This window comes from Roseibium sp. AWQ4_290 (assembly GCF_056160985.1).
Window position 1 is genome coordinate 112,535 of the sequence record NZ_JBSWYG010000002.1, and the last position, 55,227, is coordinate 167,761.

A 55,227-nucleotide genomic window follows, 5' to 3' on the forward strand; every position below is an offset into this window, starting at 1 on the left:
CTCTTCGATCTTGACGGCACCCTGACAGACCCTTTTGAGGGGATCACGCGGTCTATTCAATATGCGCTTGGCAAGATGGGCGCGGCCGTTCCAGAGGCTGCGGAGCTGCGCTGGTGCATCGGCCCGCCGCTCTGGGACAGCTTTGCCGTGCTGCTGAAGACACAGGACCGGGCGGTTCAGGACAGGGCCGTGGGGTTCTACCGGGAACGCTACACGGCAACGGGGCTCTTTGAGAACACGCTGATTGACGGGATCCCCGAATGCCTGGAGGCTTTGCGCGCAGCCGGGCTTGACCTTCACGTGTGCACCTCCAAGCCCCATGCCTACGCGGGCAAGATTGTCGATCATTTCGGCTTGAGGCCGCATTTTGGCAAGGTCTATGGCTCGGAACTGAGCGGTGAGCGCTCAGCCAAGGCCGAGCTGATCCGTCATATTCTGGATGAGCAGGGCCTGGCAGCGTCTGAGACCCTCATGATCGGCGACCGCAAACATGACCTTATCGGGGCCAACGCCAATTCGGTTCCAGGAGTTGGTGTGCTTTGGGGCTATGGCAGCCGGGAGGAACTCTCGGCGCAAGAGCCGGCTCTGATCGTTGAGACACCGATGGAAATTTCAGCGATACTGAAAATTTAGTCGTTTTTCGTTGCGAACGGCGAGGAAGTTTTCTAGATATGCCACCGAGAGAACAGTTCTCGGGGCGGGGTGAAACTCCCCACCGGCGGTATCAGGGAAGCCTGGAGCCCGCGAGCGCCCTGGAAGATATCTGCCAGGGGTCAGCAGATCCGGTGAAAGGCCGGAGCCGACGGTTCATGCCAGTCCTTCTGAAAAAAGACCTCGCGACAGCAGGTCTTTTGACGAGAGGCGGCAGGTGGCAGGTTCTGGAGACAGGAGCGGCCCAAAGTCCGGATGAGAGAGAACTTGACTGTGGTCCTTTCAAGTGGGGCCAGCAGGCGCGTGTCTTTTAGAGACTGTTCTGGACTGGTTCAACGGGACGGGACATAGGCCATGGCCGCAGACACTTCTTTTACTTCCCAAAAATCCTTGCTGGGGGCCTTGGCAATGGTTGGGGCCGGCATCTGTTTTGCGCTTGTGAACGGGGCCCTGCAGGCCTCGACCATGCAATTGGGCGTGCCGTCCACCTCTGCCGCATTCTGGCAATATGGCCTTGGCCTTGTGGCTGCGCTGCCCTTTGTGCTCCGGCGCGGCTTCAGCGCCCTCAAGACGCACCAGCTTGGCTGGCATCTCCTGCGCGGTCTTCTGGCGGTCATCGGCATTCAGATGTGGGTGGCCGGTCTGGCCCGGGTGGAAATCTGGCAGGCTATTGCGCTGGTCATGACATCGCCCTTCTTCGTGATCATTGGGGCAAAGCTGTTTTTTGGGGAGCGGGTCGGCCTTGTGCGCTGGCTGGCGACCCTGGCCGGTTTTTCCGGCGGAATGGTCATTCTGGCGCCCTGGTCGGCCGGGTTCCACTGGGGCGCGGCACTGCCGCTTGGGGCTGCCGCCTTCTGGGCGGGTACGTCGCTGGTGACCAAGAAGCTGACTGAAACCGAGCAAGCTGACACGATTACCGTCTATCTGTTGTTGCTCCTGACGCCGGTCAACGCGCTGCTGGCGTTTGGCGAAGGCGGCATAGCCCTGGCAGCGGGCCCGGTCCTCTGGCTGCTGATTGGCGCAGGCGTTCTGACCGGCATTGCCAATTTTCTGCTGACCCTGGCCTACCAGACTGCGGATGCGGCCTTTGTGCAGCCCTTTGATCACTTGAAGCTGCCATTCAACATCGCGGTCGGGTTTCTGGCCTTCGGCTTTGCCCCGTCCGGGGCTTTCTGGCCCGGGGCTCTGGTGATCGCCGGAGCATCGCTCTTTGTGATGGTGGATGAACAAAGGCGCGGCCGCCAAAAAGCGGTCGCAGCCTGACCACAAAGTTGGGGCAAAGGGGAGGCATCCTGGCTGAGGCTGGGATAAGGTGAGGGGCACGCGACTTTGTCCTGCAGCCATAGCCTTCCAGATCCTTGCCAAGGAGTTGCCCATGTCCACTGACCTGCTGACCGTCCATGTTCTGATCGAAGGCCGCGTTCAGGGCGTCGGCTACCGGGCGTGGTGCGCGGAGGCGGCGGCGGCGCGGGATCTGGCGGGCTGGGTGCGAAACCTGCAAACGGGTGCTGTGGAAGCGGTCTTTTCCGGAACCCAGGACAATGTCTCGGACATGCTGGACGTGGTCTGGAGCGGGCCGAGATTCGCCCGGGTCACCGCCGTGCGGGATCTGGAGCCGGTGTCCCGTCCGGGCGGCGGGTTTGAGGTCCGGGAAACCTCGTAGTGTCTCCGATCCTTTTCTGTCTTGTGTATCAATTCCGGCTTTCGGCGTTGAACTGTCACGGAAATATCGCAATGATCTGATCTCACTTGTGAAACAATCAGATTTTAGCATTTGCCTGACGGAGGAGACGGACCGTGAAGATTGCGATACTGGGCGGAGACGGATTTGTCGGCTGGCCCACATCCTTGCACCTGTCGGACAAGGGCCACGACATTCATGTGATCGACAATCTCAGCCGCCGGTGGATTGACGCGGAACTCGGTGTTCAGTCGCTAACGCCGATGGATTCGATCCAGGAACGCACACGGATCTGGAAACAGGAGACCGGCAACACCATCCATTTCCATTTGATCGACATTGCCACTGATTACGAGGTCTTCAAGGCCTGGCTCGCGGAGCACCGCCCCGACGCCATCATCCATTTCGCCGAACAGCGGGCGGCGCCCTATTCGATGAAATCGGACCAGCACAAGAATTACACCGTCAACAACAATGTGAATGCGACCCATCACCTGCTGAATGCCATGGTGGAACTGGGGCTGGATGCCCATCTGGTGCATCTGGGCACCATGGGGGTCTATGGTTATTCCAGTGTTGGTGCGGCCATTCCTGAGGGGTACTTGAGCGTTGATGTGGAAACGTTGAGCGGTGCGAAGGCCCCCCAGGAGATCCTGTATCCGGCCAATCCCGGCTCGATCTACCACATGACCAAGTGCCTCGATCAATTGCTGTTCCAGTTTTACGCCAAGAATGACGGACTGCGGATCACCGATCTGCATCAGGGCATTGTCTGGGGCACCCATACGGAGCAAACCCGCCGTCACAAACAGCTGATCAACCGGTTTGACTATGACGGTGATTACGGCACCGTGCTGAACCGCTTCCTGATTCAGGCGGCCATCGGCTATCCGCTCACCGTGCATGGAACCGGCGGTCAGACACGGGCCTTTATCCATATTCAGGATTCCGTACGCTGCATCGAGCTGGCACTGAACAACGCCCCCAAGCCGGGCAGTCGGGTCAAGGTGTTCAATCAGATGACCGAAACCCACCGGGTGCGGGATCTGGCCGAATTGATCTCCCGGCTCACCGGCGCGAAGGTTGCCTATCTCCCCAATCCACGCAAGGAAGCGGCGGAAAACGACCTCGTGGTGGAGAACCGGCAATTCCTGGAGCTTGGCCTTGAGCCGATCAAACTGGCAGACGGGCTGTTGAGCGAAGTGGTGGACGTGGCCAGGGCCTTTGCCTATCGGGTGGACCGCAGCCGGGTGCCCGCCGTGTCCGCCTGGACCAGGGAGATTGCCGAAGAGATCGAGCATGACCCTGAACATCCGCGCCTGAAATCGGCCTCCTGAGGGCGCCATGCTGTCAGGACCTGATTTTGACCGGCCGGCCCGCTCGAAAGCGGCCTATGTGACGCTGGTGACCAACAAGGACTATGTGCTCGGCGCGGCGGCTCTGCTGCAGTCGCTGCGCGTGAGCTGCACGGAAGCGGATCTTGTGGTGCTGGCAACTCCTGGAGTGGCGGTTTACGATCTGACGATGCTGGAAGACCTGCGCCCCCGTATTGGCATATGCGATCGGCTGCCAACGTCAGACGCATTTAACGAGCGCCACGAGCGCGGGCGTCTGCACGCGACCGCACCCTTCACCAAGGGCGGCAAGCCGGTTTTTCACACACCGCTCGACAATTTCGTCAAGCTGCGCCTGTGGCAGCTGAAAGACTATGAACGGGTGGTCTTCATCGATGCGGATGCGCTGGTGCTGCAAAACTGCGACAGGTTGTTTGCCTATCCGGACTTTTGCGCCGCACCGAATGTCTATGAGAGTCTTTCCGACTTTCACCGGCTGAACAGCGGTGTTTTCACCGCTCGCCCGGATGCGGCCACGTTTGAGGCCATGCTGGCCAGGCTGGACCAGCCGGACGCGTTCTGGCGGCGAACCGACCAGACGTTTTTGGAGCATTATTTTCCCGGTTGGCACGGGCTGCCGGTCTTTTACAACATGCTGCAATATGTCTGGTTCAACCTGCCGGAGCTGTGGGACTGGCGCCAGATCCATATTCTCCACTACCAGTATGAAAAACCCTGGCAGGCGGGCCACGACAAGGCGGACCGCCTCAGGCCGCTGATAGATCTGTGGCAGCGTTTTGCCAGTGGCGGGGATCTGCCGGTGGATCTGGGCCGCTTGCCCGGCCCGCTGGAGGCTGCGGCGGTGAAAGCCTCGTAAATGCAGGTGCTGGTCACAGGGGCAAGTGGCATTGCAGGCCGGTTTCTGACCCATAGATTGCTTGCCGATGGCCATGATGTGACAGCGCTGGGCCGTACGCCTTTGCAGCAGAACCCGGCCGCCTTTTTCCCGTTTGATCTGGCCGGGCCCGCGCCGGTTCTGCCCGGTGCCGAGGTGCTGGTCCATGCGGCCTTCCATCATGAGCGGGGCAAATACCGGGGCGGCGAGGGAGCCGATCCGGAGCGGTTTCACGCGTTGAACGGGGCGGGGACAGAGAGGCTGTTTCAGGCCGCCAGAGCCGCAGGTCTGCGCCATGTGGTGTTCCTGTCCAGCCGTGCCATTTATGGCGACCACCGGCAGGGCGAGGTGCTGCGGGAAAGTGATCCGGTTCAGCCGGACACCCATTATGGTCTTGTCAAAAAGACCGGCGAGGACGCCTTGAAGAGCTTGTGCGGACCGGGGTTCTTCGGCACGGTGCTGCGCCCCACAGGGCTTTATGGCGCCGTTCCGGGCCGCATGGACCACAAATGGACCGGTCTCTTCGAGGAGTTTCTGTCGGGCAGACCGGTCGCGCCGCGCTGCGGTACGGAACTTCATGGGGAGGATCTGGCGGCTGCCGTGTCGCTGCTTCTTTCAGGCCGCAGGGGCGGGGAGTCCTTTGAAATATATAATGCGTCCGATCTTCTTGTTGACCGTCGGGATCTGCTCGGGCGTCTTCAAACCGCCTGCGGCCGGGGCGGACCATTGCCTGAGGCGTCCAGCGCCCGGCGGCCCTCCGTCATGGAGACAGCCAGGCTGGAAGCTCTTGGCTGGCGGCCGGGGGGCTCGGAAAAGCTGAATGGTTTCGTGGAAGCGTGCGCCCGGGCGCTGTAACACCAAGCGCGGTCAAATAGGTCATCATCAATTGCCTTTGGTATAGAGCGGGTCAAACGGTGTCAGGCGCGCCTTCGGTCTCAACGGGGCCGAAGATTTTCTCAAATTCCGCCCGGAGCACGGTATCGTTTTCCGCCATGGTCACCGGCAGACCAAGATCCACAAGGCTGGTCACCCCGTGTTCTGTCACCCCGCAAGGCACAATGCCGGAAAAATGCTCCAGGTCCGGATCGACATTGAAGCTGATGCCGTGAAACGTGACCCATTTGCGCAAGCGGATGCCGATGGCAGCAATCTTGTCTTCGGCCGAGGCGCCGCGCTCCGGGCGCGCAACCCACACACCAACCCGGTCTTCCCGGCGCTCGCCTCTCACATGATAGTGCCAGAGCGTGTTGATCAGCCAGGCCTCCAGCGCGGAGACAAAGGCGCGGATATCCTGCTGGCGGCGTTTCAGATCCAGCATCACATAGGCCACCCGCTGGCCGGGGCCGTGATAGGTGTGCTGGCCGCCACGCCCGGTCCGGTAGACGGGAAACCGGCCCGGGGCAACCAGATCGCTGTCATTGGCGCTGGTGCCGGCGGTGTAAAGCGGCGGGTGCTCCAGCAGCCAGACAAGCTCATTTGCCGTGCCTGCAGTGATTCTTTCCACCCGCTGCGTCATCTGCTCAAGGGCGGTTTCATAGCCGACCAGATCATCGGAAATGCGCCACTCGACAGGGGCGGAGCCCGGTTCGGGCTGAAAACTGAAGGAAAGCGTGTTTCTTTCGGCAGGTGACATGTGGATGACAGTTCTTTGTTTTTTGAGCTGGCTTGCCGGGCCGTGGTATGGTGGGGCGCTGGCGGTTTCGCCCTATTTAAGGATCTTGAGGTCTTATGGCCACCTTTGACGAAATCAAAGTCGACATTTCCGTTGTGCTCGGCGAATCCGAAATGCCGGTGCATCAGCTCCTGCGCATGGGCCGCGGTGCGGTGATCGATCTGGACGTTTCGGAGGATGATGACGTCAAGATCTACGCCAACAACACTCTGGTGGCAAAAGGGCAGGTGGTGCTTCTGGGCGAGCGGATCGGCATTTCCATAACCGAAGTGCTGTTGCGCGGGCCGGAAGTGCGCCCAATGCGCACCGACGGGCCGCTCTGAGCCTTGCCGGCGAAAAACACCCGGTAGAACACGGCCGGATGTGCAGGCCTGTGAATTATTGCGCACTCGGCCCTTGCGCCCCCAAAAACCTTTTGCTACATGGGGCGCCTCGACGCAGACAGCGCTGGGAAACAATCGAATATGCGGTCGTGGCGGAATTGGTAGACGCGCAGCGTTGAGGTCGCTGTGGGGTAAAACCCGTGGAAGTTCGAGTCTTCTCGACCGCACCATTCAAAAACAAAGGGTTACGTCTTCCGGGCGTAACCCTTTGTTTTTTAAGCTGCTCCAAGCTAGCTATTCAATTGGCTTTCCGACCTTGTCGCGTCTAGCCACCGCCCTGACCATCGCCCGCGCGATGCGCTCCTTCATTATGGCTTTGAAGTTTCGCGCTTGTCTCAGAATTGGGGTTCCGCGTTCGCCAAAAGTCTCGGACGCACGCTTGAGATAGCTGTAAAATGTCCAAGTCTTATAGTCGTCAGGCGAAAGCTCGTCTGGGTGTACACGGCTAAAACGCTGGCTGAAGTCAGAGTAGTTAAAGCTCTTCAAGATCTCTGACGCGCTGATGTCCGGGTGCGCATTGGCAAAGCCGTGCGCCACTCCTTTAGCCGATTTTGCTACCTTGCTATATAGCCGTGACATAGTGCTGTCCCGCACATAGACTTTTTTGCCGTCAAAGCGAAAACCCAAATACTCAAAACCGTTCTTGCCCTGCGGGCCACGCACATGCTCGAAGCCCAGACCATCAGCATTGCGCTTGAAGCAAACAATGCACGTCTTGGCCTCTTTGATCTCCAATGCCTTGCCATACTTGCGGATCTCTCCAACTGCGAAGGCTTCCGTTTCATTGGCCTCTCGGATGCCTCCGGGCACTATCAGCAAAATATCATCTGAGTATCGCATGTAGCGCCCCCTGCGATCTGTCGCGTACTTGTTCAATGCGACATCGAAATCGAGGAGATAGAAATTGGCGATCAGGTCGGAAATCGGCGCGCCTTGTGGCACGCCATGGTCGAGTAGGTTGCCGTCGTCATCTGCGTTAGGCCGTATCAGGCTGGGGAGGTCCGGATCGCCACCACAAATCTTCTCGCGAAATTCTGCCGGCGAACAAAGCTGCATGGGCATGTCTTTGAAAAGCATGGTGTAACGTTCGCGGGGATATCCATTCACTTCGACTGTCTCAATGAACCCAAGGCGTCGATATACGTCTTTTTGATCGACAACGTGGTAGCGGGTCACGTTTTTAAATACAGTGAAGTGATCCGGAGGCAGGCGTTCGACTTGAAGCAGATCGCACCACACTTCTTTGATTCTTCCATGGTCGAGGTTTTCGAAGTAACCCTTTATGTCGAGTGCGATGGCAACGCATTCGCCCTGTCTTTCGATTTCTTCAAAGGCATCTTTCGCGAAGTCGATATTACACTTTCCGCCGCCATTACCCTTGGGGATTTTCCGGTACGCAATTGGGCAATGCTCGATTCCCAAATCATTGAGCCGTTCTTCATACTTTTGAGCAAGGATCCTTCGATAGTGCGTCAGAATGTAGGCGTCACGCCGTGCCGCGTATCGGATTGGGCGTGATTTGGGCTCGGGTCGTTCTTTGTCGGCGGTTCGGAAGGGTTGCCAAGTCTCATGATATAGAATGAATGGGTAAAATTTGTTTGACGCCACCCGCTTAGGGTCAGAAACAATTTCTTTCACCTCTTTGATCGACAATCTGCGATCAAAATGCGGATAGTGCTTGACGTCTTTCGGAGAGAAATCCGGTTCCATCATCCATACGCGAGTGGGGCCGAAACATCAGGCAGGACACTTGCCCTAGTGCGTTCCGGCCCCGCTGTTCTGCGTGGTGCCCATCTTTCGACGTGGTCGTTTATATTGTCATGCAACTGGCAATTCACATTACCGGAAGTCGCAGCCGCGTCGCCGGTGCAAATACAGGAGCCCACATAGTGGTACTTGAAATCTGCAATCACCTGGCAACAGGCCTTGACAGTTTAAACGATCGACTGCGGCGCCCAGTTGACGCCGATGTCTTTACAATAGGAACGGATGTAGAACATTTCAAGTGATTGCAGGGGGTAGTCAACAGAATGATTCGCGGCCGTAGATTGTCCTTGTGCGAACAGTTTGAATATGCCCAGTGTCAGACTTGACTAGCAGAGTCATGCGCGAAACTGCACTAGCTCTATTGCAACGTCCGGCGGATGCCGAGGGCAAACAGTGTCTCCCGGTCTGTCGGCCAGCGGGACTCGCACCTGTTCAGCGTTGGGCAGAGGACGTCGAAGAACGCGCGGCGGTTCGGCCAAGCCTGTGTGTAGATGCGTCTGCGCACATCACATGGGTGATTGAGCGAATCCATTTGCATTGTTAGGAGTGACAATGTGCATCTAGGAGACAACATGACCTCGTTAAAATCAATTACTTCCATCTGTCTTTTGGCGCTTGCCTGTGCTGGTTGTTCGATGACGTTGAACGTAAAGGGACAGTCCACAGACGGTTCAGAGACCTTCACCGGGAAGGCGACAGGGTATATCGATGGCGGCGGAACTCTGAAAATTACGAGCAACCGGGGACGCGTTTGCACGGGCACCTTCGTTTATGTTTCCCGCAGAGATGGCGAAGGCACGTTCAACTGTGATGATGGCTCAAGCGGTCCTTTCCGCTTCGTTTCAACCGGCACAAGAGGAACCGGGACAGGCAATTTGAACGGAAAGCAATTTACATTCACTTTTGGCTAAATCTTCGAAAGTTTGCGGCCGAAAGTCTCCTTGACCTCCGACCCCGAACCCTCGTTATTTAAGGCTGAGCCTGTTTCTTTGAGAAGAAACAGAGGGGAAATACGCAAGAGGGCAGCCCTCAAGGTGGTGCCTTCTTCCCTGTGATCTCGCGCGGGCCTCCCAACCCTGTGGACCAGCCGCCGATTTGCGGTGGCACTTTGGGCCGGTAAGGGATAGTTCTGGTTTGAAGACCGGTGCTGCGGCGCCGAAGGCGCAGGCATGGACCTGAAAGGGGGGCACCGGATGGGGGACGCAGCCGAGCTTGACGTCACTGCCGTCCCGGGGCCTCAAATCCCCGTCCGGGACGGGGAGGAGCGTCTCAACCCCGCGTTTATTGCCGCCATTGAAACCGCGATTGAGGCGCAGGACCGCTTTGCGCTGAAAGAGCTGGCCGGGGATCTGCACGAAGCTGATACCGGCGACCTTCTGGAAACGTTGAGCGCCGATGAGCGGGCCGCGTTCATCCGGCTGCTTGGCGAAGAATTCGACTATACCGCCCTGACGGAGACCGACGAGGCGGTCCGCCTGCAGGTTCTGGAAGATCTGCCCAACGAGGTGATCGCCGAAGGGCTGGGCGAGCTCGATTCCGATGATGCGGTCTATATTCTGGAAGATCTGGATGCGGATGATCAGGCCGCGATCCTGGAAGAGCTGCCTTATGCGGACCGGGCGCAGCTGAAAAAGGCGCTGGATTATCCCGAAGACAGTGCTGGCCGGCGCATGCAGAGCGAATTCATCGCCGTTGCACCTTTCTGGACCGTGGGCCAGACCATTGACTACATGCGCGAAGCCCGCGATCTGCCGGACAGTTTTTACGAGATTTATGTGGTCGATCCGGCCTTCAAGCTGCTGGGTTCTGTGCATCTGGACAAGATCCTGCGCACCAAGCGGGCCGAGAAGGTGACCTCCATCATGGAGGAGACCCGGCAGGCTGTGCTGGCAACGGAAGACCAGGAAGAGGTGGCCCGCCGGTTCGAGCGCTACAATCTGGTGTCCTCCGCTGTGGTGGATGAGAACGAGCGCCTTGTGGGCGTTCTCACCGTCGACGACATTGTCGATGTCATTCAGGAAGAGGCAGAAGAGGACCTGCGCGCCCTGGCCGGGGTGGGCGATGAGGAAATTTCCGACAGCGTCGTCACCATTGCCCGCTCGCGCCTGACCTGGCTGGTGGTCAATCTGGGGACTGCCATTCTGGCCTCGGTCGTGATCGCGCTTTTTGAAGACACGATTGAAGCCATGGTGGCCCTGGCCGTACTGATGCCGATTGTCGCCTCCATGGGCGGGAATGCGGGTACTCAGACCATGACAGTGGCGGTGCGCGGCATTGCCACCCAGGAATTGAGCGCGCGCAACATGATGCGGGTGCTGAACCGTGAAATTCTGGTAAGCGCGCTGAATGGGGTGGCGCTGGCGGTGCTGATCGGTCTCACCGCCTGGCTCTGGTTTTCCAGCCCGGGCCTTGGCGTGGTGATTGCTGGGGCCATTATCATCAACATGCTGTTTGCCGGGCTTTCAGGGCTTTTGATCCCGATTGTTCTGGACCGGCTGAACGTCGATCCGGCTATTGCCTCCAGCGTGTTCGTGACCACGGTGACCGATGTGGTCGGCTTTTTTGCTTTTCTTGGCATCGCCGCTCTGTGGTTCGGCCTGCCGCTATAGGGCGCGCCGCATTCCGAGGGTTTCAGGCCAATTGTCTTTTGCGTTGAAATCCTTGATTTCAGAAAGCGAAAGGCAAATCCAATTCAACGCGATTTATTCTCAAGCTGCGCACAGGTTGCCTCTGCCGTTCTGCATGCGGTTCGGTCACGCGCCGCAGACAAACACTTTCTGGCGTTCACAGGCGGCAGTGCGGTGGTGTTAGGAGTTCCGGTCGGCTCCGTTGGAAAAGAGCGCCTGAAGGGCGTCAAGGTTTGGATAGGTGGCGAGCGCAATCAGATCCCAGTCCTCACCGCCGCTCAGAAAGGTTCCCCTGCACGGGGCCGCATAGGGGAAGCTGCAGCCGATATCGTCCATGTGAGGCATGCTCACGGCGCCATAGCTTGCAAACGCCTCCCGGCCGCTCACGCCCGCGCAGCCCTCGTCATAGGCGGCTTCGCGCGCAGTTTGAACAGATTGATCAAAGTGACAGCCTGGTCTGCAGCGCGGCTTAAATTTGCGCGCCATTGGCTCTCTTTTGTGCAAGTTCCGTCATGGCCGGTTCCATACCGCTGCGGGGCTTGAATAAATTTAGGCGAGAAATTTCGGGTTGGGACAGGCGCTGATCAGCGCCCGTCCTGTGTCCGCAGATTGTCCCGCAAGGTGATGATCTTCGCCTGTAGGTCCGTGACCTCTTCGATGGTCAGTCCGGTGGCGGAGAAAATGCAGCGGGCAAAGTCCTCTGTCTTCTTTTGCAGGGCGCGGCCCTTGCGGGTGAGTTTCAGGATCACCTGGCGCTCGTCCTTGGCGTTGCGCGTGCGCGTGAGCAGGCCCATGGCCTCCAGCCTTTTCAACAGCGGGGTCAGCGTGTTGGTGTCCAGCTGCAGCCGCGATGTGATCGCGCCAACCGGCACTTTGTTGGTCTCCCACAGAACCGTCATGGCCAGAAACTGCGGATAGGTGAGTCCGATCTCCTTCAAGAGCCCTTTATAGACGCCGTGCATGGCGTGGTTGGCGGAATAGAGGGCAAAACACAGGAAGCCTTCCAGAGACGCTGGTGCTCCGGTATCCAGCTCAGACGCAGCGGCATCCGCTTCGGCGTTCGGGCTGATGACGGCGTCCGGTGTGTTGACGGCAACGGTCTCAGCACCGGCGCGCGCGGTTTCATGCGCTCCATTGTCACCGGATTTGGCAGCGGCTTTGGGGGCTGGAGGCTTGGCTGTTTCAGGCGCGGCGGTGCCGGTTTCCAGGCGTTCCGGGGCTGGATCTTTGTGGGGAGGGGCGGCAGCAGCCTCTTCCGCAGTTCCTTTTGCAGCGGACGGGGCCACCGTCTTTGCCTTGTCCTTGCGGGCCGGGGCGGGCTTCTGCCTGTTTGGGGTCTCTTCGGGCGCCGACAATCCGATGGCGTCCAGCAGAGACATCTGGTCACTCGTCTCGTTCATAAGACACTTTATAAGTCGCGCGCGATATGGTCGCAACATATTGACGGCGGACCGAAGCGGGTTTATGTGAGTAAAATATATCGTGCACGATATAAATTGAAGCCGGGACGCGAACGGTGTCCTGGTGCAAGATCAAAACGGAGCTGTAAAAAATGCCAGTCGATGTTGTATATGAAACCCGCGCCCGGGCCACCGGCGGCCGGGATGGAACGGCGGAAACCTTGAGCGGATCTTTCAAGGTGACCCTGTCCACGCCGAAGGAACTGGGCGGTGCCGGCGGGCCGGGCAATAACCCGGAAGAACTCTTTGCTGCCGGATATGCGGCCTGTTTCATTGGCGCGCTGAAATTCGTTGCCGCTCAGGAAAAGAAGGCGGTTCCCGCTGAGACCTCAATCACCTCCACCGTGGGCATCGGTGCCAGATCGGAAGGCGGCTTCGGTCTTGCCGTGGCTCTGGACGTGTCCCTTCCGGGCGTTGAGCGGGCGGTGGCTGAAGATCTGGTGGCCAAGGCCCATCAGGTCTGCCCCTATTCCAATGCGACCCGGAACAATATTGACGTGCAGTTGACCGTCGCCTGAGGCAGCATTTCCCACGAGTTAAGACCTCCACGGCGCTGCGCGGAGCGCTTTGTGACAAGCCGCCTTGCCGGATTGCAGGGCGGCTTTTCCGCGTGGGCGATGGACGGGATGGGGAAATTCGGCAAGGATTGCAGGATGTTCAACTGCATTCCCGAAAACGGACGAGGCCCATGGCAACACCACCCCTGATCGATGGCATTCTGGAAACGGCGGTCTATGTGGATGACATGGACGCGGCCCATGAGTTCTATGCAAACGTGCTTGGTCTGAAGCGTATGGTGTCGGGAGACCGGCTCTATGCCTATGACGCAGGACCCGCGCAGGCCTTGCTTGTGTTTCACCGCGGCGCGACGGGAGACGATGTGGACACGCCGGGCGGGGTGGTGCCGGGCCATGATACGTCCGGGCACAGCCATTTCGCCTTCCGGGTGCGGGCTTCCCAGCTGGAGCCCTGGCGGGCCTACCTGACAGAGGCCGGCATTCCGCTCATCAGCGAAGTGACTTGGCCGGCGGGCGGAACCAGTCTTTATTTCAATGATCCGGACGGCAATGTTCTGGAACTTGCGGCCGCACCGCTCTGGCCGAATTACACCATCGAGACGTGAGCGGTTTGCCCTGCAGAGACACAGCCGTTCTTATCGTGATTTTTAAGACCTTTGCCGCATAGTCACACCTCCCAAAAGGGTGGGTGATCTTATGAATGTCTTGCAAGCGGTTTTCCGGGTTTTGTTTTATGGTGTGGTCGGATGCCTTATCTCGGCGGCTGGAGCTGCGTATTTCTTCATGAGCTGGGAACCGGACAGGGATGATTTTCCCCTTCGCGGCGTGGATGTGTCCCACCACCGTGGCGACATCGACTGGTCCAAGGTGGCCCAAAGCGATATCTCCTTTGCCTATATGAAGGCCAGCGAGGGGGGAGACTTCAAGGATGGCGCTTTTGCCCGCAACTGGGCAGGCGCCGGGGCGGCGGGGCTTGCGCGCGGTGCATATCATTATTTCAGCCTCTGTAAATCCGGCCGCCAGCAGGCGGAAAACTTTCTCTCTGTCCTGCCGGACGACCCGGACATGCTGGCGCCCGTGCTGGATCTGGAATTCACCGGCAACTGTGCAAAACGCCCACCGGTGGAGGTGGTTTTGCAGGACATTTCAGACTTTGTCCTGCGGGTGGAGCAGGCGAGGGGAAAGGAAGTCATTTTCTATGCGCCGGACGAGTTTTATCAGGTCTATCTGAAGGGGAAGGGGCTCAATCGGCGCCTGTGGGCGCGCTCCATCTGGCATTCACCCGCCTATACCAGGACCTGGACCCTTTGGCAGTATCAGGACCGGGGCATGGTGGACGGCATTTCCGGCTATGTCGATCTGAATGTGCTCAATGAGGGGGTGACGGTTTCGGATCTGAAATCTTGACCTTAATTGCTGAAAAATAAAATAAAAATCAGACATATTGACTTTAACGTAAAAAGCTTGAACTGTTCCCGCAACGAGGAGCGGGCATGCAGCGCTATTACACAATCACACAGCTGACCCAGGAATTTGACATCACGACACGGACCTTGCGCTTCTATGAAGCCCAGGAGCTGCTGGCGCCCCAAAGGCGTGGCCGTCAACGGCTCTATACGCCCGGGGACCGGACCCGCCTGAAGCTTATTCTCAGGGGCAAGAGGCTGGGTTTTTCCTTGAATGAAATCAAGGAAATGATCGAAATGTATGCCAGCTCGCCGGGGGAGAGCGGGCAATTGCGGCTGTTTCTGGAAAAAATCGCGCTCCGCCGGGCTGAGCTGATGGAAAAGCAGCGGGACATTGAGCTGACCCTTCTGGAGCTGGACGACGTTGAAGAGGGCGCCAGGGCCCGCATGGCGGAATTGCGCAGCCGCGCCCGGGTGGAGACTGAATGATGGATCTTGCCCCCAAAGACCCGGAGTGGGAACACAGGGTCAGAACAAGTTTTGCCGCTCAGGGCTTCATGCAGCATCTTGGTGCCGAGCTGGTCCATCTGGCGCCGGGCGGGGTCGATATCGAGCTGAAACGCTCTGATGTTCTGACCCAGCAGCATGGATTTTTCCATGCGGGGGCGACCTCGTCGATTGCCGACAGCGCTGCCGGCTATGCGGCCCTGACGCTGTTTGCGCCGGGCTGCGGGGTCTTGACCAGCGAATACAAGATCAACCTGCTCAATCCGGCCCGCCAGGCCGTGCTTCTGGCGAGAGGGCGGGTGATCAAGCCTGGCCGGACCTTGACCATTGCCAAGGCCGATGTCTACGGGCTGGACGAGGGACGTCAGGTCCATGTGGCGACCGGCCTGTTCACATTGGCCAATGTTTCAGGTGTGAAGGACTAAATGGAATGACTGACCTTTCGGTGCGGGCACTGACACGTGCGGATCAGGCCGCCTGGCGGGACCTCTGGCAGGGTTATCTTGCCTTTTATGAGCAGGACCTTCCCGGGGCCGTGACAGAGGAGCTGTTTGAACGCCTGCTCTCTCCAGAAGGCCACAGGGCTCTGGTGATTGAGGGCGCGGACGGGATTGCCGGTTTCGTGCATTACCTGTTTCACGACAACACCTGGTCCAGCGGGCAGAGCTGCTATCTGGAAGATCTTTATGTGAGCCCGGATGCGCGCGGTGGCGGTGCAGGCCGCAAGCTGATCGCTGCGGTTTACGCGGCCGCAGATGCCGAGCCGGGTGCCAGCGGCAAGGTCTACTGGCACACGGATAAGGACAACAAACGCGCGCAGGCGCTTTACAACCGCATCGGCGAGCTGACCGGCGACATTCGCTACAACCGTCCGGACAAGGATGGCCCCTGGGAGGAAATCACATGATCCGCAACGACTTTCCGTCTTTCAATTTCGATCTTGATGACACCGCGGACATGATCCGCGACACGGTCCGCTCCTACAGCCAGGACCGGATTGCGCCGCTGGCGGAAAAGATCGACCGGGACGACTGGTTCCCCCGTGAGCTGTGGCCGGAAATGGGCGAGCTTGGCCTTCATGGCATAACAGTGGAGGAAAGCTGGGGCGGAGCGGGCCTAGGTTATCTGGACCATTGCATTGCCATGGAAGAGATCAGCCGGGCCTCCGCATCCATTGGCCTGAGCTACGGCGCTCATTCCAATCTCTGTGTCAATCAGCTGCGCCGCTGGGGCAACGAGGACCAGAAGAACCGCTATCTCCGCAAGCTGATTTCAGGCGAGCATCTTGGGGCGCTCGCCATGTCCGAACCGGGGGCCGGGTCGGATGTGGTCTCCATGAAATTGCGGGCCGAGAAAAAGGGCGACCGTTATGTGCTTAATGGCTCCAAGATGTGGATCACCAATGGACCGTCCGCGGACACATTGATCATCTATGCCAAGACCGATCCGGCTGCGGGACCCAAGGGCATCACGGCGTTTCTGGTCGAAAGGGGATTTTCAGGATTTTCCGTTGCCCAGAAACTCGACAAGCTGGGCATGCGCGGGTCTGAAACCGGGGAACTCGTGTTTCAGGACTGCGAAGTGCCGGAAGAAAACGTGCTTGGGGAGGTCGGAAAGGGCGTTAATGTGCTCATGTCCGGCCTCGACTATGAGCGGGCGGTTCTGGCCGCCGGGGCCATCGGGATCATGCAGGCCGCCATGGATGTGGTCATTCCCTATGTCCATGAGCGCGAACAGTTCGGCCAGCCCATCGGAACGTTCCAGCTGGTGCAGGGCAAGGTCGCGGACATGTATGTGAGCATGAATGCCACCAAGGCCTATGTCTATGCGGTGGCCAAGGCCTGTGACCGTGGCGAGACCACGCGTGAAGACGCGGCCGGGGCGATCTTGTTTGCAGCGGAAAACGCCACCAAGAGCGCCCTTGATGCGATCCAGCTGCTGGGGGGCAACGGCTATATCAACGAATACCCGACCGGACGTCTGCTGCGCGATGCCAAGCTTTATGAAATCGGGGCGGGGACGTCTGAAATCCGGCGCATGCTGATCGGCCGGGAGATCTTCAACAAGACGTCATGAGCCGCCGGTATGGTCAGCTCTTTTCCTCGATTTGGAGCGGCCAATGGTAGCCAGCTGGTTTTCGCACAAGGTCCAAAAACGCCGGAGCGGCATAGAAGGAACAGGGCTTTTTGCGGCCAGCCGCATCGCGCCGGGGGAGCTGGTTGTGGTCAAGGGCGGCCATGTGTTCGACCGGGCCACCCGCGACAGGCTTGCGCGCACTCTTGGGCCGGCGGAAATTCAGATTGGCGACGATCTGTTCCTGGGACCGGTGACAGCCGCGGAGCGGGACGCCTCAATGATGTCTCTCAACCATTCCTGCGATCCGAATGTCGGCATCAAGGGCCAGATCTGCTTTCACGCCATGCGCCAGATCGAGGCCGGTGATGAGCTGACTTTTGATTATGCGACCGGGGACGATGATGACTGGCAGATGACCTGCGCCTGCGGGGCGGCGCTGTGCCGGGGAAAGGTGACGGGCCGGGACTGGAGGCGGCTGGAACTGCAAGAGCGCTATGCCGGCTGGTTTTCCAGCTATCTTCAAGTCAAACTTGACCCTCTGACTGAGAAAACATGAAACAGACCACGCTGCCCGCAAAACCCGATGCCAGATCTCCGGCAGGGGCTGAAATTCGTTTTATCATGGACGGGCCAACGGGCAACATGATCCATTCCACAGTGCCGCCGAGCCAGGTCAACCGGGCGACCCGGCACCAGACGGTCAACGAATTCTGGCACGTTCTGGAAGGCAGGGGGCAGGTCTGGCGGTCCTGCGGGGCGCAGGAGAGCATGGTTGACCTTCTGCCCGGCGTTTCGATCGACATTCCGGCCGGAACGGCCTTTCAATATCGATGCGAAGGCGAGACCGCTCTTAAATTCATCTGCATATCCATGCCGCCATGGCCGGGGGATCATGAAGCCGAATATGTTGACGGGATCTGGGAGCCTTTGCTGCAGAGCTGACGTGTCAACTGATCCCTGCAGGGGTCTGCCAGCGTAGAGAGGTTTTGAAGAGGAAACAGACGCTCACATGTCTAACAGCATTGCATTGGTGATTGGCGCCACGGGCGGGATCGGCTCCGCGCTGTGCCGGCACCTGGCCGGGACCGGGTGCTATGACGAGGTGACCGGCCTGTCCCGGGCATCGTCACCGCCCCTGGATCTTCTGGACGAGGCCAGTGTGGCGCTTTGGGCAGAGCGTGTTGCGGCTGGAAACGGAGAGCTGCGGCTGCTCTTCGATGCGACCGGGGCGCTGTCTCTTCCGGAAACCCGCCCGGAAAAGAGCTTGAGAGAAATTGCCCCGGACGCGATGGCGCAGTCTTTTGCCATCAATGCCATTGGTCCGGCTCTGCTGATGAAACACTTTCTGCCCCTGCTGCCGAAAGAGGGCCGCAGCCTGTTCGTCACCCTGTCTGCCAGGGTTGGATCGATTGGCGACAACCGGGCTGGGGGCTGGTATGCCTACAGGGCCTCCAAGGCGGCGCTCAATCAGCTTGTGCGCACGGCAGCCGTGGAACTGGCGCGCAAGACCCCTGAGGCCATTTGTGTGGCCCTGCATCCGGGCACTGTGCGCACGCCCTTGACCGAAGGTTTTTCCAAAACCGGCCTGGACGTTCAGGAGCCGGAAGAGGCTGCCAGCCGTCTGAGCGCGGTTCTTGATACACTGACCCCGATACAGAGCGGCGGTTTTTTCGATCATCACGGCAAGATCATCGATTGGTAGGCCTTGGACCTGTGGCCGAGAGAACGCCGCCAGGAGCGCGGCTTGCGGGACGGGGCGGAACTGGTGCAGGCTCTCGGGATCTTAATTCAGATTCGGACAACCCCCCTATGACCGGTGAAACCGATCTCAAAGCCCTCATTTCCCACATGCGGCCCATGCTCGATCCGGAGCCTTATGTGTTCTGCACCTTCGCAAATCTCGGATTTGAAGATCTGGCAGCGCATTCACCCGTGGGGCTGTTTGCGGAAACGGAAGGCACGACGGCCATCTTGCCTGTCAAGACAGCGCATGCGCTTGGTGTTGAGGAGGCGGAGTGGTTCCGGCGGATCACCCTGGCCGTGCATTCCTCTCTGGAAGCGGTTGGCCTGACAGCGGCTGTCGCAGCGGCGCTGGCGGAGGCGGGCATTCCGGCCAATGTGGTTGCCGCCTTTTTTCACGACCATGTTTTTGTGCCCAACGAGCAGGCGGAGAGGGCTCTTGCCGTGCTTCAGGACCTTTCGCGCCCGTCCGGTTAGCTGGCCGACCGCATGAGAGCCGGCCCAAGATTAGCGCTTGCAATTTGCGCTTTGGCTTCCCATTCCTAAGCATGGGCAATCAGAGGTTTCAGCATGAAGCGGGTGAAGCGGCGTCTGTCGGCAATCATGTGCGCAGATGTTGCACAATATTCGAAATTGATGGAGCGGGACGAGGACGGAACCCTTGACCGCCTCAAGGCCTGCCGATCTGTCATGTCCGCGCTGACAGAGCGCCACAATGGCCGGATCGTCAACACCTGGGGCGATGCGGTTATCATCGAATTCGTGTCGGTGATTGAAGCAGTACAATGTGCCGTTGATATTCAGAACGAATTGTCGCAGCGCAATTCGGATCTGCCGGACGGCGACCGGATGGATTTCCGGATCGGGATCAATCTCGGCGATATCATGGTTGAGGGCGATGACATCTACGGAGACGGGGTGAATGTGGCTGCCCGGCTGCAGCAGATTGCCAAGAAGGGCGGCATCATGCTGTCACAGTCGGTGTTTGAGCAGGTGAAAAACAAGGTGGCTCTGGGGTTCGACCCGCAAGGGCCCCAGCATGTGAAGAATGTCAGCGAACCGGTTGAAACCTATTCGGTGCGCCTCGGCGGACGCAATGCACCGGAGGCTCCACTGTCGTCCGGCCCGCTTGAGGAGGCGGGGCCAGCCTCTGACGGGCCGCCACCCCACCGGGGCTGGGACCCGGATGCCAGGGCGGCTGCCAACGGGTTTGAACAGGCGCGCCGCTGGATCCGCTCCCAGCCCCGCCGTGTGCGACGCTCCGTCTTCATGATCGGTGTTTTCTTTATTTTGAACCTGCTGACGTCTGGTCTGTCGAATTTGTGGTTTGTCTGGCCGTCGCTTCCCTTCGGTGTTTTTCTCCTGTGGCATCTTTTTGTAGGAAAGAAGGACGAGGGCTCCGCTGAGACTGATCCGAAGCAGGGGTAAAGGGGCAAGACCTATCGTGGCCGCTGTTCCCATTCTGATAACTGTTTTCAGGCTATTGAGAGTTTCAAGGTTTGCGAGTGACCGATACATCGCTTAAACATGGTTCCAAGTCGGGCAGCGCCGGTGTGTTGTCCCGTTCAAAAAAATGCCGGCCCGGCCGGCCCAACAGCCAAGGGAGCTTAATCCTGCGCATGAAAAATTATTCGACCACGGTGCCAGCCCGCCTCGATGATGATGACGAGGACAAGTCCAAGAGCCAGCCGTCGATCCAGGTCGACAAGCACCTGTTTGAAGCGCGCACGGTACTGATCACCGGTCCGGTGACCCAGGATATGGCACGCGACGTCTGCGCCCGTCTTCTGGCGCTGGCACAGGTTTCAAACGATCCGATCACCGTGATCGTGTCCTCTCCGGGCGGCCATGTTGAATCGGGTGACATGATCCACGACACGATCAAGTTCATTGCGCCTGAAGTGCGCATTCTCGGCATGGGCTGGGTCGCCAGCGCCGGGGCACTGATCTACGTGTCTGTTCCCAAGGACAAGCGCTTCTGCACCCCCAACACGCGTTTCCTTCTGCATCAACCCTCCGGCGGCGCCGGCGGCATGGCCACCGATATCGAAATCCAGGCCAAGGAGATCATCAAGATGCGGGACCGGCTGAACAAGATCTTTGCGGATGCCACCGGCCAGCCGATCGACCGGATCGAGAAGGATACGGACCGGGATTACTGGATGAGCCCGGAAGAAGGGATCAGCTATGGTCTTGTCGGCAAGGTCGTGACCAGCGTCGATGAACTCGGCTGACCGTCTCTTGAAAGCCATGCTTTGGGAAACGCCGGTGCTTTTGCACCGGCGTTTTCTTTTTTAAGCAAGGCGCATTTTACCCGAGATGCCTTTCGCTGCCTGATATTCAGGGCATTCGATGCAAAAGAAAAACGGTTTGAAGCGGTATGACCGCAGCACGCCTCAAGACGCAGTGGAGAGGGAGCTCCGGCTGGCGTCTGGCTTTTGAGCGCCTGGAGGGCGGCAGAGCGCTGGCGCGCTCCGCAAGGAAAGCCAGAATCCCGTCTCAGGCGGAGATCAAATCCGGTTCGACGGAATAGACCATGATCGGATCCACCGGTTTGGGATCGAGGACACGGGGGCGCAAGGTCTCCATGGAACGGCGTAGATCCGCTTCGTCGTTGGCGCATTTACGCCTTTCCAGAAAGACGCCGACCAGGTGGTCCACAAACCGTTCATACACATCCGGGCAGGTGCAGATCGGTGCCAGAAGCTGACAGATCGGCTTGCCCTCATAAGAGGGGGCCCCGCCCAGAAGAAAGATCAGGAACTCGATCAGATCATCTGAATGTTCCATTTCCGTCTTGAATGCAGAAACATCGAAATAAGGATCCTGATCAAGCCGGGTGTGCAGGTGCGGCAGCGCCCGCGACACCGCGTCACGTCCCCCGAGTTTCAAATAGAGTGTCATCTGACCAACCCTCGACTGTGCCTTTACGAAAACTACGCCCCCATATTGCCGTAGTTCGGCCCTTGCCCCTGTGACCTCGGTCACTGATCTTGTCTTTGTGAAATTAGACAAGGCTCTTCCGTATCTGAAGTAACCGGTGCTCCCGGATTCAACCGGTCTGCAACCCGCACTGGCGATCCAGATTCCCTGTAAAATATGACAGATTATTATCACATTTATTTCTGTGGTGTGACCATTAAACTTATGGATTATCAGCGGTTTTGACTTTATATTTCTCGTTGGAAAAATTTGTATAACTTCAGAAATACAAGAGGATTTCGCCTGTTTGATCCTTTTTTGTTTCTAAAAATAATCTTGAATATTTCTAAAACAGAAATTTAAAGGGTTGTCATGAAATCGGCTACTTAGTGGCTTCTTGTCATTTGACAGAATTTGTCGGTAATCGGGTCGCCTGGGTGTTCTTCTATCTTTCAAAAATCGGCTATTTTTTAATTCAGCCGTCCAACTTTCTCATTGTTCTGTCCCTATCAGGGCTGCTGTTTGCGTCCCTGGGGATTCGGCGCTCTGGTGCCTTGCGCCTAGCGCTTTTTGGGATTGGCGGGCTGGCCTTTGCCGGTCTGTCGCCTGCTGCCAACTGGCTTATTCTGCCCCTTGAAGAACGGTTCTCCAGGCCCGCCACCTTAGAGGGCTATGACGGCATCATCGTGCTGGGGGGCGCTGTCGATACAGTTGTCACCGGCGGCCGCGGCGATACGGCCCTGACCACGTCAGGGGAACGGCTCACGATTGCGGCACGGCTGGCGCGGCACCTGCCCGGAGCCCAGTTGATCCATACCGGAGGCAAGGGGGTGATCGTGTCGTCGCAGGCCACAGAAGCGGAAGGGGCTGCGCGGCTCTTTGAGGATTTCGGCATTCCTGCGAACCGGGTTCTGTTGGAAGATGCTGCGCGTAACACCTGGGAAAACGCGGTCCTGACCCGCAAGCGAGTCCAGCCCAGGCCGGGGCAGAGATGGCTTCTGGTGACCTCCGCCTACCATATGCCCCGGGCAATGGGAGTTTTTGAGCAGGCGGGCTGGACCGGCGTGACCGCATATCCAGTTGATTATAGAACCCGCGGCCTCGAAGACAGGGGCCTCGGCTTTACCGGCGTGTCCAAAGGTCTGCGGCGTTTTGATCTTGCGTTTCGGGAATGGGCCGGGCTGCTGGCCTACTGGATGACGGACCGCACACCGCAGCTGTTTCCCGGCCCCTGACGTGTCCTTTGGGCGCTGATGAACTGGCGGCAGGCCAAAGCTGCATAGCTGCTCCGCAGCGCTGCCCTCTTTTTTCGGAGGGGCATCAGCCCCATATGCACCGGAAATGACCGGGCAGGGTGTGCCCGGTGAAGGCAGCAGGGAAGGGACGTGGGCTGATGGTCCTCGAAGCGCCGCTTGTTTCGGCAAACATAGTGCAGTGGCTTTACAGCGATGCGCCGCAGCTTGCGGGCACCCTGGAGATTGTCTGTGACCTGGGTGAACGTTTGCGCGCGGGCCATGTTCCTGTTGACCGTGTGACAACCGGCATCTGGATTGTGCACCCGAATGTTCAGGCAGAAGCCTCGATCTGGTCGAGTGACGGGACCAGTGAGCTGATCCGCTACACCAAGGACATCAAATCCGATACGGACTATAACAGCAGTCCGGTCAAGCAGGTGCACGAGACCTTGCAGCCGGTGCGGGTGGAGATGGCCCGCGATCCGGAGGCCTCCAGAGCCTTTCCTGTGACCGAGACGCTTTTTCACACAGGCTTCACTGACTATATCGCCCTGCCGATGCTGTTTTCCGACGGGTCCGTGAAAACGGCGACCTTTGCCACAAAGGCTCCGGGCGGGTTCTCCAGCGCGCATATCAGCGTGTTTGAATCTTTGCTGCGGCCGCTGGCTCTTGTGTGCGAGCTGAAGACCCTCAAGCGGACGGCCGAAACCGTGCTCGACACCTATGTCGGTCCGCGGGCCGCATCCAGAGTTCTTCATGGCACCACGCGGCGCGGTGAGGGCGAATGGATCAAGGCCGTGGTTAGCTTTGCTGATATTCGCGGCTTCACCCGGCTTTCCAACCGGCTTCCCGCAGACAGGATTGTGCAGTTCCTGAACAAATATTTCGGGGCCATGACCAGCGCCGTAGAAGCCCATGGGGGCGAGGTGCTCAAATATATCGGCGATGAGGTCATGGCGATCTTCCCCTATGAAACAGAGGAAGAAGCCAGGCATGCATCCAAACAGGCCCTTATGGCAGCCCGGGACACGCTCCGCCGGATCGAGACGATCAACGGCGCGAATACCTGCGCAGATACGCCGGATCTCAGTGTCGGCATCGCTCTGCATGCGGGCGATGTGTTTTATGGCAATGTGGGCAGTGAAACCCGCCTTGATTTCACCGTTGTCGGGCCGGTCGTCAATCTGGCGGCCCGGATCGCCGAACTGGCCAAAGATCTCCAACGCGAAGTGCTGGTGTCCGACGCACTCTCCGACATCATGGGGTGCCGGTCCGGGCTGTTCGGCCGTTATGAGGTCAAGGGCTTCGATGAGCCGGTTGCGGTCTATTCGCCGGATTTGCTGAGGGACGACGGGCTGGGATATTGCCCGGACACAACGGCTGAGCGGGCGCGCGAGAAAAACTGACGCCTGAGCAGGACAACCAGAACGGCCAGCGTGGTGCCTGCAAAGACAAGCGGTCCGGCAAACCAGCCCAGAAATCCGATCGCAAAAAAGAGCGCCCGCTGGCCACGGTTGAAGTGGCGTCCGGCCAGCACGTTCATGTCCCCGGCCTGACTAGCAATGGTACGGATCTCTTCCTGCGGGGCCTGATCCCGGTCCGGCACCGCGCCCATGATGATGCTGGCATAGTTGAACAGCCTGTAGGCCCAACCGAATTTGAAAAAGCCGTAGGCAAGAATCAGCATCAGGCCCAGAACCTTGATTTCCCAGATGGCCCGGCTGCTTTCGACTGGAATGGACAGGTCGCCGGCGATCTGCACGATCCGGTCGGTGGCCTCCAGAAGGGCGAAGCCGCCGCCAATGGCAAGCAGGGCGGTTGAGGCGAAAAACGCTGTTCCCTGCTGCAATCCTGACATGATCGACGTGTCCATGATGCGCACCTCCCGCTGGCACATAGAGATCATCCAGCTGCGGCGGTACTCGTCCATGGCACTGGACAGGGTTTTCTTGCGCAGCGGGCTGACATCCACGATCAGATTGAATCCGAACCAGGCAAACAGGAACCAGGCCGCAGCCGCCAGATCCAGCGCAGAAAGAACATGCATTTGAAACCCTTTTTCAGTCGGGACCTGTTTTTCCTCAGCATAAGCGGCTGAAATACGGAAGGGAATTCTGGTCTGCAAAATTGTCGGGTCAGTTGCTCTATTTTTGCGCTTGCGAAAAGGTAAGGGATCGTTTACCTCCTCGCCTCAATGGCGCCTCATTTCAATTCGCAGGGGACTGGCGCCTTACAAAAAAGTGTAGGGTTTTAATGGACGAAAACGTGCAGAAGTCTTGTTGGAGCGTCACTCTTTGGACTGTCGCTGCAGTTGGTCTCGCTTTGACGATGATCCTCCTGTTCAACGATGCCGATGGCGCACAACAAGCCGTCGCCGCAGCCAACTAACGGCAAGCGGGACGTTGTCACGCAAGGGCGCAGCCAGGAGCTGCGCCTTTTTCATGTCAAAAGCCCTGTTCTTGCTCAAATGTCCCGGCAGAGGGCCTGTCAGCCGGGCCGAAAACCTGCCGGAATTCCATCTGCCGGACGATGATTTTGCCACCCGGATAGCTGATCAGGAACCCTGTATAGGCCTCTGGGCCGACCGGCATCAGCACCAGCCGGGCAAGGCCGGCTCCTGGCCAGGCGACCTCTGCACCCCAAGCCGGAAGACTGCTGTCTGCCAGGGCGCTGTTCAAGGCGGCGATGTCGGAATGGTGCAGGATCTCAGCGTCCCGCGCCGTCCATTCCAGTCCGTCCAGACCTTTTGGGAGTGCGAACAAGGTAATCTTTGTGCCATTGATCGCAAGCTGCAGGCTGTCCTCTGTCTGCTGACTGATTGTGGCCTGTCCGATCCGCCTGTCACGGGCAATCGGGCGCCGGTGGCCGTCTTCTTCGGAAAACCCTGTGGTGTTGACCACCTTGAAGGCGCCAAGCGGTGGGGGCTCTGCTGCCAAAACAGGCAGAGCCGTCAGCGTCAGAAACAGAAAACTTGCAATAAGCCGGGTCATTCACGCAGTCCGATGAAACGTTTGGCCTATTTTAACGGCTGAGGAATTGAAAAAGTCTTTGCCGTTGATCCGCAAACGCTCCGGTGGTGTCGGGACTATCTGGACAGGTTCACAACCAGATCTTCGATCGTGGGGCTTTCCGGACGCCAACCCGTTGTGCGCTGTGCGCGGGCCGTGTCGACCTGCTGGGACAGGGCGTAGCCGGCGCTCCAGTCCGTGTCTGGCGGGCTGCCTTGCGGGGCGGGGATGGTTTCGATGTCCAGGGGCTGGCCATGGCGGGCCGAAATGTGGGCGGCCAGATGGCCGACGGAGATGCCGGAAATGCTGCTGGCGATCAGGCTCATGCGGAAGCGGGCCTGTCTGAGGGCAAGCCCATAGAGTGCAGCAAGATCGGTGACGTCCACAAGCGGCCATGAAGTGCCCGGCGCAGCGCGGGTCCTGAATGGGGCGCCCACCTTGAGAGCCCTGGTCATTTCGGCAATTGGACCGGCGGCCCGGCTGCAGGCCAGAGCCGGGTGTAGCACAACCAGATTGAGATCCGTACCATGGGACAGGGTCCGGATTGTTTCGGCCATGTAGCGGAAGGCGGGCAAGGGGGAAAAGGGTGTTTTTTCGCTCAACCGTTCTGCGGCACGGGTCTCGGGAAACAGCCAGATACCGCCGGTATAAATCAGTTTCAAAGGTTGTTTGCGGTGTTTGGCAGCCTGTTTAAGGGCCAGCATTGCAAGCCGGTCGATCCGGCCCATTTCGCTTGAGAAGGTTGCACCCGCATGGATGACCGCATCGCAGGACGCGGCCCGGCTGACCCAGCCGTCGGGCGCCTCCAGGTCCCCGGGAAAAGCGCTGGCGCCCAGAGCTCTCAGCCTTTCAGCCGCATCGTCCGACCGGGCCAGGGCGATGACCCGGACGTCCTGCGAGATGAGATGGTTTACGATTGCGGCGCCGATCGTGCCGGTGCCGCCGGTCACAAAAACGTCCATGTCAGCACAGAACGCGTTTCGGTCCCAAGGCGCAAGCCTTGAAAGAAAAAGCGCTTGAACAATCCACCGGCCTTTGCACCGCTTTCACCCTGTCTGCTTGACGTTGCCTTCAGGCCTGATACGTCAGAAGGATGACCTTGCATCTGGTAAAATTATGTGTGGGCGCAGACAGCGCTGAGTCCCTTCAGGCATGGATCGATTTCCGGGTTGAGCAGGCACGCCTGGCCGGGCTTGAGGAGGTTACCACACATACGACCCGCATGGTGCCGACACGCAAGGATGAGCTTCTGGATGGCGGTTCGCTCTATTGGGTGATCAAGGGCAAGATCCAGGCGCGCCAGCATCTGATTGATATCCGCCCATTCACCGACGACGCCGGGATCAAGCGCTGCGATCTGGTGCTGGAGCCCCGGCTGATCCTAACCCGGTATCAGCCGAAACGCCCGTTCCAGGGCTGGCGGTATCTGAAGCCGGAGGAGGCTCCGGCCGATATGCGCGCGGCCGGAGATACGGCGGCGATGCCGGAGGCCATGCGCCGCGACCTTGCGGAGCTTTGCCTGCTTTAAAGCCTGCGTCTGGTCTGGCCCGCGCAGACGGCTGGCGCTTTGGACCCGGCAACCTTGCCAAATGGTTCTTGGGGAACCACTTTCAAGGACGGAGCGTTCAAGACGAGGGCAGGACGGATGGCCACAAAGCGTCGAGAGGGAACAGCGGAGATGCCGGTCCGGCAGCACGGCGGTTTGGCGTCGAGCCAGGACGATATCTCGGCCTTTCTGCAAAAGGTTCAGGACACCGAAGCGCTGGCCGCTGCGAGCCGGACAGCGCCCGGCGGGCGTCTGGTGTTTGCGCTGGACGCGACCATGAGCCGCCAGCCTACCTGGGACAGGGCGTGCCACATTCAGGCCGAAATGTTTCAAGAAGCCGGTCGGATCGGTGGCCTCAGGATCAAGCTGGTTTATTTTCGCGGCTTTCGCGAATGCAAGGCCTCCAGATGGTTCGAGCGCAGTGAGGATCTGGCCCGGGCGATGGGGCGGATCTCGGTGCAGGGCGGGCGCACACAGATCGGCAAGGTTCTGACCGCAGCCTTGAAGGCGGCGGAGGAGGACAGAATTGCGGGTCTCGTCTATGTCGGCGACTGCATGGAAGAAGATGTCGATGTCCTGTGTGACAAGGCCGGGCAGCTGGGGCTCCTGGGAGTGCCGGTCTTCGTGTTTCAGGAGGGGCGTGATCCGGTGGCCGAACAGGCCTTCCGTGAAATCGCGCGTTTGACCAAAGGGGCCTATTGCCCCTTTGATGCAGGATCGGCCGGGCAACTGGCCGAGCTCTTGAAAGCGGTTGCCGTATATGCCAGTGGCGGCTCACAAGCGCTGCAGGCGTTGGAAAAGAAAGGCGGGCAGGGGGCCCGTCTGCTGTTGCAGCAAATCAAATCTGGCTGATGATCTATATTCTTTTTGGCGTGTTTGTGCTCGGCGCGGTGCTTTATGGACTGCGCAGCTTCGTACAGGCGAATCCGGCGGACCTTGCCCGCAAGATCCGGATATATGGCGGGATCGGGCTTCTGCTTCTGGGGGGGCTGTTTGCCCTGACCGGCCGGTTTCTGTTTGCCCTCCCGGCCCTTGGTCTTGGCCTGTCGCTGCTGGGAATTGCCGGGTTTAGAGGCGTGAGCGGTGGTTACAGGGCGTCCAAGTCGGCCGGGCAGACCTCGCGAGTGCGCACAGCCATGGTCGAAATGGAGCTGGATCACGACACGGGTGAAATGACCGGTCTGATCCTGGCCGGCGGCTTTCAGGGCCGCAGGCTGGATGCGCTGAGCGAGCCGGAGCTAGAGGCTTTTTGGGGAGAAACGGCTCAGGACGACCAGAGCCGCAAATTAGTCGAAGCTTATCTCGACCGCAGGCTTGCCGGCTGGCGTGAACACTTCCAGACGGATGGAGCACAGGGGCAGGGAAGCCCGGCGGGCTCTGGCCCCATGACAGATGAGGAGGCCTACGAGATCCTGGGGCTTTCGCCCAATGCCGGGGACGCGGAAATTCGAGCCGCGCATCGCAGGCTTATGATGCGGGTGCACCCCGACAGGGGAGGTTCCGGTTTCCTCGCGGCGAAAATCAACGAGGCTAAAGACACGCTTCTCAGAGGACATTGACGGCATCCGTTACGCGGTTACTGGTAGATGGCGAAGCAGGCGAATTTTGCCTTTTTGAGAGTTTTGCAGGCCTTGCGGGCCGACGTCTTGGTGTCGAAGCCGGCAAAGCGGGCCCGGTAGAGCATTTTGCCATTGGATTCGACGGGTTCGGTGTAGGGCGAGCGATCTCGCAGGGCGCCGCCGGTTTTCTGTTTGGCCTTTTTCAAAAGTGCGACAGCCTGGTTTTCACTCTCCGCTGCAGCGATCTGAACCTGCCAGCCCGGCTCGATATCCGGGGTGTCGCTTGTGGCCAGGGTGACCGTGTCACCTTTGCTTTTGGTCCTGTCCGCATCCTTGACGACGGCTGCTGCCTCTTCAATGGCAGGGGCACCTTCTTCGGGGGCCGGCGTTCCGGTTGCGGAGGCCATGGCCAGTTTAACAGGCGCGCTGCCGACCGGAGCGTTGCCGCCGCCTGCTTCCGGTGCCGGAAGCGTTTCAATGGTCACGGTTTCCACCTTGATCGTTCCCGAAGCATCGATTGAAGACGCCTGCTGTATGGCGGTCTTGTCCTGGGCCCGGGCAATTTTTGCGCGCGCGGCCTCCAGCAGTTCTGTGGTTCCGACCGAATTGGTGGTCAGGTCTACATCAGGGCTCTCCCGGGGCACGGGCGGTAGAGCTGTGGCAACTGCAAAGGTGCTGTCAAAGCGCTGTTTAACCAGTTTTGGTGGAACGGGGATGGAGTCCCCGAAGCCTGGAATGGTCTTGGGGGGGGGCGTTGCCTTGTCCGCCACTTCCGCTGTCTGCATTTGCGGGGAATGGGCAGGAGCAGGGGCCGGGACCGGCGCTGCGGTTCCTTTGGCATCCTTGCCAAAAGCAAGCACCATCGCGGCGCTGTCGGCCGGTGCGGGGCGCTGGCCCGGCTTCGTTTTCGGAACCGGCGGATTGGTGAGCTCGGCGATAACCAGGGCCGGTGCCACGCTATGCTTGGCGATTGCCGGAACGGTTTTCTTGCCTCGGCTTGCCTTGGGCAGATACCGGTTGATCAGTTTGGTCATTTGCGCGTTGCGGGACGCGCCGGTGCGCCCACCCATGACAACGGCCACGATCTGGCGGCCATTGCGTTTGACCGAGGTCACCAGATTGAAGCCGGAGGCCCGGATATACCCAGTCTTGATCCCGTCAACACCCTTCACCCGGCCAAGCAGCTTGTTGTGGTTGCCATAGGTGCGGCCCTTGTATTTGTAGGACCGGGTTTTGAAGTAGCCATAATATTGCGGAAAATGTTCCTGGATGGCGCGGCCGAGGGTGGCCATGTCGCGCGCGGTCGTGCGCTGGCCGGAATTGGGCAGGCCATGTGGATTGCGGAAGGTGGTCTTTTTCATTCCCAGCGCGCGGGCGGTGCGGGTCATGCGCGCTGCAAAGGCTTTTTCCGAGCCACCGATATTTTCCGCCACCACTGTGGCAACATCATTGGCGGATTTGGTGACCAGGGCCAGGATGGCATCCTTGACACGGATCGTCCTGCCAGCCTTCAGGCCCAGTTTGGACGGCGGCCGGCCGGAAGCGTATTTGGACACTTTCAAACGGCTGTCCAGGGACAGGCGCCCGGCCTCGAGTTCCTCAAAGACAATATAGAGTGTCATTATCTTGGTGAGGGAGGCGGGATAACGATACGAATCTGCTGAAGACGCATAGAGGGTCTTGCCGGTCTTTGCGTCGACAACTATGCCCGCATATTTCGGGTTTGCCATCGCAGCCGAGGGGAGGCAGAGCAAAAGAGCGCCGAGCGTCAGAAGTTTGCCGAGCCGGGTCATTGCCACAGCCAGACGATGAAAACGCATACCAAACACAGTTACTATCCCAATCCGGGTCACACGTTTCTGTCTGAAGCGCCGCGGGTCGATCTCGCCCCCTCGTGAGCCCCGCCGCTGCTTCGTGAAGTCCAGACCATTTGATGGAAACACGGTTACGAATGTGTAAATGGAATGCAGAAAAAGCACATCGAATTTTTGTTTTTTGTCAGAGTTAATCAATGATTAATCTTGAATAACGCCTTGTTATTCAGCGTGGTGTAGATATGATATTTGTATAATTTCATAAAATTACATTTTTTACGTATGATTGTTTAAATTGAATTCGTTCTTGCTTGCATTGATCTGGGAGCTGGACCATTCGTTCGTGAGAGGAAAGTAGCCATTTGAGGTCTTCGGCGCTTATTTCTTCCGTTACGTTATTTCGTTGAATGCGAATGAACTGAGTTGTAGCCTAAAAATGTCGAAAAGTGCCCGTTTTGTGCGGGTTTTAGGGTGGGTAAGTAATCATCCTTACGTAGTGAAATCAAGTACGTAGTGCTATCAGGGGTTGTTTTTGCGCTGCAAAATCGCCTTGACAGTTTTTGTGCAGTGCATTACGAAGATTTTCTTGTAGGTAACGCTAAGCATGTACCGGATATCCTTAGGCCGTTTTCAAGGCTGGACAGGACTGGGCCGGCACGTATGATGAGGGCAGTATCATGATGAACAGCTTTGAAGATTTCCAGAAGTTGAGCAAAGACAATATGGACATGGCCATGGAATCCTTCGGGTCCATGAGCAAGGGTTTTCAGGCGATCGCCGCAGAAGTTGCTGACTACCAGAAAAAGTCCTTTGAAGAAGGCTCTGCCGCAGTGGAGAAGCTTGTAGCGTCCAAGTCCCTGGACAAGGCCTTTGAAGCTCAGACCGACTACGTGAAGACCGCTTATGAAGGTTTTGTCGGTGAAATGACCAAGATCGGTGAAATGGTCACCGATTTGTCCAAAGACGCTTACAAGCCCTATGAAGGCGTGCTTGGCAAAATGGCGAAATAACCTGCAAGGTTCTTTCGGCTAGGCAGTTTTTTGAAAAACCCGGTTCTCAGGAGCCGGGTTTTTCACATTTATACAGATATGCCCATATTTTGCCGGATGTGCAAAAAGATGCCGCAATCACGCCGAATTGCCCGGTGCTCCCATCTTTAAACCCGGTTTTGATCACCTACATGGGTGTAGGGCGGGCGGCATTGCCTTCCATTTGGATCAATCTCCTGCATCTTGATGAAATCGACCATTGCGCCCGCGCGGCTGGCGCGGCAGGATTACCGGTGATGATCTCCGCTTCCGTGCGCAAGTGCGCGGAAGCGTCAGGCAGCGGGCGACATACAGCCCAGCTGCGGGGACTTTTGACACCGGCCAGGTCCGGAAGGATAGAGGCAAATAGTGACGGCAATGTCGGCGGGCCCAGATTATGACAATGACGGTGACGACACCGGAACTGTTGTTGTTACCCGAACGAAAACGGTTACCAAGCGGCCAAATCTCTATCGTGTGCTGCTTTTGAACGATGACTACACTCCGATGGAGTTTGTCATTCACGTTGTGGAAAGCTTCTTTCAGAAGAACCGGGAAGAAGCGACCCGCATCATGTTGCATGTTCATCACCATGGTGTGGGGGAATGCGGGATATACTCCTACGAGGTCGCCGAGACCAAGGTGACCCAGGTGATGGATTTCGCCCGCAAACACCAGCATCCGCTGCAATGCGTCATGGAAAAAAAGTGAGGACCAACGCACGTGCCTTCTTTCTCACGCAGTCTTGAAAAAGCCCTTCACCAAGCCCTGGCCTTTGCCAATGAACGGCAGCAGGAGTATGCCACGCTTGAGCATCTGCTCCTGGCCCTGATCGATGATCAGGACGCGGCAGCCGTCATGCGGGCCTGCAATGTCGATCTGGAGACGATCCGGCGCAATCTCGTGGAGTATATCGAGACCGAGCTGGACAATCTGGTCACAGACAATGACGAGGATTCCAAACCTACCGCCGGTTTCCAGCGAGTGATCCAGCGTGCGGTCATCCATGTCCAGTCGTCGGGCCGTGAGGAGGTGACCGGTGCCAATGTGCTGGTGGCGATCTTTGCGGAGCGGGAGAGCCATGCGGCCTATTTCCTGCAAGATCAGGACATGACCCGCTACGATGCGGTCAACTACATTTCCCATGGCATTGCCAAGCGCCCAGGCATGTCCGAGGCCCGGCCCGTGGAAGGGGCGGATGAGGAAGACATTCTGCCGGGCGCTGACGGCGAGAAGAAATCCAGCCAGAAGACCGATGCGCTGGAAGCTTATTGCGTCAATCTCAACGACAAGGCCTCCAGCGGCAAGATCGACCCGCTGATCGGCCGGGACAGTGAAATCCAGCGCACGATCCAGATTCTGTGCCGCCGGTCCAAAAACAACCCGCTGTTCGTGGGAGATCCAGGGGTTGGCAAGACCGCCATTGCCGAGGGTCTTGCCCATCGGATTGTTAATGGCGATGTGCCTGATGTGCTGACCGAAGCGACGATCTTTTCCCTCGATATGGGGTCTCTGCTGGCCGGGACACGCTACCGGGGCGATTTCGAGGAGCGGCTGAAACAGGTCGTGAAGGAAATTGAGGACTATCCGGGCGCGGTGATGTTCATCGATGAAATCCACACGGTCATCGGTGCGGGCGCCACCTCCGGCGGGGCCATGGACGCATCGAATTTGTTGAAGCCGGCTCTGGCTTCCGGAGCGATCCGCTGCATCGGCTCGACCACCTACAAGGAATACCGGCAATTCTTCGAGAAGGACCGGGCGCTGGTGCGCCGGTTCCAGAAAATCGATGTCAACGAACCCTCGATCCCCGATGCCATCGACATTCTGAAGGGGCTCAAGCCCTATTTCGAAGACTTCCACAAGGTCCGCTACACCCATGATGCCATCAAAACGGCGGTCGAACTGTCGGCTAAATATATTGCCGACCGGAAGCTCCCGGACAAGGCCATTGACGTGCTAGACGAAACCGGCGCGTCCCAGATGCTGGTGCCCGAAGCCCGCCGCCGCAAGACGATCGGTGTGAAGGAAATTGAAAACACCATCGCCACCATGGCCCGAATTCCACCGAAATCCGTCTCCAAGGACGATGCGGAGGTGCTGGAAAATCTGGGTAAGGACCTGAAGCGGGTTGTTTATGGCCAGGACAGTGCCATCGAAACTTTGGCCTCGGCGATCAAGCTGGCCCGGGCCGGACTGCGTGAGCCAGACAAGCCCATCGGCAGCTATCTCTTTTCCGGTCCCACCGGGGTCGGCAAGACTGAGGTGGCCCGCCAGTTGGCGTCTTCGCTTGGCGTGGAGCTGATCCGGTTCGACATGTCGGAATATATGGAGCGGCACACGGTGTCCCGCCTGATCGGCGCACCTCCGGGCTATGTCGGTTTCGACCAGGGCGGTCTGTTGACTGACGGGGTCGACCAGCACCCCCATTGTGTGCTGCTGCTGGATGAAATCGAGAAGGCCCATCCGGATCTCTACAATATCCTGTTGCAGGTGATGGATCACGGCAAGCTGACCGATCACAACGGCAAGCAGGTCGATTTCCGCAATGTCATCCTGATCATGACCACCAATGCGGGCGCGGCCGACATGGCCAAGATGCCGGTCGGATTCAACCGGGTGAAGCGCGAAGGCGACGATGCGGAGGCGATCAACAAGCTGTTCACGCCGGAATTCCGCAACCGTCTCGATGCGATCATCCCGTTCGGCAACCTGCCGAAGGAGGTGGTCTACAAGGTTGTCGAGAAATTCGTCATGCAGCTTGAGGTCCAGCTTGCGGACCGCAATGTGACCTTCGAGCTGACCGATGAGGCGGTGAAATGGCTGGCCGACAAGGGTTATGACACCCAGATGGGGGCCCGGCCGCTCGGGCGGGTCATTCAGGAGCATATAAAGCGCCCGCTGGCCGACGAGGTTCTGTTCGGCAAGCTGAAAAAGGGCGGTATGGTCCGTGTGTCCGTTTCCGAAGATGGCAAGGGTCTGCTGTTGGAAAGTGTCGAGGAACGGGCGACGCCGCCCAAACCGAAGGCCAAGACAGAGACCAAGGCCAAGCCGAAGCGCCGACGCAAGCCGGCCGCCAAGGCAACTGCAGCCAAACCGTCCAAATCAACCGGTGGCAAGGGCGGGTCGTCGAAGAAAAGCCTGGTGCCGAAAGTGCCGCTCGCCGATTGATCCGGCCCTGCCGGATAAAGAAAACCCCGGATTGCTGTCCGGGGTTTTTTTATGCTCCGGAGGCAGGGGGCCTGAGCGGGTCCGGTGTTAGAGCATCGTGCGTTAAGCAGGGAGCAACCGTTTGAGCGAAGGCTGAGCATCATTCCAGAAATGTGTTTGTTTCCGGTTGGATAGGTTTCTATCAGGTGAACTTGGTCATAGTCTTGGGCAGCACGATACAAGGAGTTGACGATGTCTGAAACGAAGGTTGCCCTGATCACGGCTGGCGGATCCGGAATGGGGGCAGCGGCGGCCCGCCGCCTGGCGGCGGACGGCATGAAGGTTGCGATCCTGTCGTCCTCCGGCAAGGGGGAGGCGTTGGCCAGGGAGTTGGGCGGTGTCGGCTTTACAGGGTCCAATCTGGTGCCAGAAAATTTAAAGGCTTTTGTCGATAACTCAATGGAAGCTTTTGGAAGAATTGATGTTCTTGTCAATTCTGCAGGCCATGGTCCCAAAGGTGACATTCTGGAGATTTCCGACGAGGACTGGCATCGCGGCATGGATTATTACCTGATGAATGTCATTCGGCCGAGTCGTCTGGTGGCACCGGTCATGGCCCGGTTGGGCGGTGGCACCATCCTCAACATTTCCACCTTCGCCGTCTTTGAACCTGACCCTATGTTCCCCACTTCGGGCGTGTTCCGGGCCGGGCTTGCCAGCTTCACAAAGCTCTTTTCGGACAAGTTCGCCCCCCAGAATGTGCGCATGAACAACGTGCTGCCCGGCTTCATCGACAGCCTGCCGGAAAAGGACGACCGGCGCGAGCGCATCCCGATGGGCCGCTACGGCCAGATGGAAGAAGTTGCCAGCCTGATTTCCTATCTCGCCAGCGACGCAGCGGCCTATATGACCGGCCAGAACATCCGTATCGATGGCGGGTTGACCCGGTCGGTTTGAGCCGAACGCGATCACCTTCTGAGGTCCAGGACATCTTTCAAGCAGGACGTCGCACCCTCTCTGCCGCATCCTGAAGGAACGCGCGAGCGCTGTCTCGAAGGATCGTCCGCTTGCTCTGAATAGTCTGGCCCGTCCTTCGAGACAGGCCTTTCAGGCCGTCTTCAGGATGAGGTGCCGCGCTTGGCGGACACCTTGGAATTGTCTTGTTCCGGGCCGTCCTGGACCTGGCTCCGGACCCCCGCATGGCGTTTTGGCAAGAGGAGGCAAAAGGCTTGGAGGACCGCTCCGGAGAGGAACGCCTCTGGACAGCCTTCCTGCAAGAAGCTAAGGCTGCCTTATCAAAGTGCCCTTTCGAGTCTTCTTCACATGACAGTCTCCCGGGGGAGTCCCCCGTCTCAACCAGCTGATGAGCCGCCCTTGCCGGGACGCCGCTGGTTTTTGCTGGGCGCACGCGCAGCCGTTTCGATCCCGGCCTTGATCCTGACAGCCGCCTTTGTCGGGTATGCCGGACTGGCGCGGGAAACGGGGCTGTCCCTTCCGGAAACCCTGGCGATGACCGGTTTCATCTGGGCCCTGCCGTCCATCGTCCTTCTGACCGGGGCGCTGTCGTCCGGCATGGGGCTGATTCCGGCTGCCATTGCCGTTGCGCTGGCCTCGGTCCGGCTGATGCCCATGACCATGGCGCTGATGCCAATGGTCAAGGTGCCGGGCAAAACCAAAACCTGGCAGCTCCTGATCGCGTCCCATTTTGTTGCGGTGACCGCCTGGGTGTTTGCCATGCGCAGTCTGCCGGAGCTGCCCCGCGAGGCCCGGCTGCCCTATTTCACCGGCTTTGGCAGTGCGGTGACCAGTTTTGTCTTTTGCATGACGGGCGCGGCCTATCTGGCGGTGGAGCGCATGCCGGATGTGATCGCCGGAGCGCTGGTGCTCCTGACACCGGTCTATTTCCTGTGCTCGCTCTGGGGAGCGGCGCGGCTGTCGCTCGACAAGGCCGCCATGGTGGCCGGGCTGGTGCTCGGGCCGTTGTTTTTTCTCTATCTGCCGGGGCTCGATCTTCTGTGGACCGGTCTTGCCGGGGGCACCGGAACTTATCTGGTACTGCGGGTTTTGAGGAAGGGGCGGGCATGAGCGGAACTGAACTTTCCGCCACCTGGTGGTGGCCATATGTGATGATCCTGGTGGCCGGGTGGCTGGCAACGGATGTCTGGCGCTGGATTGGTGTTTTCGCCAGCGGCCGCCTGCGCGAAGACAGCGAGCTTCTGGTGTGGGTGCGCTGTGTGGCCACAGCGCTGGTGGCCGGGCTGATTTCAAAGCTCATCTTGTTTCCCCAAGGGGTTTTAGGGGAAACGCCCATGTGGTTGCGCATTGCCGCTGCCTGTGCCGGGTTTGCAGCCTTTCTGGCCGGGCGTCAGAGGGTGCTTGTCGGGGTTCTGGTGGCCGAAGCCTTTTTGATGGGCGGCTGGTGGCTTTTGGATCTACTCGTGCGGTGAATTTGAAACATTGAGTTGCTCGTCAGCTTCAGGTCACTAGGCTGATCTCGCAAAACGTCTTGAAGGCTGGAGATCAAAATGACGGATCAGGTCGAACTATTTTACGCCCCGCAGACCCGGGCGACCGGTGTGCGCATTCTGCTGGAAGAGCTGGGCGCGTCCTATAAGCTCAATGTCATCAACTTCAAGCTTGGCGAGAACCGGGAGCCGGAGTTTCTGGCTATCAATCCGGCAGGCAAGGTTCCGGCGGTGCGCTGCGGGGAGGCCGTGGTGACCGAGCAGGTGGCGATCTATCTTTATCTCGCAGACCTTTTTGCTGAAAAAGGCCTGGCGCCTGCGCTGGATGACCCGCTCCGGGCCGCCTATCTGCGCTGGTTCGTCTATATGGCGTCCTGCTATGAGCCGTCCCTGGTGGACCGGGCCATGAAGCGAGAAGAAGCGCCCCATGCCATGTCACCCTATGGCAGCTTTGATATGGTGATGTCCAACATGCGCGTCCAGCTGGCCAAGGGGCCTTATGTGTTGGGGGAGAAGATGACGGCCGTTGACGTGATCTGGGCCATGGGCCTGCGCTGGGGCATGATGTTCGGTCTTGTGCCCGAACATGCAGAATTCCAAGCCTACACGGACCGGTTCCTGTCCCGTCCTGCGGCTGTCAAGGTGCTGCAGGAAGATGCCAATCTGGCCAAGGAGCATGAAGAGGCAGCCCGCCAGGCCGGGCTGCTCTGATGGAGGCACTGGTCATCTGATCGACCAAGAAAGCGCTCTTGAAGGGCAGCTTTGGTTTTAAGCTGAAGCCAGGGCTGCCCGGATTTTTTCCGCCTGGGCGGCCAGCATTTCATTGTCGGCCATCTCGCCCGTGTGGGGTTTCAGGGAAACCCCTTCGAAGCGCGGAATGACATGGACATGGGTGTGGAAGACAACCTGTCCGCCGGCCGATTCTGAGAATTGCTGGATGGTGGTGCCATCCGCCCCGAAAGCCTTGATCACGGTAAGGGCCATTTTCTGCACCGTGGCCATGACGGCAGCAAGATCATCCGGAGCAATGTCGAGAATATTGCGCGACGGGGCCTTGGGGATCACCAGAATATGGCCGTCGCCCCGGGGCATGATGTCCATCATCACAAAGGTCTGCTCGTCTTCAAATACCTTGTGGCTGGGCAGCTCGCCGCGCAGGATCTTGGCGAACACATTCTGATCGTCATAGGCGGGGATGGTCATGTCTTAGAGGTCCTGTCTGGCTTAACGGGCCGGCATCTTGCCGCCGTGGGCAAAGACGAATGCCAATCTCAACGGATAGAGCCCGATCTGACCGGTTTCTATCCATTGAGGTTGGTATAGTCTCAGACCGTTCTTCCGGGCAAGAGGCCTGTGCCCCGGTTTTCACCGGGGCACAGGGGCAGGCCGCGAGCGGCAAGGGGACGCCCGGATCAGGCAGCGTTGGTGACAAGTCCTTCCCCGGCCACCAGTTCGGAGACACCGGCAAAGTCGATCTTGCCGGTTCCAAGCACAGGGACCTTGGCAACAACCCGCACTTCGGCCGGGATCATGAGATCCTGGGCGCCCCGGTCTTTCGCAGCTTTTAGGAAATCACTCCGGGACGCTTCGGCGCATTCGGTGATCAGGATCAGTTTCTCCCCCTTGCGGGGATCCTTGATAGCGGTGACCGCTGACAGTTGATCCGGCCAGACCTGTGCGGCAATCGCTTCGACTGCGGCGAGCGAGACCATTTCGCCGCCGATCTTGGCGAAGCGCTTGGCCCGGCCCTTGATGGTCAGGAAGCCGTCTTCATCAATGGCGACAATGTCGCCCGTATCGTGCCAGCCGCTGGCCACCGGTTCAATGACGCCGGGATTGTCGGCTTTCAGATAACCGGCCATCACATTGGGGCCGGAGACCAGCAACCGGCCGCCATCGTCCACACCCGGCACCGGTTCGAGGCGCGACACCATGCCAGGCATGAGTTTGCCCACAGTGCCCGGCTTGCTGAACATGGGCGTGTTGAGCGCGATGACAGGCGAGGTCTCCGTCACTCCGTACCCCTCCAGGACCCGCACTCCGAACCGGTCCATGTAGGTTTGCCGGGTTGTTTGTTTCACGGGCTCGGCGCCTGCAAAACAGTAGCGCAGGGAGCGGAAGTCATAGGCGTGGGCCACCCGTGCATAGCCGTTCAGGAAGGTGTCCGTGCCGAAAAGGATCGTTGCGTTGGAACTGTAAATCAGTTCGGGGATGATCCGGTAGTGCAGCGGTGAGGGGTAGAGATAGGTGGGCACTCCGGAAATCAGCGGGAGGATCGTGCCGGCGGTCAGGCCGAAGGAATGGAACATCGGCAGCACGTTGAACACCTTGTCGGAGGCGGAAAAATCGATCCGCGACGCCGCCTGGTTGGCGTTGGCCAGAATGTTCTTGTGGGTCAGTACAACCCCTTTGGGCGTGCCTTCAGAGCCGGAAGTGAACAGGATGACGGCCGTGTCACTGCTGGTGCGGCGGACCAGCGGCCGGTTGCGGGAGAGCGCGCCGCGCAGTTTGTCGGCAAGGCCGATCTCCTCGCGCAGCTCGTCAAGCCAGACCAGTTTCACATGGGGCGCAAGCCCTTCTGCCAGATCCTCCAGTTTGGCCTGACGCAGGAAGGCCCGGGAGGTCAGCACGGTCTGGATCCTGGCTGCCCGGCAGGCCGACAGCACGTTTTCCAGACCGGCAGTGAAGTTGATCATGGCAGGCACCTTGCCGGCGGACATGGCCGCCAGAACCGTGACGGCCGAGCCGTTGGCATTGGGCAGCATGATGCCGAGCGTGTTCTCCCCAGGTGTCAACGCCAGGATCTTGCGGCCCAGAACAGCGGCGCCTGTCAACAGTTTGCTATAACTGAGAGCGCCGGAGATCGGGTCTTCCAGTGCCGTCTGGGAGGAGCCGCGTTCCTTGGCGGTGGCAATCAGCTGATCCAAAATCGTCTTGTCTTCGGCCAGGCTGGTCTCGAACATCAGCTCCGACATGATCTGGTAGAGCGCACTCCCCGCCGCGATCCGGCGTTTTCGGCCCTTCAGATCTTCCGGCAAGTCCAGGTGTTTGGGCTCCATGATGGTCACCTTCACTTTCGGAAACAGGCGTTTGCGGATCTGGTAGGGGTTCAGATAGGAAAAGGGGGTCTTTTCCAGACCGTCGATGCGGATCGGCACAATCATCGCGCCGGTCTTGTCCGCGACCATGGCCGCCCCGTCATAGACCTTCATCAGGGAGCCGGTGACCGTCAGGCGGCCTTCGGGAAAGATCACCATCGGTTCGCCGGATTTGACCACCTTGATCAGGGAACGGGTCGCCAGCGGCTTGGCCGGGTTGATCGGCAAAGCATTGGCCAGCCGGAGGAAGGGGCGGACCCACCAGCGCTGCGCAACAGTGTAGTCGATGGCAAAGGTGGGGGTGCGGTCCGTCAGGGTCAACGCCAGGCCGGCATCCAGGTAAGAGACGTGATTGAGCGCCAGAATCGGTGCCTCGCCTGCCTTTTCCAGGTTCTCAAGTCCTTTGATCTCAACCCGGAAGATGGCCCGGTAGAGAATGGTGATCGCATCGCGCAGCGGATTGGTCGGCAAGGTCTTCAGCATGAGGACGGCGGCCAGTGCATTCAGGCCGCCAAGGGTTGCCATGATCACGGGAATGGAGACACCGGCTTTTTGGGCTCCGGCCAGGGTGAGGCCACCAAGGGCCATGATGGCTGCACCAAGCGCGTTGGACCCGGCAATGCGGCGGGCACGGCTTTTCGGGTCTGCCCAGGTCTGCAGGGCGGTGAAGGTGGGCACCACCAGAAGGGCGCCCGCAATGGCAAGGCCGGCCATGTCGATGGTCAGGCGCCACGTGCCCTGACGGCTCAAGAAGTCCACAAGACCGGCGGCCGGAACCGCCTCCGGCAGGGTGGACAGGGTCCAGGCGATGTCGGCGCTGAACAGGGCCACCAGCAAGGTGCCGGCCGGGGCGGGCAGAAGCACGACGCGGCCAGCCGAGAGCCAGGCGGCAAGGGCCGAGCCAAGGCCGATGGAGACGGCGAAAACGGTCAGGAAATAGGTGACGGCAGTTTCATCGCCGCCCAGCATATCCTTGACGATCAGCGGCAGCAGAGCCAGCACGATGGAGCCCGCGAGCCAGAACCAGCCATTCATCAGGGCCACCTTCAAGAGACGGCGGTTGCTGGAGAGATCAGACAGAATTCTCCAGGTGGAGGTCAGGATGTTCCAGTCGACTTTCAGATCGGGAGAGGCCGCGGCCGCGTGCGGGATCTGCCGGCTCATGCCGTAACAGGCCAGGGCCAGGGCCATCATCATGGGGGCAAAGATCAGCGCCGGCGCCCCTGCTGCAAAGATCAGCCCGGCCGAAATTGTCCCGCCCAGAATGGCCAGAAAGGTTCCAGCTTCAATCCAGGCATTGGCCCGGGGCAGCTCGTCGGCCTCCAGATGTTCCGGCAGGAGACCGTATTTGACCGGGCTGAACAGGGCGGACATGGCGCCGAACAGGAAGAGGGCGGAGAAGAGAACAACCAGGGAGCCTGTCGCCATACCGGCAATGGCAAGCCCGGCGCCGGCAATTTCGACCGCCTTGGTGCGCCTGGCCAGGATAGACTTGTCGTATTTGTCGGCCAGTTCACCGCCCAGGGCGGACAGGAACAGGAAGGGGGCAATGAAAATGGCGCCTGCCAGGGCAATGAGGGCGCCGGACGCGCCGGTACCATCCCCTGCGGCTGCCACCTGAAACAGCACCAGAAACACCAGCGTGTTCTTCAGGAAATTGTCGTTGAAGGCGGATAGGAACTGGGTCCAGAACAGCGGGGCAAATCGCTTGGAGGTTATCAGGGGGGTACGCATGGTCGGTGTCTTTCTCCGGTGGCAAGGGCGGCTGGTGCCAGCCGCCCGTTCGCAATCTGGATCAGCCGTGATCCGGCTTGCTGATGTCCATCAGCAGTTTTTCGGTTTTGGCCTCTTCCAGCCGGTTGTGGAACTTCTCTGCTTCATCCCTGTCCCGCAGCGTCTTGGTCAGGGTGACGGCCGTGTGAACCAGCATAAGCGAAGCCATGGCATAAAATCCCTTGGCTGAGAAGCTGGCTTCCAGATTGTAGATGCCAAGCGCCATCATGATGGCGGCGACCGCGAAGCTGAGGCCGGTGAAAATCATCCAGTTGCTGGATTGTTTGATCTGATTGTCCTGCATGGTGTGTCCTTTCCTTAGTGCTTGTCTTCAATCAACAGGGGCAGGTCCGCCTTAAGGCGGGCCAGAACGTCGTCTGCCCGGACGCGGACCGGGGCGCCGCAGCCTGCGTCCGCCAGTTTTTCGATCACCGCGTCTGGCCGGTCGGCTGGGGCGAGGGCGGCAAATTCCAGGTCTGCAAGTTGCTCGCGTTCCTGGAATTCGGTGATTTCTTCCAGCTGTTCTTCCGCACGCGACAGGGCCGACTGGCCTGCAATTGCACCCATGGACTGGGCTTTGTGCATCTGCTGGCGAACTTCAGCTGTCCGTTCGCCCCGTTTCAAGGCCCGCAGCCGGGCCTGGGTCCGGTGTAACTGGTCGGTCAGGGTGAGCAGGTCCTGATCGAATGCGCGGATCGAGGCTTCAAGCGCGGTCTTTTCGTCTTCTTGAACGGCGATGGCTTCCGCCGCTTCGCGGGCGAGCTGTTCAGCGCCTTGCAAAAGGGCATTGCGGGCCCGGTTTTCCAGGTCTTCGACGGAGGCTGTCAGCTGGCGCAGACGCTTGCGGTCCATTTGCTGTTCGGCCTTCGCCTTTGCAAGCGCGGCCTGGGCTGTGCGGACTGCAAAGGCGGCTGTGCGGATGTTGGTGTCAAGGCACTGAAGCGACCTGTCGTCACGCGGTGGGACACCGGTGCCGGCCAGCAGGGCCTTTATCTGACTAAAAAATGGTTCGAGCATTGGGATCTCCTAAAAATGAACATTGTTCACTATTTGACAAAGCCATAACTTTCAGGTTAGGTCAAGAAAAAAATGAACTAAGTTCACTTTTGTGCGTGAGGCGTGGTAAATGGCTGGAATTCAAAAAGCAAAAAGTGAGGAAACGCAGCGGCGGGTTCTGGAGGCGGCCGTGAAAGCGGTTGAGGCCGGGGGGCTTGACGCACTGCAGATCCGCAAGATCGCCGCCGAGGCGGGCTATTCGGTCGGCTCGGTCTATAAACATTATGCCGATCAGGAGGCTCTGGTGACCGCCGTTGACACGGTAACCCTGGCACGTATCAAGGCGGCCATGGCCCAGGCCGTGGACGGGGTTGCAGATCCGCTGGAGCAGCTCAAGGCGCTGGCGCGAGCCTATCTGGCCTTTGCGCGTGAGCACAGCAACCTCTGGCGGACCTTGTTTGACCTGAAACTTGTGCACGGAACCGCGACGCCGGAAATCCACATTCAGGAACTGGTCGATCTTCTGGCCTTTATTGGCCGTCCTTTGCGGCAGCTGGAAACGGGGCTGGACGGGGACGCGCTGGCTGCGCGCACCCGGACCTGCTTTGCCGCGCTCCACGGTCTGGTGACCATCAGTCTGGAAGACCGGTTTGTCGGCCTCTCCGACGAAACGCTGGAGCGGGAGATGATGTTTCTGGTGGAACGGTTGGCGGGAAAATAGTGAACCGCCAGCCCTTCCTTATATTCCGTATCTCTATGTCCCGCAAAAGGTCTGGTAGGGACCGAAGTCCTTGGGGGCCGGACGGGCATAGGCCTCCTGGCCGGGCTGTATATCAAACGGCTTGGCCAGAACGTCCAGCAAGGCACGGGCGGGGGAATAGTCGCCCTCATCGGCGGCTTCGAGCGCCGCTTCAACCTTGTGGTTTCTCGGGATATAGGCCGGGTTGGTCCGGTTCATCCGTGCTGTCAGCGTTTCGGGGGCGGGGCTTTCCCGGGTCAGCCGTGCCTGCCACCGCTCCAGCCAGGGATCAATCTGTCCGGGCTCGTCAAAGAGCGCCCGCAGAGCCGCTGTCTCTCCACGGGCTGCGTCCGCCAGGTGGCGGAACACCAGGGTATAATCGGCCTGCCCCGCGTGCATCCGGCTCAAAAGATCCTCGGCAAGGGACTTATCGTCCTTTTCGTCACCTTCCAGCCCTAGCTTGGCCCGCATGCCGTCCAGCCAGTGGCCGCCGTAGAGTGCCGGGAACCGTCCCAGTTCGGCGCTCACCTCCTCAACAGCCGCATCCGGATCGTCCGGGTTGACCAGGGGCAGCAGGGATTCGGCCAGACGGGCCAGGTTCCACTGGGCAATCACCGGCTGGCGGCCAAAGGCGTAGCGCCCGCCATGGTCGATGGAGCTGAAGACCGTGGACGGGTCGTAGGTGTCAAGGAACGCGCAGGGGCCGTAATCAATCGTCTCCCCGGAGATCGTGGTGTTGTCCGTGTTCATGACCCCGTGGATGAAACCGGTCAGCACCCATTTGGCCACGAGAGCGGCCTGCCGCCCGAGCACTCTTGCAAAGAACGCCGTATAGCGCTTTTCCGTGTCGAGAAGGTCCGGGTCGTGGCGGGCAATCGCATAATCGGCCAGTTGGCGCAGCTTCTCCGTTTCCTGGCGGGCGGCGAAAAACTGGAACGTGCCGACCCGCAAATGGCTGGCGGCCACCCGTGTCAGGACCGCACCGGGTTTGGGGCCATTCCGGTAGATGGTTTCCCCTGTGGTCACGGCTGCCAGGGCCCGCGTGGTCGGGATGCCGAGCGCGTGCATCGCCTCGCCAATGATATATTCGCGCAACACAGGGCCGATGACGGCTTTTCCGTCACCGCCCCTTGAAAACGGGGTCGGGCCGGAGCCTTTCAGCTGAATGTCCCGGCGTTTGCCGCTCCGGTCCAGCACTTCCCCCAAGAGGAGCGCACGCCCGTCGCCCAGTTGCGGGGAAAATCCGCCAAACTGGTGGCCAGCATAGGCCTGGGCCAGGGGCGAGGCCCCGTCCGGTGCCTTGACGCCCGCAAAAATGGTGGCGCCGTCTGCGGTCTCCAGAGCCTCGGCATCAAGACCCAGCTCTGCGGCCAGCGGGCGGTTGAAAAAGACAAGTGCCGGGGCCGGTACCTTGGCGCCTTCCCAGGGCACATAAAAGCCTTCAAGCTCCCTGGCATAGGAGTTGTCGAACTGGAAAAGCGGCGGTCTGGCGGTCATGTCCTGGGTCCTGGCATGAGGGACGGCGGTCCTATACGGGCCTCAAGACCTACATATAGAGACCTTGCCGGGCACATTGAACCATTGGGTTTTGGGCTGAATGCGAAAAGCCACCGGATCCAGGGTCTCCTTGCAGAGACCGGACCCGGCGGCTTTCATTCCCGGACAATCTTCAGAGGCTGGGGAGCCAGAGCGCCAGGGGCGGAAACAGGATCAGCAATCCGACCAGCAGCAGCGAGCACAGGATGAACGGAATGGCTGACGTATAGATGTCCCGCATGGTCGTGTCCGCAGGAGCGCCCCCTTTCATGACAAACAGCAGCAGGCCAAAGGGCGGTGTTGTGAAGCTGATTTCAAGGCCCAGCAGCATGATCAGGCCGAACCAGATCGGGTCGAAGCCAAGCGTATGGGCGAGGGGGAAGAAGATCGGCACGGTCAGCATCATCATGGAGATCTGTTCCATGAACATTCCGAGCAGCAAGAGCACCCCGAACATCACCAGCAGCATGGCCACAGGGGCCAGATCAAAGGACGTGGCCCAAGTGACCAATCCGCTGGAGGCTCCGGAAAAGGCCAGCAGCTGGCTGAAAGTCGCCGATCCGAACACAATCAGATAGGCCATCAGCGTGACCCGCATGGCTCCGATCACGGAGGCCTTGACAGCCTCCCAGGTCAGGCAGCGGTAGATGACCCCGAGGATCAGCACCCCAAGCGCTCCGAAAGCAGCGGCTTCTGAGGGGGTGACGATGCCGTCAATCATCAAAACCACGATGATGATCATGACGCTGATCATCGGGATGATGTCGGTCGCCAGCAGCCGCAGCTTCTCCATGGCCGACATGGGGGTGACGGAATAGGCCGGCGCGGCGTCGGGATCGAGCTTCGTCTGCAGGAAGATCGTGCCCACATAAAGGGAGGCGAGCAGCAGGCCGGGCAGAATCCCGGCAATCAGCAGCGCTGACACATCGATCTGGGCGAGCGTGGCCAGCAGCACGGCAAGGGCCGACGGCGGAATGATGATGGCCAGACCACCCGTGCCCAGGATCGGGCCAATGCTCATGTGTTTTTTGTAGCCGCGCTGGTTCATCTCCGGAACCATGAGTGAGCCGAGCAGGGCAGTGGAGCCCATGGACGAGCCGGACAGGGTGGAAAAGGCGGTGCCGCCCAGAACGGTGACATAACTGAGGCGGCCGGGCAGGCGGCCGAGCAGCTTGTCGATGGCGTTGAACATGCGCCCACCCAGCCCTGTGTGGAAGAAGATTTCCCCCATCAGCAGAAACAGAGGAATGGGAACAAGGGCGAATTTCGTCAGGGACCCGAGCCCGTTGTTGAGGAGCTGGGCGACCCCGCGGTCGCCGCCCATAAACATCCAGGCACCGACAATATTGGCTGCTAGAAAGGCCAGGGCCACGGGCATTCCGATGGCCATCAGGACCACGATTGTGCCCAGCAGCAGGGCAAGTGCTTCATACCATTCCATCAGCCGTGAATTCCTGCTTTGCCTGAATGCAACAGGTCGGACCCGAACACAAAGCGGCTGAACTCAACAGCCATGACCGTGAAGCTCAAGGGAAACGCGATCGTCAAGATCCACTTGGGGAAATAATAGGCGCGCACGTCATAGTCGCCCCTGTCGATATTGGTGAGGAACAGCTCCAGCCCCTTCCAAGCCAAAAGGGCGCAGACGAGCACACACAGGACCGCCACCAGCCGGCTGACCACACGGCGGACCGGGACGGGCAGATAGGCGGTCAGAAGTTCGATATGCACATGTCCCTTTTCGCGCACCAGCCAGGGGGCGCCGAACATGGTCATGTAGAGAAGGCCGTATTCGGCTGAGGTGAACAGCCATGCAAAGGGCTGAATGCCGATATTGCGCATGGCCACAGAGACGATAATGGAGATCATCAGCCAGACAAGAATGATGCCGGACAGGCCTGCCATTGCATAAAGCAGTGCATTGTAGGCGCGGGAGACGAGTACCATGCCGTTTGTGCCTTTCACATGAAAAGGTCCGCGGCAAAGCCGCGGACCAGGTCGATACGCGGTGCGCGATTATTTGTCCGCCGCAGGATCGTAGTAGAGTTCGATCAGACGGTCGTAATTTGCGTCGCCACCGGGCTGTTCAGCCATGAGCTTTTTCATGCGTTCCCAGGTTTTTTCGCGCGCAGCCGCCAGATAGTTGGCCTTGGCTTCGCCCTCCAGCGAGATAACCTCCATGCCTTGCTCGGCAAGGGCCTTGAAGTCTTCATCCCGCTTTTGGTGGAGCGCTTCAACACTTTCTTTCTCGTGCTGGATTGCTACATCCTGAAGGATCTTGCGGGATTCCGGGCTCAGGCTGTTCCACTTGTCCAGGTTCACGATGACACCGAGGTCCGTGGAGAAGAAGCAGGGTTCGATACGGTAGTTGAGGAACTCGTTCCACTTCAGGTCGATCAGGCCGATCTGGGTCCAGCCGGTCGCATCGACGATGCCGCGCTGCAGGGCGTTGTAGACTTCCCCGGTCGGGATATCGATCACCTGTGCGCCGAGATAGTTGGAGAAGAAGGCGTTATAGACCGCGTTGCCGCGCAGGCGCAGACCCTCGACCTTCAGGTTTCCCTTGTCATCGAATTCCGGCTTGTTGCGGGTCCAAAGGTTGTAGCAGACGCCGCTGTCGAACCAGCCGAGATATTTCACGCCCATCTTTTCCTGATGGATCTGGTCCATGAGTTCGGTGCCGCCATTCTGGCGGGTTTCAACCGCTGTCAGATTGCTGGCCACCATGGCGTCCTTTTCCGGCACGGTGCCGCCATAAAACGAGCCTGGTGTATAGACCATGTCCACGATGCCATCGCGCAGGGCGTCGGGCTGCTGGAACATGCCGATAGCTTCCGGGCCGCCGCGCACTTCGATCCGGACCACACCCTTGCCCGCTTCATTCACCTTGTCCACGAAGGACAGGAAGCTTTTGGTGTAGATCAGGGTCTTGGGAAAGGCGTGGACGGCCGTCAGGACGTCTTCGGCATGGGCCAGCGGGGCCGCCAGCAGGGTCGAACAGCCAAGAAGGCCGGCGAACAGAAGGTTTTTCATAAAGTGGACTCCGTTTTTCGGAGCGGAAAGTTCCGCCCCCTCCGAATGGTGGATGGCAGTTGCATCCATATTTGGACCGTTTGACGGCCTCATTGACGTTCAGCCTGATGGGGCCGGCCAGATCCAGGGCGCGGTTTTTTGCCTCTCTTTTTGAAATGTCGTGATGCGCCCGATTTCAGAACGGGTCAGGTCGATATCGTCCCAACCCATGATGAGTTTTCGTTGCCGGACCGGATCGATCTCAAATGGAATCGCCCGGCCGGACGCGGTGATGGTGCGTGTATCCAGATCCACCTTCAACTGTTGAGGTGACGGCAGCATGGCAATCAGCTCTTCCACCGTCTCTTCCGGCAGCAAAGCGGGCAGAAGGCCGTTATTGACCGCATTATTAGCGAAAATGTCGCCGAAACTGGGGGCTATGACAGTTTTGAAACCGGCGTCCACAAGCGCATAGACCGCCGCCTCCCGGGAGGAGCCGCTGCCGAAATTGCGCCGGGCGACAAGCACGCTGGCGGCCGGAAACAGATTCAGCGGATGGTGCTCAAGCAGCGCGCCCGCTGCGTCACGCCGGTGATCATGCAGCAGATATTGCCCATAGCCTTCCGATCGCGGCGTGGTCATGAACCGGGCCGGGATCAATTGATCCGTATCGATGTTTTCGTGGGGAAAAGCCACTGCAAGGCCGTCATGCAGGGTCCAGCCGGCCATCAGAGGCTCCTTCCCGCAAGCAGCGCGCGCGGATCGGAAATCACACCGGTGACGGCGGCGGCAGCGACCATGGCCGGTGACATGAGGTGGGTCCGGGACCCCGGACCCTGGCGGCCCTTGAAATTGCGGTTGGTGGTGGAGGCGCAGCGAGCGCCCGGGGCCACCGTGTCGCCGTTCATGGCAACGCACATGGAACAGCCTGCTTCTTCCCAGCTGAGGCCTGCTTCGGTGAAGATCGCGGCCAACCCTTCCTGTTCGGCCTGGGCGCGCACCAGCATGGAGCCCGGGGCGACCCGGCCGGGCACCTTGGCCTTGCGGCCCTTCAGCACGGCGGCAGCGGCTCTCAAATCATCAATCCGGGCGTTGGTGCACGAGCCGATAAAGACCTGATCCACGGGGGTCCCGGCAATCGGCGCCCCTGGCGTAAGACCCATATAGTCAAGCGCCGCCTTGACCTGTTCGGCCCGGGCTGGCTCCAGCGCCGCCGGGTCCGGCAGCGTGTCAGTGACCGGCACGGCCTGTTCCGGGCTTATGCCCCAGGTGACTGTCGGGGCCAGATCGGCAGCGTCCAGCGTCTGCTCGGTGTCATAAGCTGCCCCGTCATCGCTGGTCAGCATGGCCCAGGCGTCCACGGCCCTGTCCCAGTCGGCATCATCCGGGGCATAGGGTCTGCCCTTCAGATAGGCCAGCGTTGTGGCATCCGGTGCCACCATGCCCATGCGGGCACCGCCCTCAATGGACATGTTGCTGAGGGTCATCCGGCCTTCCATGGACAGGCCCTCGATGGTGCTGCCGGAATACTCCACCGCATGGCCACGCGCATTGTCGGCGCCAAAGCGGGAAATCCAGTTGAGGGCGATGTCCTTGGCGGTGACGCCCGGGGGCAAGACGCCGGTCACCTTGACCCTGAGCGCTTTCGGTTTGACCTGCCAGATGGTCTGGTTCGCCAGAACATGGGCCACTTCCGTCGCCCCGATGCCAAAGGCGAGCGCACCAAAGGCACCATTGGTGGAGGTGTGGCTGTCGCCGCAATTGATTAGCATGCCGGGCAGGATGAGGCCCTGTTCCGGGCCAACCACATGGACAATGCCCTGGCGGGGATCGTTTAGGCCGAACAGCGGCAGATCATGGCGCCGGGCGTTGGCCTCCAGCGTGGTAATCATGTGCCGGATGGCCTCGTCGCCAAGATCATCCCGGTTGCGGGTCGGCGCATAATGGTCGACAACGGCATAGGTCAATGCCGGGTGGGCGACTCTCAGATTTTGTGCAGCCAGCTTGGCAAAAGCATGGTGCGAGCCTTCATGAACCAGATGCCTGTCGACCCATAGCAGCGACGCGCCATCTTCCCGGCGGCTGATCTCATGGTCGTCCCAGAGCTTGTCCAGGAGTGTGCGCGGAGACGTGTGGTTCATTTCTGGCCGGCTCCGGCGCCGACACGCGGGGCCCAGGATCTGGACAGGCCGTCGCCAACCCGGTTGAGGGCCATGTCCAGACGGAAAAGATCCGGCCGGTAGAGCGCCGAAAGATATTCGACACCGCGGCCTTGCTCATCCAGAACCACCCGGTCTAGGGCGAGCAGGGCAGAGCCGACAGAGATGTCCAGCGCCTCGGCAACATCCGGCGCGGCGAGGGTTGCGGTCACGGACTGCTGGGCGGCTTCAATTTTCACACCGCTGCGTTCGAGAAGCTCAAACAGCGGGGTCGAGGCCAGATCGGCCTCAGAATAATTGCGCGCGACCGCCTCCGGGACGTAGGTTGTCAGATGCGAGAACGGCGTGTCACCGGACAGGCGTATGCGGGTTGCAACCTGAACCTTGGCGTCACGGCCCAAGTTCATGGCCTGGCGGACCGGTTCCGGCGGATGCTCATAGGAAAACGATAGGAGCCGGGCCATGGTGGATCGGCCCATTTCTACAAGCTGGGGCATCAGCGTTGCGAAATCGGCGGAGATCTTCTGGTTGGCCTCCGGTTTGCTGCGCACCTTGGTCCCGCTGCCGACGCGCCGTTCAATCACACCGTCGGAATCAAGCGCTTCCAGCGCCCTGCGGATGGTGACGCGGGACACGCCGTGGATGGCTGCGAGCCTTTGTTCGCCGGGCAAAAGCGATCCGTCCGCATGAACACCGCGCGCGATTTCATCGCGCAAAAGCAGGTATACTCTGCGGGCTTTCCCTCCCTCGGGCAGCTCTGCATTGGCAGTCACGGTCAATCTATACTCCTGTTGGACCCATGGAACCATATCACGGCCAACTATATAGGCAACAATTTGTATTTCAAAATCAAGTCCAAATGTTTTTATTGATCTTTTAAATTTGTATTATAAAAAATACATATCAGATCTGGATGGGGGCACGAATCCCTGATAGCCAGGTGAAGAACAGCGCGAAACGGGAGTTTTCCAGCGGTATGGCGGCAGATATTGATCCGGTAACGCTTGCAGTCCTTGCAGGCCGAATGGAACAGATCGCAGATGAAATGGACGCGACCCTGTTCCGCAGTGCGTTCAATCCGATCATCGCGGAAGCCCATGATGCGAGCCACGGGCTCTATCATGCCGGAACCGGCGACACACTTGTTCAGGGCAAAAATGGCCTGCCGATCTTTGTTGGCGTCATGGCCTTCGCGGTCAAGGCAGTGATCGATAAGGTCGCGCGCGATGGAGGCGTTCAGGATGGAGATATCTTCATCTTCAACGATGCTCATCTGGGAGGCACCCATTTGAGCGACATGCGCCTGGTGAGGCCGTATTTTCATGACGGCAAGCTGTTCTGTTATCTCGCCTCGGTCGGTCACTGGCATGATGTGGGCGGCGCGGTTCCGGGAAACTACAACCCGGAAGCCACTGATGCGTTTCAGGAGGCCTTCGTCCTGCCACCGGTCAAGCTTGCAACTGCTGGGGTTCTGAACACAGACATAGTTGACATTTTGAAGCGGAACACGCGTCTGCCGCAATCGGCCATGGGTGATCTCAACGGCCAGCTTGGCGCGCTGGATCTGGGCGTGAAGCGTATGGATGAACTTTTGGGCGAATATGGCCAGGAGGTCACGTCGTCCGCGCTTGCAGCCCTTGGGGACCGGGCCGAAAGGCTGATGCGGGCCGAACTGGACGAGCTGCCCGATGGCTGCTGGACGGCCGAAGATTTCCTCGACAATGACGGTATCGAGGACACGCCTTTGCCGATCAAGGTGGCGCTCTCTGTGGCGGGCGACAGGATGGTGCTGGATTTTGCGGGCACAGCGCCCCGGTGTGCGGGGCCGGTGAACATTGCCCTGCCGACGGCGATCGCCACGGCCTATGTGGCCATCAAGCATATTTTTCCGGCACTTCCGGCCAATTCCGGGGTCATGAGGCCGATCGACGTGCGCATCCCGGAGGGCTCTATGCTGGCGGCGGAGTTTCCGGCAGCCGTGGGCGGCTACACGGAAACCATCTTGCGCATGATCGACGTGATTTTCAGCGCGTTTGCCAAGGCCGCGCCCGAACGGGTTCCGGCCAATGCCTATGGCACCATCAATGCGCTGTCGATTGCGGGCAAGAAGGCCAATGGCCAGCCCTGGGTGATGTTCAGCTTCTATGGCGGCGGCCATGGCGGCTCGGTGGAAAGCGACGGCCTCAACCATGGCAATGCACCGATTTCTACCGCAACGATCCCGCCGATGGAAATTCTGGAAGCGGCCTATCCTGTCATGTTCCGCCAATGGGGGCTGCGGCCGGACTCCGCCGGAGCCGGACAGCACCGGGGCGGTGTCGGTGCGGTTTATGAAATCGAAGTGCTGGAAGAAAACGGTGCCGATGTTTTCCTCTTCGGGGAACGCGGCAAGTTTGCGCCCAAAGGCGTTGCCGGGGGAGCCGACGCGGCGGTCAACGGCTTTTCTTATGAAAACAATGGCACCTGGCATGTGCCCCCCATGGTGTCCAAGATGAGGGGCATCCGTCTGGAACAGGGGGAGGGCGTGCGCTTGGAAACGCCCGGCGGCGGCGGCTACGGCGCCCCGGACAAACGTGATCCGGCCCTGGTGCGCCGGGATGTGACACAAGGACTGGTGAGTGAAGAGGAAGCCGTGAAGCTCTACGGCTCCTCCTGGAAGGAAGCGCAGACATGAGCGTCGGCAAGATGGTGGGTGTCGATGTCGGCGGCACCTTTACGGATATTTTTGTGCTGGACGAAACAACGGGCAAGGTCACCGTCAACAAGGTGCCGACCAGCCGCCCTGACCAGTCCGCCGGGTTTCTGGACGGGATCGGCCAAAAAGTAGCCGATCTTTCGGAGATTGCCGTGGTGGTCCATGGCACGACGGCAGGCACCAATGCGCTTCTGGAGCGCAAGGGCGCGCGGACCGGGGTGATCACCACCGAGGGCCTGCGCGACATTCTGGAAATGCGCCGCCGCGACCGGCCGAGAACCTGGGGGCTGCGCGGCGACTTCACACCGGTTGCGGACCGGGAAGACCGGATCGAAGTGCCCGAGCGCACCCTGGCCGATGGCACCATCCGCACACCTGTGGATTTGGAGGCGGTGCGGGCGGCGGCGCAGACGCTGAAGGAAAAGGGCTGCCTTGCGGTTGCAGTCCTGTTTGCCAATGCCTATGCCAATCCGGCCAATGAACAAGCAGCCGTTGCGGCGGTGCGGGAGATCTGGCCGTCTCCCCATGTGTCGGCGAGCCATGAGATCCTGCCGGAAATCCGGGAATTCGAACGCTTTTCAACGACTGCTTTGAATGCCTATCTGCAGCCGGAAGTGTCCGGTTATCTGAACCGGCTGGAAAACGCACTGACCCGGGGCGGCTTTGACGGCGAGTTCATGATTGTCCAGTCAAACGGCGGCGTCATGACCGTTGAAACCGCCTGCCACTATCCGGTGCGCACGGCTTTGTCCGGCCCGGCGGCCGGGGTGACGGCCGCCGCCTATATCGCCGAGACCGCCGGTTTTCCCGACATCATCACCGGGGATATGGGCGGCACCAGTTTCGACGTGTCGCTGGTGACCGGCGGCCAGTCCATGCTGTCGCCGCAGACGTCCATCGATTTCGGCATGGTGGTGCGTACGCCGATGATCGAGATCACCACCATCGGCGCGGGCGGCGGGTCGATTGCCTGGGTCGACAAGGGCGGTCTTCTGAATATTGGCCCGGAAAGCGCCGGGGCCAATCCCGGTCCGGCTGCCTATGGGCTTGGCAATGACCGGCCCACTGTGACCGACGCCAATATCGTTCTGGGCCGGATCGATCCGGACAACCCGATTGGCGGCAAGCTGGACCGTCTGGATGTGGACGCGGCCCGGCAGGCCATCAGCACCCATGTGGGCGCCCCTCTCGGCCTTGATCAGGAAGCTGCAGCGGAGGCGATTTTGAAAGTCGCCAACAGCCGCATGGCTGGGGCGATCCGCCTGGTAAGCATTGAGCGCGGCTTTGATCCAAAGAAATTCGCCTTCATGCCATTTGGCGGTGGCGGTGCTCTCCATGCCGGGGCGATGCTGGCCGATGTCGATATCGGCCGGGCCATTGTCCCGCGCTATCCCGGGGTTACCAGCGCCATGGGCTGTGTGATTGCCGACATGCGCCAGGATTTTGTGCAGACTTTCAACAGTCTGCTCGAAGGTCTAAGCGAAACGGATCTCAAACATCACATGCAGGATCATACGGACCGGGGTCTTGCCCTTCTGGAAGCGGCCCGAAGCCGGTTCGAGGCTCGGGATCTGATGTTCGAGCTGGACATGGCCTATGTGGGCCAGACCCACACCGTTCCGGTGGCCATTCCTTTTCAGTGGGATGGGGACCGGGTCGTGCCGCCAAGTCTGAGCGAGATCGCGGATGCATTCGACAAGACCTATCAGGACACGTATGGGCGTCTTCTGGACAACGGGCTGCGCCGGGTTCTGAACCTGCGCAGTGCAGTGATC

57 protein-coding genes, 1 tRNA gene and 1 riboswitch (2 of these 59 only partly in view) are annotated in these 55,227 nt (G+C 59.6%); of the genes, 38 read left to right on the forward strand and 20 right to left on the reverse strand.

All coding sequences use genetic code 11. The features are described from left to right. From ACXAH0_RS02755 to ACXAH0_RS02780, 6 genes are all read left to right on the forward strand, one after another. On the forward strand, nt 1-633 hold the 3' portion of the coding sequence (locus tag ACXAH0_RS02755) for an HAD family hydrolase (protein ID WP_475188873.1). It extends 21 nt beyond the left edge of the window; the window shows 633 of its 654 coding nt (coding positions 22-654); its start codon lies off the left edge, out of view; the stop codon is at nt 631-633. A gap of 51 nt (nt 634-684) precedes the next feature. Beyond that, a riboswitch (FMN riboswitch) is annotated at nt 685-837 on the forward strand. Nucleotides 838-1,005: 168 nt separating this feature from the next. Beyond that, nucleotides 1,006-1,914, forward strand: coding sequence for a DMT family transporter (locus ACXAH0_RS02760; RefSeq protein ID WP_475178135.1), 909 nt, complete (start codon nt 1,006-1,008; stop codon nt 1,912-1,914). A 112-nt stretch (nt 1,915-2,026) separates the two neighbouring features. Continuing rightward, entirely contained in the window at nt 2,027-2,314 is a 288-nt protein-coding gene (locus tag ACXAH0_RS02765; protein ID WP_475178129.1) for an acylphosphatase, read from the forward strand. A 134-nt stretch (nt 2,315-2,448) separates the two neighbouring features. Continuing rightward, entirely contained in the window at nt 2,449-3,669 is a 1,221-nt protein-coding gene (locus ACXAH0_RS02770) for an NAD-dependent epimerase/dehydratase family protein (RefSeq protein WP_475188876.1), read from the forward strand. Between the two features lie 7 nt (nt 3,670-3,676). Next, on the forward strand, nt 3,677-4,543 hold the full coding sequence (locus ACXAH0_RS02775) for a glycosyltransferase (protein WP_475188878.1): 867 nt from the start codon (nt 3,677-3,679) through the stop codon (nt 4,541-4,543). Further along, nucleotides 4,544-5,416, forward strand: a complete 873-nt coding sequence (locus ACXAH0_RS02780) for an NAD-dependent epimerase/dehydratase family protein (protein WP_475188881.1) — start codon at nt 4,544-4,546, stop codon at nt 5,414-5,416. A gap of 52 nt (nt 5,417-5,468) precedes the next feature. Here ACXAH0_RS02780 and lipB read toward each other — a convergent pair whose 3' ends face one another. Continuing rightward, nucleotides 5,469-6,194 carry a lipoyl(octanoyl) transferase LipB gene (lipB, locus tag ACXAH0_RS02785; protein WP_475188883.1) on the reverse strand — a complete coding sequence of 242 codons (726 nt, stop codon included), beginning with the start codon at nt 6,192-6,194 and terminating at the stop codon, nt 5,469-5,471. A gap of 95 nt (nt 6,195-6,289) precedes the next feature. On the opposite strand from lipB, the gene ACXAH0_RS02790 reads away from it, so the two are divergent. Next, nucleotides 6,290-6,556 (forward strand): FliM/FliN family flagellar motor switch protein, encoded by a 267-nt coding sequence (locus ACXAH0_RS02790; RefSeq protein WP_475178108.1) that lies wholly within the window; start codon nt 6,290-6,292, stop codon nt 6,554-6,556. A gap of 143 nt (nt 6,557-6,699) precedes the next feature. Continuing rightward, nucleotides 6,700-6,786: transfer RNA gene (locus ACXAH0_RS02795), tRNA-Leu, on the forward strand. 64 nt (nt 6,787-6,850) lie between these two features. Here ACXAH0_RS02795 and ACXAH0_RS02800 read toward each other — a convergent pair. Beyond that, a complete protein-coding gene (locus tag ACXAH0_RS02800) occupies nt 6,851-8,329 on the reverse strand; it encodes an RNA-dependent RNA polymerase family protein (protein ID WP_475188886.1) in 1,479 nt (492 codons plus the stop codon). Between the two features lie 626 nt (nt 8,330-8,955). Here ACXAH0_RS02800 and ACXAH0_RS02805 point away from each other — a divergent pair. Both ACXAH0_RS02805 and mgtE read left to right on the forward strand, forming a co-directional pair. Then, the gene (locus tag ACXAH0_RS02805) at nt 8,956-9,294 is read left to right on the forward strand and encodes a hypothetical protein (RefSeq protein WP_475188888.1); all 339 of its coding nucleotides are present in this window, start codon (nt 8,956-8,958) and stop codon (nt 9,292-9,294) included. A gap of 282 nt (nt 9,295-9,576) precedes the next feature. Beyond that, entirely contained in the window at nt 9,577-10,992 is a 1,416-nt protein-coding gene (mgtE, locus tag ACXAH0_RS02810; protein WP_475178105.1) for a magnesium transporter, read from the forward strand. A gap of 198 nt (nt 10,993-11,190) precedes the next feature. Here mgtE and ACXAH0_RS02815 read toward each other — a convergent pair whose 3' ends face one another. Together ACXAH0_RS02815 and ACXAH0_RS02820 are read right to left on the reverse strand one after the other, a co-directional pair. Further along, entirely contained in the window at nt 11,191-11,496 is a 306-nt protein-coding gene (locus tag ACXAH0_RS02815) for a hypothetical protein (protein WP_475188893.1), read from the reverse strand. 98 nt (nt 11,497-11,594) lie between these two features. Beyond that, nucleotides 11,595-12,410, reverse strand: coding sequence for a MarR family winged helix-turn-helix transcriptional regulator (locus ACXAH0_RS02820; protein ID WP_475188897.1), 816 nt, complete (start codon nt 12,408-12,410; stop codon nt 11,595-11,597). A gap of 152 nt (nt 12,411-12,562) precedes the next feature. Here ACXAH0_RS02820 and ACXAH0_RS02825 point away from each other — a divergent pair, with 152 nt between their 5' ends. The 13 genes from ACXAH0_RS02825 (at nt 12,563) to ACXAH0_RS02885 (ending at nt 20,951) form a co-directional block, all read left to right on the forward strand. Continuing rightward, nucleotides 12,563-12,988, forward strand: a complete 426-nt coding sequence (locus ACXAH0_RS02825; RefSeq protein WP_475178098.1) for an organic hydroperoxide resistance protein — start codon at nt 12,563-12,565, stop codon at nt 12,986-12,988. A gap of 170 nt (nt 12,989-13,158) precedes the next feature. Next, complete coding sequence (locus tag ACXAH0_RS02830) at nt 13,159-13,593, forward strand: VOC family protein (protein ID WP_475188899.1); 435 nt, start codon at nt 13,159-13,161, stop codon at nt 13,591-13,593. A gap of 178 nt (nt 13,594-13,771) precedes the next feature. Next, nucleotides 13,772-14,395: a GH25 family lysozyme gene (locus tag ACXAH0_RS02835; protein WP_475188901.1), complete on the forward strand. Its 624-nt coding sequence runs from the start codon at nt 13,772-13,774 to the stop codon at nt 14,393-14,395. Nucleotides 14,396-14,481: 86 nt separating this feature from the next. Next, nucleotides 14,482-14,883, forward strand: a complete 402-nt coding sequence (locus ACXAH0_RS02840) for a MerR family transcriptional regulator (protein WP_475178087.1) — start codon at nt 14,482-14,484, stop codon at nt 14,881-14,883. Continuing rightward, entirely contained in the window at nt 14,883-15,326 is a 444-nt protein-coding gene (locus ACXAH0_RS02845) for a PaaI family thioesterase (RefSeq protein ID WP_475189200.1), read from the forward strand. The genes ACXAH0_RS02840 and ACXAH0_RS02845 overlap by 1 nt, the downstream gene beginning before the upstream one ends. A 5-nt stretch (nt 15,327-15,331) precedes the next feature. Further along, on the forward strand, nt 15,332-15,808 hold the full coding sequence (locus tag ACXAH0_RS02850; RefSeq protein ID WP_475188904.1) for an N-acetyltransferase family protein: 477 nt from the start codon (nt 15,332-15,334) through the stop codon (nt 15,806-15,808). Next, nucleotides 15,805-16,977, forward strand: coding sequence for an isovaleryl-CoA dehydrogenase (locus ACXAH0_RS02855; protein WP_475188906.1), 1,173 nt, complete (start codon nt 15,805-15,807; stop codon nt 16,975-16,977). Before ACXAH0_RS02850 ends, ACXAH0_RS02855 begins: the two co-directional genes overlap by 4 nt. Nucleotides 16,978-17,020: 43 nt before the next feature. Beyond that, a complete protein-coding gene (locus ACXAH0_RS02860; protein WP_475188908.1) occupies nt 17,021-17,533 on the forward strand; it encodes an SET domain-containing protein in 513 nt (170 codons plus the stop codon). Beyond that, nucleotides 17,530-17,919 (forward strand): cupin domain-containing protein, encoded by a 390-nt coding sequence (locus tag ACXAH0_RS02865; protein ID WP_475188910.1) that lies wholly within the window; start codon nt 17,530-17,532, stop codon nt 17,917-17,919. The genes ACXAH0_RS02860 and ACXAH0_RS02865 overlap by 4 nt, the downstream gene beginning before the upstream one ends. 67 nt (nt 17,920-17,986) lie before the next feature. Continuing rightward, on the forward strand, nt 17,987-18,679 hold the full coding sequence (locus ACXAH0_RS02870) for an SDR family oxidoreductase (protein WP_475188912.1): 693 nt from the start codon (nt 17,987-17,989) through the stop codon (nt 18,677-18,679). A gap of 107 nt (nt 18,680-18,786) precedes the next feature. Then, nucleotides 18,787-19,194 (forward strand): ACT domain-containing protein, encoded by a 408-nt coding sequence (locus ACXAH0_RS02875; RefSeq protein WP_475178056.1) that lies wholly within the window; start codon nt 18,787-18,789, stop codon nt 19,192-19,194. 93 nt (nt 19,195-19,287) lie between these two features. After that, nucleotides 19,288-20,145, forward strand: a complete 858-nt coding sequence (locus ACXAH0_RS02880; protein WP_475188914.1) for an adenylate/guanylate cyclase domain-containing protein — start codon at nt 19,288-19,290, stop codon at nt 20,143-20,145. Nucleotides 20,146-20,336: 191 nt separating this feature from the next. Next, nucleotides 20,337-20,951: an ATP-dependent Clp protease proteolytic subunit gene (locus ACXAH0_RS02885; RefSeq protein ID WP_475178047.1), complete on the forward strand. Its 615-nt coding sequence runs from the start codon at nt 20,337-20,339 to the stop codon at nt 20,949-20,951. A gap of 265 nt (nt 20,952-21,216) precedes the next feature. Here ACXAH0_RS02885 and ACXAH0_RS02890 read toward each other — a convergent pair whose 3' ends face one another. Beyond that, on the reverse strand, nt 21,217-21,621 hold the full coding sequence (locus tag ACXAH0_RS02890) for a globin domain-containing protein (RefSeq protein WP_475178039.1): 405 nt from the start codon (nt 21,619-21,621) through the stop codon (nt 21,217-21,219). A gap of 572 nt (nt 21,622-22,193) precedes the next feature. Here ACXAH0_RS02890 and ACXAH0_RS02895 point away from each other — a divergent pair. Continuing rightward, complete coding sequence (locus ACXAH0_RS02895) at nt 22,194-22,874, forward strand: YdcF family protein (RefSeq protein ID WP_475178034.1); 681 nt, start codon at nt 22,194-22,196, stop codon at nt 22,872-22,874. A gap of 158 nt (nt 22,875-23,032) precedes the next feature. Next, on the forward strand, nt 23,033-24,280 hold the full coding sequence (locus ACXAH0_RS02900) for an adenylate/guanylate cyclase domain-containing protein (protein ID WP_475188918.1): 1,248 nt from the start codon (nt 23,033-23,035) through the stop codon (nt 24,278-24,280). Here ACXAH0_RS02900 and ACXAH0_RS02905 read toward each other — a convergent pair. The 3 genes from ACXAH0_RS02905 to ACXAH0_RS02915 all read right to left on the reverse strand — a co-directional run bounded on the left by ACXAH0_RS02905 (nt 24,199) and on the right by ACXAH0_RS02915 (nt 26,844). Beyond that, complete coding sequence (locus ACXAH0_RS02905) at nt 24,199-24,921, reverse strand: DUF599 domain-containing protein (protein ID WP_475178027.1); 723 nt, start codon at nt 24,919-24,921, stop codon at nt 24,199-24,201. The genes ACXAH0_RS02900 and ACXAH0_RS02905 overlap by 82 nt on opposite strands. A 397-nt stretch (nt 24,922-25,318) precedes the next feature. Beyond that, nucleotides 25,319-25,864 carry a hypothetical protein gene (locus ACXAH0_RS02910; RefSeq protein ID WP_475188922.1) on the reverse strand — a complete coding sequence of 182 codons (546 nt, stop codon included), beginning with the start codon at nt 25,862-25,864 and terminating at the stop codon, nt 25,319-25,321. A 95-nt stretch (nt 25,865-25,959) separates the two neighbouring features. Further along, entirely contained in the window at nt 25,960-26,844 is an 885-nt protein-coding gene (locus ACXAH0_RS02915) for an NAD(P)H-binding protein (RefSeq protein WP_475178021.1), read from the reverse strand. A 131-nt stretch (nt 26,845-26,975) separates the two neighbouring features. On the opposite strand from ACXAH0_RS02915, the gene ACXAH0_RS02920 reads away from it, so the two are divergent. The 3 genes from ACXAH0_RS02920 to ACXAH0_RS02930 all read left to right on the forward strand — a co-directional run bounded on the left by ACXAH0_RS02920 (nt 26,976) and on the right by ACXAH0_RS02930 (nt 28,987). Next, nucleotides 26,976-27,410, forward strand: coding sequence for a DUF1489 family protein (locus ACXAH0_RS02920; protein WP_475188923.1), 435 nt, complete (start codon nt 26,976-26,978; stop codon nt 27,408-27,410). Nucleotides 27,411-27,527: 117 nt separating this feature from the next. Further along, complete coding sequence (locus tag ACXAH0_RS02925) at nt 27,528-28,280, forward strand: vWA domain-containing protein (RefSeq protein WP_475178015.1); 753 nt, start codon at nt 27,528-27,530, stop codon at nt 28,278-28,280. Further along, nucleotides 28,280-28,987, forward strand: a complete 708-nt coding sequence (locus ACXAH0_RS02930; RefSeq protein WP_475178012.1) for a DnaJ domain-containing protein — start codon at nt 28,280-28,282, stop codon at nt 28,985-28,987. Before ACXAH0_RS02925 ends, ACXAH0_RS02930 begins: the two co-directional genes overlap by 1 nt. A 17-nt stretch (nt 28,988-29,004) precedes the next feature. Here ACXAH0_RS02930 and ACXAH0_RS02935 read toward each other — a convergent pair whose 3' ends face one another. After that, nucleotides 29,005-30,807: a serine hydrolase gene (locus ACXAH0_RS02935; RefSeq protein ID WP_475188927.1), complete on the reverse strand. Its 1,803-nt coding sequence runs from the start codon at nt 30,805-30,807 to the stop codon at nt 29,005-29,007. A 671-nt stretch (nt 30,808-31,478) separates the two neighbouring features. Between ACXAH0_RS02935 and ACXAH0_RS02940 the strand changes: the two genes are divergently transcribed. The 7 genes from ACXAH0_RS02940 (at nt 31,479) to ACXAH0_RS02970 (ending at nt 38,155) form a co-directional block, all read left to right on the forward strand. Continuing rightward, nucleotides 31,479-31,811, forward strand: coding sequence for a phasin family protein (locus ACXAH0_RS02940; protein ID WP_475178005.1), 333 nt, complete (start codon nt 31,479-31,481; stop codon nt 31,809-31,811). Between the two features lie 396 nt (nt 31,812-32,207). Beyond that, nucleotides 32,208-32,540, forward strand: a complete 333-nt coding sequence (gene clpS, locus ACXAH0_RS02945; protein WP_475178002.1) for an ATP-dependent Clp protease adapter ClpS — start codon at nt 32,208-32,210, stop codon at nt 32,538-32,540. A 12-nt stretch (nt 32,541-32,552) separates the two neighbouring features. Further along, a complete protein-coding gene (gene clpA, locus ACXAH0_RS02950) occupies nt 32,553-35,000 on the forward strand; it encodes an ATP-dependent Clp protease ATP-binding subunit ClpA (RefSeq protein WP_475177997.1) in 2,448 nt (815 codons plus the stop codon). A gap of 231 nt (nt 35,001-35,231) precedes the next feature. Next, nucleotides 35,232-35,936, forward strand: a complete 705-nt coding sequence (locus ACXAH0_RS02955) for an SDR family oxidoreductase (protein WP_475188932.1) — start codon at nt 35,232-35,234, stop codon at nt 35,934-35,936. A gap of 417 nt (nt 35,937-36,353) precedes the next feature. Continuing rightward, nucleotides 36,354-37,064 carry an AzlC family ABC transporter permease gene (locus ACXAH0_RS02960; protein WP_475177986.1) on the forward strand — a complete coding sequence of 237 codons (711 nt, stop codon included), beginning with the start codon at nt 36,354-36,356 and terminating at the stop codon, nt 37,062-37,064. Then, a complete protein-coding gene (locus ACXAH0_RS02965) occupies nt 37,061-37,426 on the forward strand; it encodes an AzlD domain-containing protein (protein ID WP_475188935.1) in 366 nt (121 codons plus the stop codon). The genes ACXAH0_RS02960 and ACXAH0_RS02965 overlap by 4 nt, the downstream gene beginning before the upstream one ends. A gap of 78 nt (nt 37,427-37,504) precedes the next feature. After that, nucleotides 37,505-38,155, forward strand: a complete 651-nt coding sequence (locus ACXAH0_RS02970; RefSeq protein WP_475188939.1) for a glutathione S-transferase family protein — start codon at nt 37,505-37,507, stop codon at nt 38,153-38,155. 57 nt (nt 38,156-38,212) lie between these two features. Here ACXAH0_RS02970 and ACXAH0_RS02975 read toward each other — a convergent pair whose 3' ends face one another. The 4 genes from ACXAH0_RS02975 to ACXAH0_RS02990 all read right to left on the reverse strand — a co-directional run bounded on the left by ACXAH0_RS02975 (nt 38,213) and on the right by ACXAH0_RS02990 (nt 43,332). Continuing rightward, nucleotides 38,213-38,647 (reverse strand): HIT family protein, encoded by a 435-nt coding sequence (locus ACXAH0_RS02975; protein ID WP_475188941.1) that lies wholly within the window; start codon nt 38,645-38,647, stop codon nt 38,213-38,215. Between the two features lie 209 nt (nt 38,648-38,856). Continuing rightward, nucleotides 38,857-42,276, reverse strand: a complete 3,420-nt coding sequence (locus ACXAH0_RS02980) for an acyl-[ACP]--phospholipid O-acyltransferase (RefSeq protein WP_475188944.1) — start codon at nt 42,274-42,276, stop codon at nt 38,857-38,859. Nucleotides 42,277-42,337: 61 nt separating this feature from the next. Beyond that, the gene (locus ACXAH0_RS02985; RefSeq protein ID WP_475177962.1) at nt 42,338-42,619 is read right to left on the reverse strand and encodes a YiaA/YiaB family inner membrane protein; all 282 of its coding nucleotides are present in this window, start codon (nt 42,617-42,619) and stop codon (nt 42,338-42,340) included. Nucleotides 42,620-42,633: 14 nt separating this feature from the next. Then, on the reverse strand, nt 42,634-43,332 hold the full coding sequence (locus ACXAH0_RS02990) for a PspA/IM30 family protein (RefSeq protein ID WP_475188948.1): 699 nt from the start codon (nt 43,330-43,332) through the stop codon (nt 42,634-42,636). 109 nt (nt 43,333-43,441) lie between these two features. Between ACXAH0_RS02990 and ACXAH0_RS02995 the strand changes: the two genes are divergently transcribed. Continuing rightward, nucleotides 43,442-44,032 carry a TetR/AcrR family transcriptional regulator gene (locus ACXAH0_RS02995; RefSeq protein WP_475188953.1) on the forward strand — a complete coding sequence of 197 codons (591 nt, stop codon included), beginning with the start codon at nt 43,442-43,444 and terminating at the stop codon, nt 44,030-44,032. A gap of 33 nt (nt 44,033-44,065) precedes the next feature. Here the strand turns inward: ACXAH0_RS02995 and ACXAH0_RS03000 are convergent, their stop codons facing one another. The 7 genes from ACXAH0_RS03000 to ACXAH0_RS03030 form a co-directional block, all read right to left on the reverse strand. After that, a complete protein-coding gene (locus ACXAH0_RS03000) occupies nt 44,066-45,547 on the reverse strand; it encodes a protein adenylyltransferase SelO (protein WP_475188958.1) in 1,482 nt (493 codons plus the stop codon). Nucleotides 45,548-45,719: 172 nt separating this feature from the next. Then, nucleotides 45,720-47,027 carry a TRAP transporter large permease gene (locus tag ACXAH0_RS03005; protein WP_475188961.1) on the reverse strand — a complete coding sequence of 436 codons (1,308 nt, stop codon included), beginning with the start codon at nt 47,025-47,027 and terminating at the stop codon, nt 45,720-45,722. Beyond that, complete coding sequence (locus ACXAH0_RS03010) at nt 47,027-47,551, reverse strand: TRAP transporter small permease (protein ID WP_475177939.1); 525 nt, start codon at nt 47,549-47,551, stop codon at nt 47,027-47,029. The genes ACXAH0_RS03005 and ACXAH0_RS03010 overlap by 1 nt, the downstream gene beginning before the upstream one ends. A 51-nt stretch (nt 47,552-47,602) precedes the next feature. After that, a complete protein-coding gene (gene dctP / locus ACXAH0_RS03015) occupies nt 47,603-48,619 on the reverse strand; it encodes a TRAP transporter substrate-binding protein DctP (RefSeq protein ID WP_475188965.1) in 1,017 nt (338 codons plus the stop codon). Nucleotides 48,620-48,718: 99 nt separating this feature from the next. After that, nucleotides 48,719-49,327, reverse strand: a complete 609-nt coding sequence (leuD, locus tag ACXAH0_RS03020) for a 3-isopropylmalate dehydratase small subunit (RefSeq protein WP_475188967.1) — start codon at nt 49,325-49,327, stop codon at nt 48,719-48,721. Then, nucleotides 49,327-50,739, reverse strand: a complete 1,413-nt coding sequence (gene leuC / locus ACXAH0_RS03025) for a 3-isopropylmalate dehydratase large subunit (protein WP_475188970.1) — start codon at nt 50,737-50,739, stop codon at nt 49,327-49,329. Before leuC ends, leuD begins: the two co-directional genes overlap by 1 nt. Next, nucleotides 50,736-51,530, reverse strand: a complete 795-nt coding sequence (locus tag ACXAH0_RS03030; RefSeq protein WP_475189203.1) for a GntR family transcriptional regulator — start codon at nt 51,528-51,530, stop codon at nt 50,736-50,738. The genes leuC and ACXAH0_RS03030 overlap by 4 nt, the downstream gene beginning before the upstream one ends. 203 nt (nt 51,531-51,733) lie before the next feature. Here ACXAH0_RS03030 and ACXAH0_RS03035 point away from each other — a divergent pair, with 203 nt between their 5' ends. After that, nucleotides 51,734-53,431, forward strand: coding sequence for a hydantoinase B/oxoprolinase family protein (locus ACXAH0_RS03035; protein WP_475177924.1), 1,698 nt, complete (start codon nt 51,734-51,736; stop codon nt 53,429-53,431). Further along, nucleotides 53,428-55,227 carry the 5' portion of a hydantoinase/oxoprolinase family protein gene (locus ACXAH0_RS03040; protein ID WP_475188974.1) on the forward strand. 264 nt of this gene lie beyond the right edge of the window, so the window shows 1,800 of its 2,064 coding nt (coding positions 1-1,800); it begins with the start codon at nt 53,428-53,430; the stop codon falls past the right edge of the window. The genes ACXAH0_RS03035 and ACXAH0_RS03040 overlap by 4 nt, the downstream gene beginning before the upstream one ends.

Bases quoted from the DNA above. Each gene is read 5' to 3' on its own strand.
- ACXAH0_RS02760 (WP_475178135.1), top strand. From the start codon at position 1,006: ATGGCCGCAGACACTTCTTTTACTTCCCAAAAATCCTTGCTGGGGGCC.
- ACXAH0_RS02765 (WP_475178129.1), top strand. From the start codon at position 2,027: ATGTCCACTGACCTGCTGACCGTCCATGTTCTGATCGAAGGCCGCGTT.
- ACXAH0_RS02775 (WP_475188878.1), top strand. From the start codon at position 3,677: ATGCTGTCAGGACCTGATTTTGACCGGCCGGCCCGCTCGAAAGCGGCC.
- ACXAH0_RS02780 (WP_475188881.1), top strand. From the start codon at position 4,544: ATGCAGGTGCTGGTCACAGGGGCAAGTGGCATTGCAGGCCGGTTTCTG.
- lipB (WP_475188883.1), bottom strand. From the start codon at position 6,194: ATGTCACCTGCCGAAAGAAACACGCTTTCCTTCAGTTTTCAGCCCGAA.
- ACXAH0_RS02790 (WP_475178108.1), top strand. From the start codon at position 6,290: ATGGCCACCTTTGACGAAATCAAAGTCGACATTTCCGTTGTGCTCGGC.
- ACXAH0_RS02800 (WP_475188886.1), bottom strand. From the start codon at position 8,329: ATGATGGAACCGGATTTCTCTCCGAAAGACGTCAAGCACTATCCGCAT.
- ACXAH0_RS02805 (WP_475188888.1), top strand. From the start codon at position 8,956: ATGACCTCGTTAAAATCAATTACTTCCATCTGTCTTTTGGCGCTTGCC.
- mgtE (WP_475178105.1), top strand. From the start codon at position 9,577: ATGGGGGACGCAGCCGAGCTTGACGTCACTGCCGTCCCGGGGCCTCAA.
- ACXAH0_RS02815 (WP_475188893.1), bottom strand. From the start codon at position 11,496: ATGGCGCGCAAATTTAAGCCGCGCTGCAGACCAGGCTGTCACTTTGAT.
- ACXAH0_RS02820 (WP_475188897.1), bottom strand. From the start codon at position 12,410: ATGAACGAGACGAGTGACCAGATGTCTCTGCTGGACGCCATCGGATTG.
- ACXAH0_RS02825 (WP_475178098.1), top strand. From the start codon at position 12,563: ATGCCAGTCGATGTTGTATATGAAACCCGCGCCCGGGCCACCGGCGGC.
- ACXAH0_RS02830 (WP_475188899.1), top strand. From the start codon at position 13,159: ATGGCAACACCACCCCTGATCGATGGCATTCTGGAAACGGCGGTCTAT.
- ACXAH0_RS02835 (WP_475188901.1), top strand. From the start codon at position 13,772: ATGAGCTGGGAACCGGACAGGGATGATTTTCCCCTTCGCGGCGTGGAT.
- ACXAH0_RS02840 (WP_475178087.1), top strand. From the start codon at position 14,482: ATGCAGCGCTATTACACAATCACACAGCTGACCCAGGAATTTGACATC.
- ACXAH0_RS02845 (WP_475189200.1), top strand. From the start codon at position 14,883: ATGGATCTTGCCCCCAAAGACCCGGAGTGGGAACACAGGGTCAGAACA.
- ACXAH0_RS02850 (WP_475188904.1), top strand. From the start codon at position 15,332: ATGACTGACCTTTCGGTGCGGGCACTGACACGTGCGGATCAGGCCGCC.
- ACXAH0_RS02855 (WP_475188906.1), top strand. From the start codon at position 15,805: ATGATCCGCAACGACTTTCCGTCTTTCAATTTCGATCTTGATGACACC.
- ACXAH0_RS02860 (WP_475188908.1), top strand. From the start codon at position 17,021: ATGGTAGCCAGCTGGTTTTCGCACAAGGTCCAAAAACGCCGGAGCGGC.
- ACXAH0_RS02865 (WP_475188910.1), top strand. From the start codon at position 17,530: ATGAAACAGACCACGCTGCCCGCAAAACCCGATGCCAGATCTCCGGCA.
- ACXAH0_RS02870 (WP_475188912.1), top strand. From the start codon at position 17,987: ATGTCTAACAGCATTGCATTGGTGATTGGCGCCACGGGCGGGATCGGC.
- ACXAH0_RS02875 (WP_475178056.1), top strand. From the start codon at position 18,787: ATGACCGGTGAAACCGATCTCAAAGCCCTCATTTCCCACATGCGGCCC.
- ACXAH0_RS02880 (WP_475188914.1), top strand. From the start codon at position 19,288: ATGAAGCGGGTGAAGCGGCGTCTGTCGGCAATCATGTGCGCAGATGTT.
- ACXAH0_RS02885 (WP_475178047.1), top strand. From the start codon at position 20,337: ATGAAAAATTATTCGACCACGGTGCCAGCCCGCCTCGATGATGATGAC.
- ACXAH0_RS02890 (WP_475178039.1), bottom strand. From the start codon at position 21,621: ATGACACTCTATTTGAAACTCGGGGGACGTGACGCGGTGTCGCGGGCG.
- ACXAH0_RS02900 (WP_475188918.1), top strand. From the start codon at position 23,033: ATGGTCCTCGAAGCGCCGCTTGTTTCGGCAAACATAGTGCAGTGGCTT.
- ACXAH0_RS02905 (WP_475178027.1), bottom strand. From the start codon at position 24,921: ATGCATGTTCTTTCTGCGCTGGATCTGGCGGCTGCGGCCTGGTTCCTG.
- ACXAH0_RS02910 (WP_475188922.1), bottom strand. From the start codon at position 25,864: ATGACCCGGCTTATTGCAAGTTTTCTGTTTCTGACGCTGACGGCTCTG.
- ACXAH0_RS02915 (WP_475178021.1), bottom strand. From the start codon at position 26,844: ATGGACGTTTTTGTGACCGGCGGCACCGGCACGATCGGCGCCGCAATC.
- ACXAH0_RS02920 (WP_475188923.1), top strand. From the start codon at position 26,976: ATGACCTTGCATCTGGTAAAATTATGTGTGGGCGCAGACAGCGCTGAG.
- ACXAH0_RS02925 (WP_475178015.1), top strand. From the start codon at position 27,528: ATGGCCACAAAGCGTCGAGAGGGAACAGCGGAGATGCCGGTCCGGCAG.
- ACXAH0_RS02930 (WP_475178012.1), top strand. From the start codon at position 28,280: ATGATCTATATTCTTTTTGGCGTGTTTGTGCTCGGCGCGGTGCTTTAT.
- ACXAH0_RS02935 (WP_475188927.1), bottom strand. From the start codon at position 30,807: ATGCGTTTTCATCGTCTGGCTGTGGCAATGACCCGGCTCGGCAAACTT.
- ACXAH0_RS02940 (WP_475178005.1), top strand. From the start codon at position 31,479: ATGATGAACAGCTTTGAAGATTTCCAGAAGTTGAGCAAAGACAATATG.
- clpS (WP_475178002.1), top strand. From the start codon at position 32,208: ATGTCGGCGGGCCCAGATTATGACAATGACGGTGACGACACCGGAACT.
- ACXAH0_RS02955 (WP_475188932.1), top strand. From the start codon at position 35,232: ATGTCTGAAACGAAGGTTGCCCTGATCACGGCTGGCGGATCCGGAATG.
- ACXAH0_RS02965 (WP_475188935.1), top strand. From the start codon at position 37,061: ATGAGCGGAACTGAACTTTCCGCCACCTGGTGGTGGCCATATGTGATG.
- ACXAH0_RS02970 (WP_475188939.1), top strand. From the start codon at position 37,505: ATGACGGATCAGGTCGAACTATTTTACGCCCCGCAGACCCGGGCGACC.
- ACXAH0_RS02975 (WP_475188941.1), bottom strand. From the start codon at position 38,647: ATGACCATCCCCGCCTATGACGATCAGAATGTGTTCGCCAAGATCCTG.
- ACXAH0_RS02980 (WP_475188944.1), bottom strand. From the start codon at position 42,276: ATGCGTACCCCCCTGATAACCTCCAAGCGATTTGCCCCGCTGTTCTGG.
- ACXAH0_RS02985 (WP_475177962.1), bottom strand. From the start codon at position 42,619: ATGCAGGACAATCAGATCAAACAATCCAGCAACTGGATGATTTTCACC.
- ACXAH0_RS02990 (WP_475188948.1), bottom strand. From the start codon at position 43,332: ATGCTCGAACCATTTTTTAGTCAGATAAAGGCCCTGCTGGCCGGCACC.
- ACXAH0_RS02995 (WP_475188953.1), top strand. From the start codon at position 43,442: ATGGCTGGAATTCAAAAAGCAAAAAGTGAGGAAACGCAGCGGCGGGTT.
- ACXAH0_RS03000 (WP_475188958.1), bottom strand. From the start codon at position 45,547: ATGACCGCCAGACCGCCGCTTTTCCAGTTCGACAACTCCTATGCCAGG.
- ACXAH0_RS03005 (WP_475188961.1), bottom strand. From the start codon at position 47,027: ATGGAATGGTATGAAGCACTTGCCCTGCTGCTGGGCACAATCGTGGTC.
- dctP (WP_475188965.1), bottom strand. From the start codon at position 48,619: ATGAAAAACCTTCTGTTCGCCGGCCTTCTTGGCTGTTCGACCCTGCTG.
- leuD (WP_475188967.1), bottom strand. From the start codon at position 49,327: ATGGCCGGCTGGACCCTGCATGACGGCCTTGCAGTGGCTTTTCCCCAC.
- leuC (WP_475188970.1), bottom strand. From the start codon at position 50,739: ATGAACCACACGTCTCCGCGCACACTCCTGGACAAGCTCTGGGACGAC.
- ACXAH0_RS03035 (WP_475177924.1), top strand. From the start codon at position 51,734: ATGGCGGCAGATATTGATCCGGTAACGCTTGCAGTCCTTGCAGGCCGA.